At 62.4% G+C, this 49,923-nt stretch carries 41 protein-coding genes (1 of these 41 cut by a window edge); 7 read left to right on the top strand and 34 right to left on the bottom strand.

The window, feature by feature from the left end; translation table 11 throughout:
- From H618_RS21755 to H618_RS0115330, 3 genes are all read right to left on the bottom strand, one after another.
- Positions 1-8,067: hemagglutinin repeat-containing protein (locus H618_RS21755; RefSeq protein ID WP_081673789.1), on the bottom strand; the 8,067-nt coding region annotated here is incomplete at its 3' end.
- Positions 8,068-8,091: 24 nt separating this feature from the next.
- Positions 8,092-9,795 carry a ShlB/FhaC/HecB family hemolysin secretion/activation protein gene (locus H618_RS0115335; RefSeq protein ID WP_081673788.1) on the bottom strand — a complete coding sequence of 568 codons (1,704 nt, stop codon included), beginning with the start codon at positions 9,793-9,795 and terminating at the stop codon, positions 8,092-8,094.
- A gap of 271 nt (positions 9,796-10,066) precedes the next feature.
- Positions 10,067-10,978 carry a LysR family transcriptional regulator gene (locus H618_RS0115330; RefSeq protein WP_028695910.1) on the bottom strand — a complete coding sequence of 304 codons (912 nt, stop codon included), beginning with the start codon at positions 10,976-10,978 and terminating at the stop codon, positions 10,067-10,069.
- Between the two features lie 99 nt (positions 10,979-11,077).
- Between H618_RS0115330 and H618_RS0115325 the strand changes: the two genes are divergently transcribed.
- The gene (locus H618_RS0115325) at positions 11,078-11,605 is read left to right on the top strand and encodes a DMT family transporter (protein WP_028695909.1); all 528 of its coding nucleotides are present in this window, start codon (positions 11,078-11,080) and stop codon (positions 11,603-11,605) included.
- Between the two features lie 50 nt (positions 11,606-11,655).
- Here the strand turns inward: H618_RS0115325 and H618_RS0115320 are convergent, their stop codons facing one another.
- From H618_RS0115320 to pobA, 3 genes are all read right to left on the bottom strand, one after another.
- Positions 11,656-12,438 (bottom strand): coniferyl-alcohol dehydrogenase, encoded by a 783-nt coding sequence (locus tag H618_RS0115320; RefSeq protein ID WP_028695908.1) that lies wholly within the window; start codon positions 12,436-12,438, stop codon positions 11,656-11,658.
- A 21-nt stretch (positions 12,439-12,459) separates the two neighbouring features.
- Positions 12,460-13,935 carry an aldehyde dehydrogenase family protein gene (locus H618_RS0115315; RefSeq protein WP_028695907.1) on the bottom strand — a complete coding sequence of 492 codons (1,476 nt, stop codon included), beginning with the start codon at positions 13,933-13,935 and terminating at the stop codon, positions 12,460-12,462.
- A gap of 65 nt (positions 13,936-14,000) precedes the next feature.
- Positions 14,001-15,185: a 4-hydroxybenzoate 3-monooxygenase gene (gene pobA / locus H618_RS0115310; RefSeq protein ID WP_028695906.1), complete on the bottom strand. Its 1,185-nt coding sequence runs from the start codon at positions 15,183-15,185 to the stop codon at positions 14,001-14,003.
- 133 nt (positions 15,186-15,318) lie between these two features.
- Between pobA and H618_RS0115305 the strand changes: the two genes are divergently transcribed.
- Positions 15,319-16,188 carry a helix-turn-helix domain-containing protein gene (locus H618_RS0115305; protein ID WP_028695905.1) on the top strand — a complete coding sequence of 290 codons (870 nt, stop codon included), beginning with the start codon at positions 15,319-15,321 and terminating at the stop codon, positions 16,186-16,188.
- Here H618_RS0115305 and H618_RS0115300 read toward each other — a convergent pair.
- From H618_RS0115300 to mdlC, 4 genes are all read right to left on the bottom strand, one after another.
- Complete coding sequence (locus H618_RS0115300; RefSeq protein ID WP_028695904.1) at positions 16,185-17,093, bottom strand: ketopantoate reductase family protein; 909 nt, start codon at positions 17,091-17,093, stop codon at positions 16,185-16,187. The two genes, H618_RS0115305 and H618_RS0115300, sit on opposite strands and share 4 nt — an antisense overlap.
- 100 nt (positions 17,094-17,193) lie before the next feature.
- Complete coding sequence (locus H618_RS0115295; protein ID WP_028695903.1) at positions 17,194-18,471, bottom strand: OprD family porin; 1,278 nt, start codon at positions 18,469-18,471, stop codon at positions 17,194-17,196.
- Between the two features lie 119 nt (positions 18,472-18,590).
- Complete coding sequence (locus H618_RS0115290) at positions 18,591-19,925, bottom strand: MFS transporter (protein WP_028695902.1); 1,335 nt, start codon at positions 19,923-19,925, stop codon at positions 18,591-18,593.
- Between the two features lie 62 nt (positions 19,926-19,987).
- Positions 19,988-21,577, bottom strand: coding sequence for a benzoylformate decarboxylase (gene mdlC / locus H618_RS0115285; protein ID WP_028695901.1), 1,590 nt, complete (start codon positions 21,575-21,577; stop codon positions 19,988-19,990).
- Between the two features lie 179 nt (positions 21,578-21,756).
- Between mdlC and H618_RS0115280 the strand changes: the two genes are divergently transcribed.
- The gene (locus H618_RS0115280; RefSeq protein WP_028695900.1) at positions 21,757-22,671 is read left to right on the top strand and encodes a LysR family transcriptional regulator; all 915 of its coding nucleotides are present in this window, start codon (positions 21,757-21,759) and stop codon (positions 22,669-22,671) included.
- 21 nt (positions 22,672-22,692) lie between these two features.
- On the opposite strand, the gene H618_RS0115275 is transcribed toward H618_RS0115280, so the two are convergent.
- From H618_RS0115275 to rpmH, 24 genes are all read right to left on the bottom strand, one after another.
- Complete coding sequence (locus H618_RS0115275; RefSeq protein ID WP_028695899.1) at positions 22,693-23,313, bottom strand: LysE family translocator; 621 nt, start codon at positions 23,311-23,313, stop codon at positions 22,693-22,695.
- An 88-nt stretch (positions 23,314-23,401) separates the two neighbouring features.
- Positions 23,402-23,986 carry a hypothetical protein gene (locus H618_RS0115270; protein WP_028695898.1) on the bottom strand — a complete coding sequence of 195 codons (585 nt, stop codon included), beginning with the start codon at positions 23,984-23,986 and terminating at the stop codon, positions 23,402-23,404.
- Between the two features lie 187 nt (positions 23,987-24,173).
- Complete coding sequence (locus H618_RS0115265; protein WP_028695897.1) at positions 24,174-24,386, bottom strand: hypothetical protein; 213 nt, start codon at positions 24,384-24,386, stop codon at positions 24,174-24,176.
- Between the two features lie 623 nt (positions 24,387-25,009).
- Entirely contained in the window at positions 25,010-26,845 is a 1,836-nt protein-coding gene (glmS, locus tag H618_RS0115260) for a glutamine--fructose-6-phosphate transaminase (isomerizing) (RefSeq protein ID WP_028695896.1), read from the bottom strand.
- A gap of 2 nt (positions 26,846-26,847) precedes the next feature.
- Positions 26,848-27,624 carry a DeoR/GlpR family DNA-binding transcription regulator gene (locus tag H618_RS0115255; RefSeq protein ID WP_028695895.1) on the bottom strand — a complete coding sequence of 259 codons (777 nt, stop codon included), beginning with the start codon at positions 27,622-27,624 and terminating at the stop codon, positions 26,848-26,850.
- Positions 27,625-27,788: 164 nt separating this feature from the next.
- Positions 27,789-29,156, bottom strand: coding sequence for a bifunctional UDP-N-acetylglucosamine diphosphorylase/glucosamine-1-phosphate N-acetyltransferase GlmU (gene glmU, locus H618_RS0115250; protein ID WP_028695894.1), 1,368 nt, complete (start codon positions 29,154-29,156; stop codon positions 27,789-27,791).
- A gap of 111 nt (positions 29,157-29,267) precedes the next feature.
- Positions 29,268-29,693, bottom strand: a complete 426-nt coding sequence (locus H618_RS0115245; protein WP_028695893.1) for a F0F1 ATP synthase subunit epsilon — start codon at positions 29,691-29,693, stop codon at positions 29,268-29,270.
- Positions 29,694-29,737: 44 nt separating this feature from the next.
- Positions 29,738-31,114 (bottom strand): F0F1 ATP synthase subunit beta, encoded by a 1,377-nt coding sequence (gene atpD / locus H618_RS0115240; RefSeq protein WP_028695892.1) that lies wholly within the window; start codon positions 31,112-31,114, stop codon positions 29,738-29,740.
- Between the two features lie 27 nt (positions 31,115-31,141).
- Positions 31,142-32,002 carry a F0F1 ATP synthase subunit gamma gene (gene atpG, locus H618_RS0115235; protein ID WP_028695891.1) on the bottom strand — a complete coding sequence of 287 codons (861 nt, stop codon included), beginning with the start codon at positions 32,000-32,002 and terminating at the stop codon, positions 31,142-31,144.
- Positions 32,003-32,051: 49 nt separating this feature from the next.
- Positions 32,052-33,596: a F0F1 ATP synthase subunit alpha gene (atpA, locus tag H618_RS0115230; RefSeq protein ID WP_028695890.1), complete on the bottom strand. Its 1,545-nt coding sequence runs from the start codon at positions 33,594-33,596 to the stop codon at positions 32,052-32,054.
- Between the two features lie 21 nt (positions 33,597-33,617).
- Positions 33,618-34,154: a F0F1 ATP synthase subunit delta gene (locus H618_RS0115225; protein WP_028695889.1), complete on the bottom strand. Its 537-nt coding sequence runs from the start codon at positions 34,152-34,154 to the stop codon at positions 33,618-33,620.
- Between the two features lie 12 nt (positions 34,155-34,166).
- Entirely contained in the window at positions 34,167-34,637 is a 471-nt protein-coding gene (locus H618_RS0115220) for a F0F1 ATP synthase subunit B (protein WP_028695888.1), read from the bottom strand.
- Between the two features lie 58 nt (positions 34,638-34,695).
- On the bottom strand, positions 34,696-34,953 hold the full coding sequence (atpE, locus tag H618_RS0115215) for a F0F1 ATP synthase subunit C (protein ID WP_028695887.1): 258 nt from the start codon (positions 34,951-34,953) through the stop codon (positions 34,696-34,698).
- A 143-nt stretch (positions 34,954-35,096) separates the two neighbouring features.
- Entirely contained in the window at positions 35,097-35,966 is an 870-nt protein-coding gene (gene atpB / locus H618_RS0115210) for a F0F1 ATP synthase subunit A (RefSeq protein WP_028695886.1), read from the bottom strand.
- Between the two features lie 16 nt (positions 35,967-35,982).
- Entirely contained in the window at positions 35,983-36,390 is a 408-nt protein-coding gene (locus H618_RS0115205; protein WP_028695885.1) for a F0F1 ATP synthase subunit I, read from the bottom strand.
- 148 nt (positions 36,391-36,538) lie between these two features.
- The gene (locus H618_RS0115200) at positions 36,539-37,411 is read right to left on the bottom strand and encodes a ParB/RepB/Spo0J family partition protein (RefSeq protein ID WP_028695884.1); all 873 of its coding nucleotides are present in this window, start codon (positions 37,409-37,411) and stop codon (positions 36,539-36,541) included.
- A gap of 9 nt (positions 37,412-37,420) precedes the next feature.
- Entirely contained in the window at positions 37,421-38,212 is a 792-nt protein-coding gene (locus H618_RS0115195) for a ParA family protein (RefSeq protein WP_028695883.1), read from the bottom strand.
- Positions 38,213-38,230: 18 nt separating this feature from the next.
- Positions 38,231-38,881: a 16S rRNA (guanine(527)-N(7))-methyltransferase RsmG gene (rsmG, locus tag H618_RS0115190; protein ID WP_028695882.1), complete on the bottom strand. Its 651-nt coding sequence runs from the start codon at positions 38,879-38,881 to the stop codon at positions 38,231-38,233.
- Positions 38,878-40,770 (bottom strand): tRNA uridine-5-carboxymethylaminomethyl(34) synthesis enzyme MnmG, encoded by a 1,893-nt coding sequence (mnmG, locus tag H618_RS0115185; RefSeq protein ID WP_028695881.1) that lies wholly within the window; start codon positions 40,768-40,770, stop codon positions 38,878-38,880. Before mnmG ends, rsmG begins: the two co-directional genes overlap by 4 nt.
- Positions 40,771-41,313: 543 nt before the next feature.
- Complete coding sequence (mnmE, locus tag H618_RS0115180) at positions 41,314-42,684, bottom strand: tRNA uridine-5-carboxymethylaminomethyl(34) synthesis GTPase MnmE (protein WP_028695880.1); 1,371 nt, start codon at positions 42,682-42,684, stop codon at positions 41,314-41,316.
- Positions 42,685-42,770: 86 nt separating this feature from the next.
- On the bottom strand, positions 42,771-44,453 hold the full coding sequence (gene yidC / locus H618_RS0115175) for a membrane protein insertase YidC (RefSeq protein ID WP_028695879.1): 1,683 nt from the start codon (positions 44,451-44,453) through the stop codon (positions 42,771-42,773).
- 2 nt (positions 44,454-44,455) lie between these two features.
- Complete coding sequence (gene yidD, locus H618_RS22550; RefSeq protein ID WP_081673786.1) at positions 44,456-44,701, bottom strand: membrane protein insertion efficiency factor YidD; 246 nt, start codon at positions 44,699-44,701, stop codon at positions 44,456-44,458.
- On the bottom strand, positions 44,694-45,098 hold the full coding sequence (gene rnpA, locus H618_RS0115170; protein ID WP_028695878.1) for a ribonuclease P protein component: 405 nt from the start codon (positions 45,096-45,098) through the stop codon (positions 44,694-44,696). Before rnpA ends, yidD begins: the two co-directional genes overlap by 8 nt.
- A gap of 13 nt (positions 45,099-45,111) precedes the next feature.
- On the bottom strand, positions 45,112-45,246 hold the full coding sequence (gene rpmH / locus H618_RS22545) for a 50S ribosomal protein L34 (RefSeq protein ID WP_003253163.1): 135 nt from the start codon (positions 45,244-45,246) through the stop codon (positions 45,112-45,114).
- Between the two features lie 592 nt (positions 45,247-45,838).
- On the opposite strand from rpmH, the gene dnaA reads away from it, so the two are divergent.
- The 4 genes in view from dnaA to gyrB are tightly spaced (at most 40 nt apart) and all read left to right on the top strand, a layout consistent with a single transcriptional unit that may run on beyond the window.
- Positions 45,839-47,374, top strand: a complete 1,536-nt coding sequence (gene dnaA / locus H618_RS0115165) for a chromosomal replication initiator protein DnaA (RefSeq protein WP_028695877.1) — start codon at positions 45,839-45,841, stop codon at positions 47,372-47,374.
- A 40-nt stretch (positions 47,375-47,414) separates the two neighbouring features.
- The gene (gene dnaN / locus H618_RS0115160) at positions 47,415-48,518 is read left to right on the top strand and encodes a DNA polymerase III subunit beta (protein WP_028695876.1); all 1,104 of its coding nucleotides are present in this window, start codon (positions 47,415-47,417) and stop codon (positions 48,516-48,518) included.
- A 16-nt stretch (positions 48,519-48,534) separates the two neighbouring features.
- The gene (gene recF / locus H618_RS0115155; RefSeq protein WP_028695875.1) at positions 48,535-49,638 is read left to right on the top strand and encodes a DNA replication/repair protein RecF; all 1,104 of its coding nucleotides are present in this window, start codon (positions 48,535-48,537) and stop codon (positions 49,636-49,638) included.
- A 4-nt stretch (positions 49,639-49,642) separates the two neighbouring features.
- Positions 49,643-49,923, top strand: the beginning of a protein-coding gene (gene gyrB, locus H618_RS0115150; protein ID WP_028695874.1) for a DNA topoisomerase (ATP-hydrolyzing) subunit B. The gene runs 2,140 nt beyond the window's last position; 281 of the gene's 2,421 nt are visible here — the first part of the coding sequence; its start codon is at positions 49,643-49,645; its stop codon lies off the right edge, out of view.

Here is a 49,923-nt window from a genome sequence, read left to right as displayed (position 1 = left end):
CTTGGTCACATACAGATCAGTCCGCCGCTCATCATCCTTGGTGACTTCATACGCCCGATCCACATCGCGGTTCAGGCCTGTGGTCGAGTCCTGGCCGTCGCGGTCTGCGCGTACCACCACTTCGCCTGCGCCGACCGTGCCGCGCACGATCTGCTGGCGGTCCTTGTTGTAGTTCCAGCCCTCGACACTCCAGCCGTCTTTCTGGTTGTCGCCCTTGCCGACCTGGCTTGGGTCTTGGGTGGTGTCCTTGCCGATGCCGTACGAGCCGCCGACGTTGAGGTAGTAGCCGTGCTCCTTGTCCTTGCCGGCGATGTCGCTGAAGCCCAGGGTGTTGGTGTCGAGCTTGAGGTTGCCGGTGTCGGAGGCGATCAGCGCGCCGTCGAGCTGGGTGTGGTTGCCGGTGCGCAGGTCGAGCTTGTCCTGGGCGGTGATGCTGGTCTGTTTCTCGACCCAGTTCTTGTCACCGGTGGTCTTGCCGTAGCCCACCGAGCCGCTGGCGCCCGATCCAGGGCCGACCACCACCGTGGCGCTGAGGTCGAATTCCTTGCCTTGCACCTTGCCTGTGTCGGGCAGTGAGCTGACGTTGAGGTCGCGGCCTACGCGGCCGACCACATCCTTGCCGCGCAGAGTGGCGCCGCCAATGTTGGTGTCCTGGCCGCTGGTGAAGGCCAGCTGGTTGCCGGCGTAGAGGTAGGCTTCCTGTTGCTGCTCGCCCTCGCGCTCGAGATTGCCCTTGCCCATGTTGACGCTGGCGTAGAACCCCACGCCTTCTGAGCCAATGGCTAGGCCGACTTCGCCGCCACCGCTGCGACGGCTGTTGTTGGTTTCGCTGTCGTTTTGCGCAGCGGTGATGTTGAGGGTGTTGCCGGCGCCCAGGTTGATGTCGCGCTGGGTCTGGATCTGCGTGCCGATCAGGTTGAGGTCGTTGCTGGCCTTGAGGTTGGCATCGCGCCCGGCCTGCAAGGCCGTGACGGTCGAGTTGCCCTGGCTCTGGTCGTTGTCGGCCACGCCGCGGCTGCCGCCGACGCCGATCTTGAAGCCGCCGCTGGTGCCGCCGTGGATGCCGCTCCAGCTCTTCTGCTCGCTGCTTTCCTGGGCGTAGCTGCCTTTGGCTGCATCGAGGGTGACGTCGCGGCCCTGGATGTTGATATCGCGGCCCGACTGCAACTGTCCGCCGCTGATGCGCACAGCGTTGTTGGCGGCGATGTTCAGGTCGTTGCCGGCATCCAGGGTGGACGGGCGGTTGCTGGTTTCGGTAACGATCTGGCGGCTGCTCTCGCGGCTGTTGCCGAACTTGGCGTCTGCCGTCGGGCCGGAGAGGAACTGCGAGATGCTGTCGACGGCCCGCAGCGTGCTGGAGGCTTTACTGGTGGCGTCTTCGCCCTTGCCGGCACCGCTGACGGCATCCTTGGTGTTGCCGAAGTTGTGGTTGATGGTGGCGCTGAGGCCGTTGCGCGAACGCTCGCGCATCTGTTCGGTGACCTGCGACTCGCGGGCGGCATCGATGTTGACGTCACGACCCGCGGCCAGGCGAATGTCGTTGAAGGCTTGCAGGTCGGAGCCGACCTGGTTGATGTCGCGTCGTGCGGCAACGTCCAGGTTGCCACCTGCGCTGATCTGGCTGGCTGCGCTGGTTTCCTGGGCGAGGCGATCCTTGGCCTTGTTGCGCTCGTTGCCGGCGAACAGGGTGACGCCGTTGTCATCGGAGGAAATACCGATGCCGGTCTGCTTCTTGCTCTTCCAGTCCTGGCTGGAATGGCTGTTCTGCGCGGCCAGCACGTTGACATCCCGGCCGGCTTGCAGGCCGATATCGTCACCAGCATCGATGCGGCTACCGACCACGTTGATGTCGCGCTCGCTGCGCAGGTAGGCATTGCGCATGGCGTCGATCTGGCTGCCGACGCTGGTGACGTCCTGCGCCTGGTTGCCCGCCTCCTTGGCCGAGGCGATGGACAGGAAGCCGCCCGACAATGAAAGCCCGGTTTTCTTCTTGTATTTCTCCTGGTGGCTAAAGGCTTCTTGGTTGGCCGAAAGCAGGTTGATGTCGCCGGATTTGTCCAGCAGACCGGCTCTGAGGTCGGCATCTCTGCCCGCCTCAATACTGCTGCCGCGCAGGTTCACATCGCGGCCAGTGGCGATCACCGCGTCATTGCCTGCGCTCAGTTCGCTGCCGACCTGGGCGACATTGCTGGTCATCTGGCTCTTGCCGCTTTTCGACAGGCCGAACGAGCCAGACTTGGTGGTCTTGCTGTAGGTGCCGTGCTGTTCGGCTGCGGCGTTGATGGAGACGTCGCTGGTGGCGCCGAGGATCAGGTCGTTGCCCGCCGAAAGCTGGCTGCCGACGATGTTCACGTCGCGCCCGCCGCTGAGGCTGACTCCGCCATCGGCGGCCTTGCGGGTGTTGATGGTCAGGTCCTGACCAGCCTCGATCTTCGAGGCGACGTTGGTGGCGTCGTAGGTTTCTTCCTGATGGGTTTTCTTGCGCCCGAATGAGCCGCTGCTTTTCTTGAATGCGCTGTAGGCGTCTTCGTTCTGAGCCGAGGCGATGTTGACGTCACGGCCGGCGTCGAGGGCCAGATCCTTGCCGGCGCTGGCGCGGCTGGCGACGACGTTGATGTCGCGGTTGGCGGCGGTGTTCAGGTCGCTGCCTGCGGCAACGCTGGAAGACAACTGCCGAGCCTGGGTCTTGGTGATGGTGCGGTGGCCACCTTCAAGCAGTTGGCGCTTCTGGCTTTCGTCGGTTTTCGCCAGCAGGTTGACGTCACCGCCCGCCTGCAGCGTCGCAGTGTTACCTGCGCGCACACTGCCGTAGTTGGTGATGTCGCGCCCCGCCGAGACCGTCAGGTCCTTGCCGGCACTGATACCACTCCCCACATCCGTAAACGTCTTGTACCCCACCCCATCACGCACTTTGATCGCCGTGCGTTCGTTGAGGATGTCGCCTTTCACGGCGGTGAGGCTCACGCGTTCGCCGCGGATTTCGCCGGCCATGGCGTTGCGGATGCTGTCCTGGGCGAGCATCTGCAGGTTGTTGCCGGCCTCCACCAGACCGCCCTGGTAGATGCTGCCGCCGCTGGCGACGTTGAGGTCGTTGCTGGCGCGCAGGGTGCCGACGTTGATCAGGTCGCCGCCGCTGATCAGGTTGAGGTCGCGGCCCTGAATCAGGCTGTTGCCGCGCACGTTGCGGGCGTCGGCCTTGGCCAGGTACAGCACCGGCACCAGCACCTTCTGCCCTTCCACCACGCGGTTTTCCATCCACACGATGTCGTGGGTCAGGGCGCCGACCTGTTCGGCGTTGAGGCTCACGCCGAGGCTGAGGTTGAGCGCGTCCTTGCTGGCGACGGCGTTGTCCATCAGGTAGCGGTACTGGTCGTAGTCGCTGGCAAGGCCGTTGGCGAGGAAGCGTTGGCCGGTTTGCGCAAGCACCGCGTCGCGGATCAGGCGTTGTTCGTAGAGGCCGTCACCCAGGCGCCGCCAGTTGTTGTCGGGGTCGATTTTCAGGCGGTCGAGCAGGTAGTCGGAGCCGAGGAACTGCGACAGGTCGGTGAGCTTGGGGTTGGTCTCGATCAGGTAATTGCTGGTTGGGTCAGGGTTGCGGATGAACAGCCCGTACTCGCCCTTGGGCAGTTGGAAGGTGGCGCCCTGGGTCGGGTCGACGCTGACGAACGGAATGCCGCTGTAGTCGACGGGGGTGAAGCCGGTCTGCACGCTGCCATCGGCGTCGACGCGCTTGACCGGGGTGACGCTGCCGATGCCGACGCTGTTGGCGCCCTCGGCCTGCTTGTTCAGGGTCAGTTCGAGCACGCCCAGCGGGGCGCTGGTCTGGTCGTCGCCGAGGGCGCCGGTGAGGATCTCCAGCACGTTGTGCTCGCTCACCGCGCCGTTCTGTACGCTGCGCGCCACGTTGAGGTTGACCGTGCCGCCGGCTTGCAGGGTGGCGGCGTACAGCGGCGGTGATTTATCGGTCCAGGGCAGGTCGTGGCTGAGCTCGGCGAAGCGGCTGTCGGCTGAGCGCGACTTGAGCAGCTCGAAGCGTGCCAGGTCGAAGTTGCCGGCGGCGACGGCGGCGTTGAACGCCGGCACGTCGATGTATTCCATCTGGTCCCAGTAGCCGGTGTCGATGCGTCCGGGGGTGCCGATGACGGTGATCTCGTGCCCGGTGCGCTCGGAAGCGCCGAGGTTGAGCAGGTCGTTGGCGGTGATACCGAGGTTGCCGTTGGCCGCCAGCAGGCTGTAGCGGTTCTGCACCTGATCGGCGTTGATGGTCAGGTCCTTGCCGGCGACCAGGCGCGCCGACGGCGAATCCTTGACCGCAGTTTCCAGCAGGGTCTGCTCGATGGTGATTTCGCCACGCTTGAACGAGTCATGGCCTTTGCAGTGCTGGCCGCAAACCCAGCTCAGGCTGCCCGAGACGACGGTCTGGCCGAGTTCGAATTCAGCCTTGGCGTTTTCCACGAAGGCAGCGTTCAGGCTAATGGCGCCCTGGCTTTCGACGGTGCCGGAAAGGTTGCTGAAGCGCTGCGCGGGAGCGCCGTCGAGGCCGGCCACCGAGAGATCGCCAACGCTGTAGAGGTCGCCGTAGAGGTTGTTCACCGCGGCGCTGCGCAGGGCCATGCCGCCGCCGCTGAACAGCAACGCGTCGGCACCGTTGTTGATCGACTGGCTGGCGCTGAGGATAGCCGCGCCCTGGGCACCGAGGGTGCCGCGGTTGTCGATGCGTGCGGCGTCGATGCTGAGGGTATTGCGCGCCGTCAGGAAGCCGAGGTTGTCGAGGTTGCCGGCAAGCTCGAGGCGCAAATCGCTGCCGGCGCCGATACGGCCGCCGTTCTGGGTCAGCTGATTGGCCTTGATGGCGATCAGGCGCTGGGCCGAGAGGCGACCGCTGTTGCTCAGGTCGCCGCTGAGGTTGAGCTGCAGGTTGCCGTCGCTGAGCAGGTCGCCGGCGTTGTCGAGCTGGCGCAGGTTGAGGGTCAGGTCGCTGCCACTGGCCAGACGATCACCGGCCTGCAAGGCCAGCGCATCGCTGGTGTAGGTCAGGGCCTTGTTCAGTTGCACCTTGCCCAGGCCATCGACGCTGCCGAACTGCCAGTCACCGCTGCCCAGGGCGTTGATGCTGCCGCCCGCACCGTTCAAGCGCTTGAAGTCGAGGGTCAGCAGGCCGGCGCCTGCGTGTTCCAGGCTGCCGTCGCGGTTGTCGAGGGCATCGGCCTTGAGGCGCAGCGCGCTGCTGCCGACGGCAATACGGCCGTTGCTGTTGTCGATGCGTTCGCTGAAGTCGAGGCTGCTGAGGTCGCTGGCGCTGGCGCTTTTCGCGGCGCCGCTGGGGTTGCCGAGGGCGCGCAGTTGGCCGCCGCGGTTGTCCAGCGTGGCGCCGCTCAGGGTCAGGCTGCTGTTGGCTTCGATCAGGCCGCCCTGGTTGTCGAGCTGGCCGGCGGCGATGCGCACGCCTTCGCCGCTGAGCTGGGCGCCGCCGGTGTTGCTCAGGCGGTCGCCCTGGAAGGCCAGGGCGTAGCGGGCGAACAGTTGCCCGCCGCTGTTGCTCAGGTTGCCGACGTTGAGGGTGAGGTCGCCGGCCAGGCTGGCGATGGAGCCGGTGTCGTCGGCCAGACGGCCGTTGCTCAGGCGCGCGGCGTCGATCAGCACGCTGTCGCCCTGAATGGCCCCGCCCAGGTTGCTGACGCTGCCGCCCGCCATGTCCAGGCGCACCTGGCCGCCACGGGCCAGCACGCTGCCTTGGTCGTTGTCGAGCAGGTTGCCGCTGTAGTTCAGGCCGCCGCTGCCGGCCACCAGTTGGCCTTGCTGGCTGTTATCGAGGCTGCTGACAGCCAGGTCGAGCTGCTTGCCGCGCAGGCTGCCGGCCTGGTTATCCACAGCCGCCCCGCCACGCAGAACAAGCGCGCCGTTACCGGCATCGAGCACCCCGCCGAGGTTGCTCAGGGTAGTGCCGACGTTCAGGCGGATATCGCCGCCATCGCTGACCAGCGCGCCTTTGTCGTCGTTGTGCAGGCGCGCTGCGTCTACCAGCAGCTGCTTGCCCACCACGGTGCCGCCGCTGTTGTCCAGCCAGGCGCCGCTCAGCGCCAGCGCGCCTTCGCTTTGTAGCTGGCCGCCACGGTTGAGCAGGTGCGGCTGGCTGGCGTCGTTGCTCTGGCTGGCAAGCATCAGTGCCAGGCCCTGGGCACCGGCAGCTAGCAGGCCTTGCTCACGGTTGTCCAACGCTGCGGCGCGCAGGTCGATGCGCTCGGCGACGATCTTGCCGCCGCGGTTATCGATGCGGGCGCCCGGTGCGGCGATATCCACTGCGGCGCCGAGCAGGCGGCCGGCACGGTTGTCGAGGCTGCTGGCGCTCAGGCGCAGGTCGCCGGCGATGGCCAGCAGGCGGCCATTCTGGTTGATCAGCTCACCAGCATCGATGCTCAGGCGCTGCTGTGCCTGTACGGTGCCGGCGCTGTTGTCCAGGCTGCTACGGGCGTTGATCTGGGCATTACCGCTGCGGGCCGAAAGCAGGCCGGCGCGGTTGTCGAGGGTGTCGGTGTCGAGGCTCAGGCGGCTGGCATCGATCTGCCCGGCCTGGTTATCCACAGCCTTGGCCTTGATCGCCAGGCTGGCGTTGCCGGTCTGGATCAGGCCGTTGCGGTTTTCCAGGCGATCGAGCTGCAACGACACATCCTGGCCATTGCCGAAACGGATCACCCCTTCCAGGTTGACGATGGCCGGCGTGGCCAGAACCAGCGCCTGTTCGCCGACGATGCGCGCATTCTTGCCCTGGTTGGTTAGTTGGGCGGTGCTCAGTTCGACCGTTTTGGCCTGCATCACCGCACGGTTATCCACAGCCTCGCTGGCCTTGACGCTGAGGCGGCGGCTGGCTTCGAGGCTGCCGCTGTTGCTCACCTGAGCGGCGTCGATGCGCAGGTCGCCCTTGGCGTTGCGGGTGTTGTCGGTGTTGACCCCGGCGGCCAGGGTGCCGGCATTGCGCACGCTGCCTGCGCTGATATCGATGCTGTCGCGGGTGGCCAGGCTCTGCGCGTTGCTCAGCTCGCCCGGGGTGCGTACGCGGGCGTTGCCGGCGTAGGCCTTGCCAGTGAGTTCAACGCTGGCGGCCTTGATGTCCAAGGTGCCCTTGGCCGAGGCCTGGGCCATGTTCAGGTGACCATTGGCGTCGAGCTGGATGTCGCCAGCGCTGGCCGCCAGGTTGCCGGCGGTTTTCACGCCGACGCCGCGCTCGGTGCCCACCAGCTTGATGGTGTCGGCGTACATGCCGCCCAGGGCCGAGGAGTCGATGGCCAGTTGCGGTTTGTCTGCCGGATTACCGGTGCGGGCGCGCGTGGCCAGGGTGTCTGCGTCGACATCGTTGGCACCGGCGATGACGTTGAGCTGCTTGGCGTGGATATCGGCGTTGATCTTCGCCGAACGGGTGATGATATCGAACTGATCGACGCGGCTGGCATCCAGGCCTTGCCCGTCGATGCTGACGCTGCCGCCATCCACGGCGAAGCGCTCGAGCTTGCCGCTGGCATTGAGTTCGGGCTTGCCGGTGCTGAGCGTCACCCGTGGCGTGTTGATGAAGCCGCAACCGTTGCAACTGATGCCGTCGGGATTGGCCACGATGACCCGCGCACTTTGCCCGGCCACCTCGGTGTAGCCCCTGAGCTGGGTGGCGTTGGCGCCGGTGACTTCATTGAGGATGGTGTTCGCCGCACGGCCCTTGAGCTGGTCGTTGCCGAGAATGTTGCCGCCCAGTTGCGTGGCCTGGATGGCCTGGGTCGAGTTGTTGAGGATCACCCCGTTGCGGTCGACGTTGTACTGCTTGAACTGGTTGTGCGACAGCCCGGCGCCATTGGGCGCGGCGATGTTGATCACCGGCACGCCATTGCCGGCCTTGCCGACCTGGGTGTTGGTGGTGCCGCTCACGGCGATGCCATCGGCCTGGGCCCACAGCGGCTGCCAGAACATCACGTTGACCAGCAGCACGGCCAGCAGGCGCTTGGGCATGCCGAGGAAGGTGGCGCGCTCGGTCACGCGAGCGGAAGGCTGACGCGCCAGCAGGGCCATTTGATGAACGTCCATGTAAGCAACCTCGGAACTGCGGTGTTAAAGGAAAACATCCAGACGGAAATAGATCGGCGCTTCACGGTCGATCACATCGGGACGTTCCAGGGAATGGGCGAAGGTCACCGACGCGGCGACATGCTGGCCGCGGGTGTACAGCTCCAGCGAGCTGCTGGTCAGCCGGCCATGTTCGTCGCCGTTGTAGCGGTCGTTGCGAATCACGCCCTGGTCGTAGCCGATGGCGGCGCCGTACTCGGCCAGCACGGGGCGCAACCAGTCGAGGGTCACCGGGCGGGTCAGGCGCAGTTCGTTGCGCCAGTAGCCGCCGCTGTCGCCCGAGAGGAACTGGTCCTTGTAGCCGCGCACCGACGATGAACCGCCCAGGCTCAGGCGCTGCGGGCTGAACAACAGGTCTTCACTGCGCTGGCCGGTGGCAAGGCTGGTGAAGGCCAGGCTCTCGCCCCACAGCTCGAAGGGGTGCAGGTAGCTCAGGGTGCCGGTGTACTTGCGGTAGCGCGGGTCGCGGTCGCCAGGCTCGAGGTGGTGCCGGCCCTGTGCATCGAACAGGCCGACGCCCTGCTGCATCCCTAAGTCGAGGTTGAGGAACGCCGAGCCGATGCGCCGACCGTGGTTGATGCCCACCTGCGCCTCGCTGATGCGGTTGCTGCTCAGCTCGAGCTTGTTGCCGTCGAAGAAGTTGTTGGTGCGCAGGTGCGCCAGGCCGAAGTTGACCGAGGTCTTGCTCAGGGCATCGCGATGAATCACCCGCTCGGCGCTCAGTTGATGGTTCTGGCTGTCGCCATCCTGCTTGGCATCGCCGCCGCCGACGTCCAGTTGCGTGCGGTAGTGGGTCTCGCTGTACAGGTAATTGAAGGTCCACCAGCCCCACGGCACGCTGTACGAGAACAGGGCATTGCGCGAGCCCTTGTCGTGGTCGCGAATGGCATCGTGGCCGCCGCGCAGGCTCACCTGGTCGGCCAGGCCCAGCGGGTTGTCCCAGTCCAGGCCGATGTTCCACTGCTGCTCGCCGGTGCTGCGCTGGCCATCGTTGTTGCGCGAGAGGTTGGCGCGCCAGGGTTTGTCGGGCGTGTTCTTCACCGCAACGTCGCTGCCGCCGATGGCCTGGCCGGGGGTCAGCTCGATCTGCGCGCGGTTGGACGGCAGGCGGTTGAGCTGGTCGGTCATCTGCTCCAGCTCACGCAGATTGACCAGTTCGCCCTCCTTGCCGGGGAAGGTCATCGCCAACTCACGGGCAGTGAAGCCCTCGGCAGCGTCGCTGCGCAGGTTTTCCAGCTTACCTTCAACCACCAGCACCTGCAGCACGCCTGTGGATAAGTCCTGCTGCGGCAGGTAGGCGCGGCTGGTGACCAGGCCTTTGTCGATGTAGTGGTCGGTGACTGCCTTGAGCACTTCGTTGAGCTGCTCGAGGCCCAGGCATTTGCCCTGGAACGGCTCGACCAGCGCTGTGCGTTCGGCGGGCGTCAGGGCATCGGCGCCCTTGAGCTCGATGCGCTTGATGTCGAAGCAACGGTCGTCGGTGGGGGTGGCCGGTGTGCTGGGGGCGGTCTGCCGGCCGGGCAGGTCCTTGAGCTCTTGCAGGCGCCGGCGCTGCTCTTCGAGCAGGCGGTCCTGACGGTCGCGGATGAGGTCTTGTTCACCGGGCGTGGCAGCCAGTACCGGCGTGGCGCTGAAAAACGCCAGGCACAGTGCGTAGCCGCTCACCAACGTCCTTGTCGAGGCAAGCATAGAGAGTCCATAGAAAGCACGGCAGGGCGAGATGCACCTGCGCAAAATCGAGCACAACGCCCCCGACCAGCTGCGTAGCGGCCAAATGACATGGGGGTGTAACAGTTGTGAGACAGACCGTGCTTAAGAGGAAAGATTCCCAACTGCCCAGTTTTGGTGCGCCGGGCCTCGCGCCAAGGCCCTCTAGCACGGGCCTTTCAATGGAAATATTTTTTTACGTGTTCAGCTGAAGCGGTTCTTCCTATTGACGCTGGCACGTCAGGCGAACGGTTCAATTCGCCTGCGGCTGACTGGCCGCGTGCACCGCATCACGCAGCCAGCGGTGCGCCGGGTCATTCTCCTTGCGCGCATGCCAGGCCTGTTGATAGTCGATCTGTGGCAGTTCGATGGGCGGCGCGAACTGCCTGAGTTCGCCGAACGCATGCAGTGAATCGGCGGCGCGGCTGGCGACCGTCAGCAGCAAATCGGTGCCGGGCAGCACGTCGATGGCGGCCCCCCAGTGCGGCAAAGCCAGCACCACCTGGCGCTTGAGCCCCTGCGCGGCCAGGGCCCGTTCGACTTCATCGAAGGCATCCGGGCGCATCGCCAGCATCACCTGCGGTCGCGCCAGCCAGGCTTCCAACGACAGCGTTTCGTCTTCAGGCAATGAAGCGCGGTCGGCGACGCTGACGAAATGCTCGATGAACAGCGTCTGCCGCATGATGGCTTGCGGCACGTCGTCGAACACCCCCAGGGCCAGATCCAGTTCGCCATCCTGCACCTGCGCCAGCATGCCTTCGCGGCTGGCTTGGCTGATCGCCAGTTCGATACCAGGCGCGGCGTGGCGCAGGTGGCGCAGCAACGGTGGCAGGACGATTCTGGCGGCGTAATCGGACATCGCCAGGCGGAACCGCCGCTGCGCCACCGCCGGGTCGAACTGCGGTGAGGAGAGCAGCCCATTCAGGCTACCGAGGGCATCTTGCAGCGGCTTGAGCAGCCCTTGCGCACGGGCGCTTAGCACCATGCCACCGGCTTGCCTGACCAGCAGCGGGTCATTGAAGTGCGTGCGCAGTTGCGCCAGGGCATGGCTGACCGCTGGCTGGCTACGGTGCAGGCGCAGCGCGGCGCGGGTGACGTGGCGTTCGCTTAGCAGCGCGTGCAGTGCCAGCAGCAGGTTAAGGTCGATCTTGCGCAGTTCATCCATCAGGCGAATAACCCTCATCCATACAAGCGATTTCCATTGGTGCTGCGGATGATTAAAGCTGGTTTCAGCTGTTTCGTGAATCGGACTCTGGAGATCATCATGCTGAACAAGACGCTATTGCTGACCCTGCTGCCGCTGGCCATGTCGCTGATGGCCGGGGCGTTGATTCCCGTACAGGCGGCGAGCGGCGGTGCCCTTGGGCGCATTCTCGGCAGCCCGCTGTGGGGCGCGGCGGTGGCCATGGGCATTGGCTGCCTGGCCCTGCTGATTACCGCGCTGGCGCTGCGCCTGCCCTTGCCCAACTTCATTGCCGCCGGGCACGGCCCGTGGTGGCTATGGCTCGGGGGCTTTACCGGGGCGGTTTACGTGGCGACTTCGCTGGCGCTGTTGCCCAAGGTCGGTGCGGCCAACTTCATGCTGTGCGTGATCGTCGGGCAGATGATCGCCGCCCTGCTGCTCGACCACTTCGGCCTGCTCGGCCTGCCGGTGAAGCCGGTGACCCTGGGCCGGGTGCTGGGCATCGCCATCATGCTGGCCGGGCTGGTGGTCGCGCTGCAAAGCGGCGGGCAGGCCAAGCCTGCCGTGGCGGTGGAGCAGGAGCAGGCTTCGCGGGTGGTTCGCGGGTGAACGGGAGTGTATCGACAGGATTGGGCCGCATTGCGGCCCTACGGGGCGTCCTAGCTGTTTTGCAAGCCGTTGCCGGTCGCCAGCAGGTGCGAGTGCATGCCGCCGTCGACCGCCAGGTTGGTGCCGCGCATCCAGCGCGAGGCGTCGCTGAGCAGGAAGGCCACCACCGGGGCGATGTCGCTGGCATGGCCGGGGCGGTCCATGGTCTTCATGTCTTCCTCGGCGCGGGCGCCGAGGGTTTCCACGAAGTCCTTGAGGATTGGCGTGTCCACCGGGCCGGGGCTCACCGCGTTCATGCGAATCCCGCGCTCGCGCCAGGTCCAGCGGTGTTGCAGGGTCCAGGCGATCAGCGCTTCCTTGGAGAAGAAATAGCTGCGCGCACCGACGATGTCGTGCCGGGCGCAGAACTCGCCCACGCCGGTGAAGCTCAGGTGCTCGCTGTCGCGAATGGCCGGCACCGACTGCGGCCAGCCGACCCCCGCCAGTGAAGCCAGGTTGACGATCGAGGCGTTGTCCGCCAGGTGCGGCACCACACCGAGCGTGAGGTACTTGAGGCCAACCAGGTTGACCTTGAGCACGCGCTCGGCCGGTTGCGTGGGCGGCAAACCGGCAATGTTGGCCAGACCGTCGATGCCGTCGGGCAACTGCCCGAACAGGCTGTCGATGGAGGCCTGGGACGACAGGTCGACCTGAATGAACTGCTCGACCTCGACCGTGGGCCGGTTGATGTCCACGCCAATCACGTGAGCACCCTGCGCCCGTGCCAGACGCGCAGTTTCTTCGCCGATGCCGGAGGAGACACCGGTAATGACCAGCTTTTTACCATTGAGCATGGGAATTCTCCGAGAACGGCATCAGAAGGGGTAGCGGCGCGGCGAGCCTTGCACGCTGATCCAATGGTCGGTGGTGAATTCCTCGATCGCCCAGTCGCCGTTGAAGCGGCCCAGGCCTGAGTTCTTCTCACCACCGAACGGGGCGTGGGCCTCGTCGTTCACCGGGATGTCATTCACATGGGTCATGCCGGCCTTGACCTGCCGGGCGAAGCGCACCGCACGCTCCAGATTGCCGCTGAACACCGCGCTGGACAGACCGAACTCGCTGTCGTTGGCCAGCTCAAGGGCATGTGCCTCGTCACGCGCACGCTGAATGCCAACCAACGGGCCGAAGATTTCTTCGCGGGCGATTTCCATTTCCTTGGTGACGTCGGCGAATACGTGCGGCGGCAGCAATTGGCCCTGCACTTCACCCTCGACCACCGCCCGGGCGCCCTCCTCCTTGGCTCGCGACACCTTCTCCAGCAGGCCTTGCAACTGCTTGGCGTTGATGATCGGGCCGACCACCGTGTCGGCATCGTGCGGATTGCCGACCTTCAGCGCCTTGACCCGCTCGGCGTAGCGCTCGACGAAGGCATCGTGCAGCGCGTCTTCGACGATGATGCGGTTGATCGCCATGCAGATCTGCCCCTGGTGCAGGAACTTGCCCATCACCGCAGCGTTGACCGCCTGCTCCAGGTCGGCATCGGCCAGCACCACGAACGGGCTGTTGCCACCCAGCTCCAGCGCCACATGCTTGAGGTGCTGACCGCCCGAGGCCAGGCGGCCGATGTTCAGGCCTACCGGGGTCGAGCCGGTGAAGGAGATGAACTTGGGCACTTCGTGCTCGACGAAGGCGTTGCCGATCTTCGAGCCGGCACCGACCACCACGCTGAGCAACCCGGCAGGCAGCCCGGCCGCTTCATAAATGCTCGCCAGCAGCAGGCCGCCGGTCACTGGGGTGTCGCTGGCCGGCTTGATCACCACCGCGTTCCCCAGCGCCAGCGCCGGCGCCACCGAGCGCTGCGACAGGTGCAGGGGGAAGTTCCACGGGCTGATCACCCCGACCACGCCCAGCGCTTCGCGGTACACACGGTTTTCCTTGCCCGGCACGTTGGAGGGCAGCAGGCGGCCGTGCACACGGGCCGGGAACGAGGCCGATTCCAGGGTGATGCCACGCGCTGCGCCCCACTCAATCTGCGCCTTGATGCGGGTACTGCCCGACTCGCGGATGATCCAGTCGATGATCGCTTCGCGGTGTTCGTCGAACAGTTGCACGGCGCGGTGCATCACTGCGGCGCGTTCAGCCGGGCCGGTCGCGGCCCACTTCACCTGGGCCTGGGCGGCGGCGCGGTAGGCCTCGTCGAGGTCATCGCGGTCGGCCTGGACGATCTGCGCCAGCTGGCTGCCGTCGAACGGGTTGGTCACCTGCAGCACACTGCCGTCGCGGCCGTCGCGCCATTGACCGGCAATGAACTGCTGATTGAAGACAGGGAATTGCGTGGCAAGGTGAGTCATGAGTTACCTCTTTATAGGAATAGCGCTCATCGTTTGATGAGTCGTCGATCGCAACGCCGGGGCGGTCATTCCACCGGTTCGTAAGGCAAGCCAACATAGTTTTCGGCGATGGACTTGCGCCCCGCCTCAGAGCCCACGTAGTAGTCCAGTTCAGTCTGCTGCATGCGCTGGCTGAACGGGTCGGTGGCCGGGAACTGGTGCAGGATCGAGGTCATCCACCAGGAGAACCGCTCGGCCTTCCACACCCGCCGCAGGCAGATCTGCGAGTAGCGTTCGAGCAGATCCTGGCGCCCTTCGCGGTAGTACTTGAGCAGAATCCGGTACAGCGTGCTGACATCACTGGCCGCCAGGTTGAGGCCTTTGGCGCCAGTGGGCGGAACGATGTGCGCGGCATCGCCGACCAGGAACAGATGGCCGTACTGCATGGGTTCGACCACGAAACTGCGCAGTGGCGCGATGCTTTTCTCGATGGAAGGGCCGGTCACCAGTTTGTCGGCCACAGGCTTGGGCAGACGGCTTTTCAGCTCGTCCCAGAAGCGCTGGTCGGACCAGTCTTCGACTTTCTCGTCACTGGCCACCTGCACGTAGTAACGGGTGCGGGTTGGCGAGCGCATGCTGCACAGGGCAAAGCCGCGGGCGTGGCTGGCGTAGATCAGCTCGTCGTTGACCGGCGGAGTGTCGGCCAGCACGCCGAGCCAGCCGAACGGGTAAACCCGTTCGAACTCCTTGAGCACGCCGTCTGGAATCGATTTGCGCGACACACCGTGGTAGCCGTCGCAGCCAGCGATCAGGTCGCAGTCGATGCGCACCGGCGCGCCGTTGTGGGTGAAGGTGACGTAGGGCTTTTCGCCCTTGAGTTCGTGCAACTCGACGTCGGCGGCTTCGTAGAAGATCGGCGCCGCGCTTTCGCGACGGGCCTGCATCAGGTCGCGGGTGACTTCGGTCTGGCCGTAGATCATCACGGTCTTGCCGCCGGTCAGCTCACGCAGGTTGATGTGCTCGACGCGGCCGTCGAAGGCCAGTTCGAAGCCATCGTGCACCAGCCCTTCACGGTCCATGCGCTCGCCGACCCCGGCTTCGCGGAGCAGATCGACCATGCCTTGCTCGAGCACACCGGCGCGGATGCGGCCCAGCACATAGTCCGGGCTCTGGCGTTCGATGATGATGTTGTCGATGCCAGCCTTGTGCAGCAGCTGGCCCAGCAGCAGTCCGGACGGACCGGCACCAATAATGGCAATTTGAGTCTTCATTGTTTTTATCCTCATGAGCCGACAGGCTCTGGGTTACGATTCATCGTTCTGTATTTTTCGCAGATAAATGTCCGAGAAGAAGGCAATTTCTGCTTCATTTGTAGGACTTTTCGAGGATTGATGAGGATTACCCATGCTGGCGGCAAACGGTGTTCCCGTGTTCAAGCTCTACGGCGAGACCTCCTGGCCCACGCCAGACCTGATCCACTGCGAATCCATTCCCGAGCGCAGCCGGCTGCACGACTGGACGATCAAGACCCACCGCCACGGCGACCTGGCGCAGTTGCTGTATGTGCAGGCCGGCCAGGCCCATGTGGTGGTCGAAGATGTCGAGTGTCAGGTGGGTGGTGGCGCGTTGCAGGTGGTGCCGGTGATGAGCATTCACGGCTTCAGCTTTTCCGAGGATGTTCAGGGCTATGTCATCAGCCTGGCCAAGCCGATTCTCGAACGCTTCGCGCCATTGCTCGAAGGCAAGCCGATGGCGCAAGCCGAGTGCTACTGGGCCGGTGACGACCGGCGCTACCTCGACGGCCTGTTCGCCCAGTTGACCGAGGAATACACCCAGCGCCGCCCGGAACGCGACCTGATGCTGCAATCGGTGATCTGCGCGCTGCTGGTTTGGCTGTCGCGCCGCTCACGCGAGCGCGCCCAGCACATCGCCCGGCCTCGCGAGCGTGGCCAGCAACACCTCGACACCCTCACCCAGCTGATCGAGCGGCACTTTCGCGAGCACCAGCAGATCGAGCATTACGCCCAGCAGATCGGCGTCAGCGTCGCCCACCTCAATGCCCTGTGCCGGCAACTGACCGGGCAATCGGCCCTGCAGCAGGTCAATCAGCGGGTCGTCCTCGAAGCCAAGCGCAACCTGATCTACACCTCCATGACCATCGGCCAGGTGGCCGACAGCCTGGGCTTTGCCGAGCAGGCGTACTTCTCGCGCTTCTTCAAGCGCGCCACCGGGCTGACGCCCAAGGAGTTTCGCCTGCAACGGCCAGAGGTCTAGGCACCACTGACCTTCACCAGGTTGTACAGCGCCTGCAACACCGGCGTGGCCACACCCAGGCGCTTGCCGTGGGCCACCACCGCGCCGTTGATGAAATCGATTTCGGTTTTGCGCCCGGCTTCGAGGTCTTGCAGCATCGACGGCTTGTGCTGCTGGTGGTTGCGCAAGGCGTAGTCCACCGACGCCCCCACCCGCTGGCGGTCGACCGCGATGCCGGCGGCCTGGGCCACTGCGACGGTTTCGTCGAGAATGCTGTTCAGCAGTTGCCTACCCTGCTCGGAGGCGCCGACCGCGCCGACGGTCTGCCGGGTGACTGCGCACACCGAGTTGAGCGCGGCGTTGAAGGCAACCTTTTCCCAGATCGCCACCTGCACCTGCGGGTCGGCTTCGCAGGGCAATCCAGCCTGGCTGAACACTGCCGCCACTTCATGCACGCGCGGCTGGTCTTCGCCGTTGCCGGCCCACAGATTGATATGCCCTTCGCCATGGCTGTGCACCACGCCCGGCGCGACCAGATCCGCCGGCAGGTTGGTCATGCCGACGATGACCCGTTCGGCCGGCACCACCCCAGCGATGATCTCGGCATTGCCCAGGCCGTTCTGCACCGACAGCGCCCAGGTATCGGGGCCGACCAGATGACGCACCGACTCGATGGCCGCCGCAGTGTGAAAGCCCTTGGTGAAGATCACTAGCACGTCGAAATGCCCGGACAGCTCGGTTGCCCGGCCAATCGGCACCTGCACCGTGGCCTGCACGTCAGGGGTTTCCAGGCGCAGGCCCTGGCGGGCGATGACCTCAATGGCCTGCTCGGAAGCCTCGACGAACGATACCGCCTGCCCGGCCAGTCCCAAGCGCGCGCCAAACAGCCCGCCCATCGCGCCGGCGCCCACAATTGCAATTTTCATCACTGCTCCTTCGAATGCATCCCATAGTTGCTGTACGAACCCGGCTTCGTGACGCAAGGCCGGGCCGCAGATGCTCATGCCAGAGCACCCGTCTCACCCTTCAGAACTTCCAGGTGTAGGTGGTGATCAGCCGGTTCTCGGCGTAATCGGCGCCCGACACCCGGCCATTGCCGTAACGGGTCTTGACGTCGATGTTGCGCCATTCGAAGCCCAGGCCCTTGAGCGCGCCGCTTTGCAGCACGTAGCTGAAGACAAAGTTGCGCTCGCTTTCAACGTTGCGGTCAAGCTCGTTGTTGCCCCGGTCGATGCCGGTGCCCCGCAGGTAGCGGGTCATGAACTTCAGGCCCGGTACGCCCATGGCGGCAAAATCGTAGTCATAGCGCAGTTGCCAGGACGCTTCGTTGGCCTTGAAGAAGCCCAGCGTCGACCAGTTGACCAGGTACGGTTGCGGCGCCCAGCCGTTGAACAGCGGGAAGGCGCTGTCGCCGAGCATGCGCTGGTAGCCGATGCCGAAACCGTGGCCGCCGGTCTTGAGCGTGGTCATGGCGCCGTAGCTCTTGTTGTCGATGGCGCCGTACAGCGCCTGGCCGTCTTCGCGGTTCTGGTAGTAACGCAGCTCGGTCTGCAAGGCGTAGGTATCGGACAGCGCCCAACGGTTGGACAGGCCCAGGTAGTGCTGCTGGTAGATGTCTTCGAGCTGGCCGTAGAAGTAAGTGGCCGACAGGTCCGGGGTGAACTGATAAGTGGCGCCGGCGAAATTCAGGCCGTCGCTGGGCTTGCGGATGTTGGCGCCGTTCATCAGGTAGATCTTTTCCCGATTGGACGACTCACGGGTGGCGATGCGGTCGATGCGTCCCGCCGTCAGCGTGAGGTTGGACCACTCCTTGGATTCGATCATTGCGCCCTGGTAGGTGGTGACCAACTGCCGCGAGTCGTCGATGTAGGCCACCGGCAGACGCGGGCGCAGCTCACCCACGCGCAGTTCGGTCTGCGAGTACTTGACCTTGCCGGTGACGCCGGTGCGGCCATAGTCGCGCACCTGATCGCCCTTGCTGGCGTCATAGGGAATCACGCTGTCCGGGCCGCGTCCGCCGCCGCCGTCGAGGCGATAGGCCCATTGGGTGCTGGTCTCCACGCCAAATTGCAGCGGGCCTTCGGTATAGCCTGAGGTGAAGCGCAGGTCGAAGCCTTGGGTCCAGCTGCCGATGCGCGACTTGGCGGCATCGGACTGTTTGAAATCGCGGTCGATGTAGGCGTTGCGCAGCCCGAGCACGACGCTGCTGTCATCGATGAAGTCGGCGTGGGCGCCGAACGATTGGGCCAGGCAGGCACAGCCGAGCAGCCACACGCTGCGGCTGGACAATTGAAAACGACGCATCCCGGTACCTTCTTATTGTTGTCGAAACGCCACGCTCCACCGCACCGCTCGGTATCGAGCGGCCGGTGTCTGCAAAGGGGGTTGGTTGGGCGCCCGAGCGCCCGTTCAGCGGCGGGCGCTCAGGGACGGGCGTGCAGCGCCTGCCCTTGTGCGCCTGGCGATGCCACAGGGCGCCTGCGAATCATCGCGATGGCGAACACCGCCACCACCCCAGGCACGGCACAGAGGATGAAGTTGAGCTGCAGCGGCAGGTTCATGCTCATCATCAGGCCACCCAGGGTCGGCCCGGCGACGCCACCGAAGCGACCGATCGCCGAACACCAGCTCACGCCGGTCGAGCGGATCTCGCTCGGGTACTGCTGGGCGGCGAAGGCATGAATCACCGCCAGGGTGCCGATGGTGGTGGCGCCGGCAACCAGCAGCATGATGTTGAGCAGCAGAGGGCCGGGCTTGATACCGAGGATGCACAGCGACACCACGGCCATCATGAAGAACAGCATCAGCGTCGGCTTGCAGCCCCAGCGGTCTGCCAGCCAGCCGCCGCCCAGCGCGCCGAAGGTGGCGCCGATGTTCAGGGTGACCAGGAACATCAGGCTCGACCCCAGCTCGAAGCCACCGGCGACCATGATCTTCGGCAGCCAGGTGTTGAGGCCGTAGACCATCAGCATGCACATGCCAAAGCCCAGCCAGAGGAACACCGTGCCGACCCCACGGCCTTCAGCGAACAGGCGCGAAAGCGGCGCGGCAGACGAGGTTCGGACCGGTGCTTCGAAGCTGACCTGGCTGATGTTCACCTGTGGATCGATGCGCGTGAGCAGGCGGCTGGCCGCGGCGCTGTCCTTTTCCAGCAGGTAGTGCAGTGACTCCGGCAGTTGCCGCGCCAGCCAGGGCAGGAACAGCAGCGGCAGGCCGCCGATGATGAAGGTCGCTTCCCAGCCGAAGCGCGGGATGATCATCATCGCCACCAGGGCGGAAATCATCGCGCCGATGGAATAGAAGCTGAGCATGACAGTGGTCAGCGAGCTGCGCCGTGAGGTCGGCGCCAGGTCGTTCATCAGCGCGACGATGTTGGGAATCGCCCCGCCCAGGCCAACGCCGGTGACGAAGCGCGCCAGGGCGAAGCTCGGCGCGTCCCAGGTGAAAGCGGTGGCCAGCGCGCAGAGGCTGGCCAGGGTCATCGAGCAGATGATCACCTTGCGCCGGCCGAGGCGGTCGGCCAGCGGGCCGACGGCGACCGCGCCGAACATCATGCCGAACAGCGCGGCGCTGCCCATCCAGCCGGCGATCACCGGCGTCAGTGCCCATTCTTCCATCAGGCGCGGCACCACCGAGCCGTAGATGACCAGGTCGTAGCCATCGAACAGCATGATGAAAGAGCACCAGAACAGCAGTGTGTAATGAAGCTTGCCGAGGGGCGCGGCCCCTGCGACGTCGAGCGCACGTTTCTGAGTCATGGTCAGGTCTTCTTGTTGTTATGTCAGTGAGTCGAAGGGGCTGCGTCGGCCCCCGCAGCCGGTCAGTGAGGTTCGATGGTGACGGTCGGGACCTCGATGACAGTCGGTTCGTTGGCATCCAGCGCGGCGCGCAGGGCGGCCTCGAAGCTGGCGCGGGTGTCGGTGTGCACGGCCTTGACCCCGTAGCCCTTGGCGATCGCGCAGAAGTCCAGGCCCGGCACGTCCAGGCCCGGTGCGTCCTCGGCCTTGAGCACGCCGGCGAACCAGCGCAGGGCGCCATAGGTGCCGTTCTTGAGGATGATGAACACCACCGGCACGCGGTACTGGGCAGCGGTCCACAGGGCGGTGATGCCGTAGTTGGCAGAGCCATCACCGATCAGGGCGACCACCCGCCGTTGCGGCTGGGCGAGCTGCACGCCGACCGCAGCCGGCAAGCCGAAGCCCAAGCCGCCGGCGGCCGGGAAGTAGTAACTGCCGGGGTGGCGCAGGTTCATACGCTGCCAGAAGGCGCTGGTGGTCGAGGTCGATTCCTTGACGTAGATGGCATCTTCCGGTGCCACCGCATTGAGCACATCGAACAAGGTTTCCGGACGCAGCTGACGAGGCTCGTCAGCCATCGGCTGGGGTACCGGAAGCGCCTGTGGATAACTGCGCGACTGTTGCATCACACCGCCAGCCAGCGCGCTCAAGGCCACTGCGATGTCGCCGATCAGCGCATCGCCCATCGGTGCCCGCGCCGCTTCCTGCGGGTCGGAGGTGATGTGCAACAGGCGCGCGCCGGCGGGCAGGTAATCACCGGGGGCGAACTGGTGATAACGAAACACCGGGGCGCCGACCACCACGATCAGGTCGTGGCCATCGAGGATTTTGCTGATGCCGGCGATGGCCGCCGGCAGTACGCCGCGGAAACTCGGGTGGCGGGTGGGGAACGGGCAGCGCGAGGCCGACGGCGCGATCCACACCGGCAGGCGCAGTTTGTCGGCCAGGGCCACGGCGGCGGCGTTGCTCAGGGTGGCGTCGACTTCAGGGCCGAGCACCAGCACGGGGTTACGTGCCTGGTCCAATTGCGTGATCAGCCTCTGCAGCTGCGCGGCATCGGGGGTGCCGGCAACCTGCACCTGGCGTTCGAACAGATGCTCGACACCCGGAGCGCAGGGCTCATCCCAGTCGTCGTAGGGAATCGACAGGTACACCGGCGCCTTGGGCGTGGTGTTGGCGTAGTGGATGGCCTGGCTCAGCGCCCGAGGTACGTCTTGGGCATTGGCCGGCTCGTAGCTCCACTTCACCAGCGGCTTGGGCAGTTGCACGGCATCGACGTTGGCCAGCATTGCCTCGACGCCGATCATCGGCCGCACCTGCTGGCCGGCGGTGATCACCAGCGGGCTGTGCGAGTACCACGAGTTGGTCAGCGCGCCCATGCCATTGCCGGTGCCTGCCGCCGCGTGCAGGTTGACGAAGGCCGGCTTGCCGCTGGCCAGTGCGTAGCCATCGGCCATGCCCACCACCGCACCTTCGTGCAGCCCCAGCACGTACTGGAAATCTTCCGGAAACGACTTGAGAAACGGCAGCTCGTTGGAGCCCGGATTGCCGAAGATAGTGGTCATGCCATGGCGCCGGAGCAGCGTGTAGGCAGCGGAGTGGATGGTTTGCATGGGGCATGGGTTCCGCGTGTGTCATGAGGCTTCCACTCTAGGAACAGTCAATAAATCGATCAAATAAATGTTTTTCCACTGCTGTATAAATGCAATCTATAGGATAGGAGATGCTGCGGCGTAACCGACGCACCGACCACCCACCCTTCCCGACCTGCTGCAAACGGATCGCCACGACCATGGCCAACTTCGATCTCAACCTCATCACCACCTTCATCACTCTCTACGAAACCCAGAGCGTGACCACCACCGCGCAACGGCTGTTCGTCACCCAGCCGTCGGTCAGCTACGCGCTGGGCAAGCTGCGTGAGCAGTTCGATGACGCGCTGTTCGTGCGCAACCGTCAGGGCATGCAGCCGACCAGGCTCGCGACCCAGCTCTACGGCGGCTTCAAGGAGGCTTCGCGCTGCATCGACTCGGCGGTGGCCGAAGCGCGCAAGTTCGAGCCCGGGCATTCCCAGCGCCAGTTCCGCCTGGCGCTGTCCGACCTCGGCGAAATGGCGCTGCTGCCGCGGCTGATGGAACGCCTGAGCAGCCAGGCGCCGAATATCGAACTAGAAGTCATCCCGCTGGAAATCGACCAGGTCGGCACCTGGCTCAGCGACGGCCACGTCGACGCCGCCATCTGCAGCCGCAAGCTCAGCGAAACCGGGGTGGTGTCACGGGTGTTGATGAAGGAACGCTACGTGTGCCTGCTCGATGCCGCCCACCCGCGTATCGGCGAGACCCTCAACATGCAGCAGTTTCTCGCCGAACCCCACGTGTTGGTGACCCGCACCTCCGGCCACGGCATGGCCGAAGAAGCCCTGCAACGGCTCGGCGTGGAACGCCGCATCAAGCTGCGCCTGCCGCATTTCTCGGTGCTGCCACGGCTGATTCCCGGCACCGACCTGCTGGGCATCCTGCCCAGCCAGATCGCCGAAAGCTTTTGCGAAATGCCCCTGCACAGCCAACTCAAGACCCTCGAACTGCCGTTCGACGTACCGGCCTTCGAAGTGTCGCTGCACTGGCATTCACGCAGTACGCAGTCCACGGCGCTGACCTGGTTCTTGCGTCAGGTGCAGGTTGCGTTGGGTGGGGCGGGTCTGGCCTGAGTCGGCGTCGAAGACCTTACTTCAACGCCTGCCCAAGGCCAGCCGGGCGGCGAACAAAACGAAGATAAGGCCCGTGGCACGGTCCATCCACTGGATCACCCGTTCACGCCGCAGTACGCCGGCCAGCGGTCGAGTGACGCCAATCAGCACACCCGACCAGATCAGCCCGAGCAGCACATGGATGCTGACCAGGCCGAAGGTCCAGGCGATCAGGTTCTGCGCGGGCGGAATGAACTGCGGCAGGAACGACACGTAGAAAATCCCCACCTTGGGATTGAGCACATTGCCCATCATGCCCTTGAGAAACCAGTTGCCACGCGCCCTGGCGCCTGCCTCAGGCGACGCCAGGGTGCTGCGCGGGCGCAGCAGCATGCCTAAGCCCAACCACGCCAGGTACGCCGCGCCGCAGTATTTGAGCAGGTTGTAGGCCAGCTCCGACACGGCAATCAACGCCCCCAGGCCAAACGCCACCGCAGCGCCCCACACCAGGCAACCGGCATTGATCCCCAACGCCGCCCGAAACGCCTGCTGCTTGCCTTCCACCGTGGCCGTTCGCAATACCAGCGCGGTATCCAGGCCAGGGGTCAGCGTCAGCACGGTCGCGGCCAGGGTGAAGGCCAGCAGGTTGTCGGCGATGGACATGGGTCGAATGTCTCTGAGGAATGATCAATTGACTTGGTTTGCGCTGCGCGCAGGGCCACCGGGTACGACGAGGCGCACCAGCCAGTCACTACTCGATGCCGCACTTAGCCAATGCTTTCTCGAGCGAGTCATCCAGTACGTACTCGCCGCTGGGCGTGGACGCCGAGCCGTCCCTCAAGGATTGGTAACGCAAGACAGCACCGCTTCTAAGTTGTGCGAGGATCTTTTCGGCCTTTTCGCCGGTGGCCAGGGCGAAAGGCGAGCGTTGCTGCACCCCTGTCTGCCAGACGAGTTCATCCAGTTGCTTATCGCCTGTGCTTGATAACAACCAGCTCGGGGGCTTCTTGACTTTGGCTTTTCGCGGTGTCTCATAAGGGCTGATCGTCCACGCCGGCAACTGGTCGATCTGGATCTGTACCATCCCGACTGGAGCACTGAGCAGCGCCCGGGTTCTCATGCCAACCAGCAGCACGCCACGGATCTTTTCGATGTAGGGAAAGTAGTGGAGCGTGAACAGGCGACTGTCGGAATAGAACGCCGCCGTCGTCACGCCGCAGGTGGACTCGTCCATGAAGCGATCGGACGTCTCGACCGTGATCCACTGCGGCCCCGGTTGAGTCCCCGCGCACCCCACTAGCGTCAATGCCAACGCCAGCGTCCAAAGTCTTTTCATGTGCATCCTTGTCAGTGGGCAAGATTGCCCTGTCCGTGTCCGTAACTTGAAGGTTAACGCCCTGGGTCAGGGCGTTATACGTGGGTGGATCGAAACTGCCAATGATTGGGCGGGGAATCGGCTTTGTCGGTGACTGGCGAAATTGTCCGACCTCACGAGCAGTCAGCAGATATCCACAGCCCTTGTCCTAGGATCCGGAGTCTCGAATAAGACCGCACTGCTCACTCGCTAGCCGACTGATGATCCTGATGGCCTGGTGCAGCCCCGCAGTGGTCCGGAAACTCAACTGTGGATTGTGTTCGCACTCAAACAGTTCGTCGTGCTGCACCAACGCCTCTGCGAGCAGTTCGAGGGTGCGGGTGTAGTCCTGAAGCGTGGATAGGCGTTCGCGTTCAGTCATGGGTCACCTGCATGGGGTGCGAAGACCGACGGATAGCGTCGAGCCGGTGAGCTGGGTATGCGTAGGGGGTGTGAGGGCGGAGCGCGAATGCGAGGAGCCCGAGCGGATTTTCGGTGGTCATGCATGAGTTCCTTTCGTTGTGGAACTGCCACCGCTCGCGGCCAAGCAAGTTAAGGTGGCAGCAGTACGCGGGTTGGCCGACCGGGACGAAAGGAGCCCGGCACACCCGAAGGTGTCCCGCGCACCACCGCCATGACGCAACATCGCGGGCACAAAAAAAGCGCCTGCGATGAACACTTGGCGCTGCTGCGCCTTTCGATTCCGACCGGCCAAGGTCGCATCGCCGAAGGTTCGACGACGTTGGGAATGTATGCCTGTGGGTGGGGTTGTGCAAGGGAAACGGGCATTAACGACCCGATCCACGTCTTATGGTCTTGCTTCGATGGGATCGAGGACCATTGCGGTGGTTGAAATCGAAGAAGCATGGATCAGCACCGACGCGGTATCGGGGTAAGCGCAACAGCGGAGGGGGAGCGCTACGAAGAAAGGAGCCGTTTAAGGCTCCCCCATCTGCGGCAGTTGTAATTCTCAGAGCCCACGCGCTGGCTCCTAACCCCCCACCCTCACTCCACCGTCACCGACTTCGCCAGATTCCGCGGCTGATCCACATCCGTGCCCTTGAGCACTGCGACGTAGTACGACAGCAGTTGCAGGGGGATGGTGTAGAGGATCGGTGCGAGGGCGTCGTTGATGTGTGGGAGATTGATGACGTGGGTGCCTTCGCCGTTGCTCATGCCGGCTTGTTCGTCAGCGAACACCACCAGTTCACCGCCGCGGGCACGGACTTCCTGGAGGTTGGACTTGAGCTTTTCCAGCAGCTCGTTGTTCGGCGCCACGGTGACCACCGGCATGTCGGCGTCGACCAGAGCCAGGGGGCCGTGCTTGAGCTCGCCGGCCGGGTAGGCTTCGGCGTGGATGTAGGAGATTTCCTTGAGCTTGAGTGCGCCTTCCATCGCTACCGGGTATTGCGCGCCGCGGCCGAGGAACAGGGTGTGGTGCTTGTCGGCGAACAGCTCGGCGGTTTTCTCGACCGTGGTGTCCATCGCCAGCGCTTCGCCCAGGCGGCTGGGCAGGCGGCGCAGTTCGTCCACCAGCTCGGCTTCAACGCCTGCGCCGAGGGTGCCACGCACCTGGCCCAGGGCCAGCGTCAGCAGCATCAGCGACACCAACTGGGTGGTGAAGGCCTTGGTCGAGGCGACGCCAATTTCCGGGCCGGCCAGGGTCAGCAGGGTGAGGTCGGATTCGCGCACCAGCGAGCTGATGCCGACGTTGCAGATCGCCAGGCTGCCGAGGAAGCCCAGGGCCTTGCCGTTGCGCAGCGCGGCGAGGGTGTCGGCGGTTTCACCGGACTGCGAGATGGACACGAACAGGGTGTCGGGCTGCACGACTACCTTGCGGTAGCGGAATTCGCTGGCCACTTCCACCTGGCAGGGGATGCCGGCCAGGCTTTCCAGCCAGTAACGGGCGACCATGCCGGCGTGGTAGCTGGTGCCGCAGGCGACGATCTGCACGTTGCGCACCTTGGCGAACAACTCGGCAGCCTGTGGACCGAACGCCTGCACCAGCACGTGATCCTTGCCTAGGCGGCCTTCGAGCGTGCGCTGGACGACACTGGGTTGCTCGTGGATTTCCTTGAGCATGAAGTGCCGGTAGTGGCCCTTGTCGGCCGCCTCGGCGCCTTCGTGGTACTGCACCACTTCGCGCTGCACGGCGTGGCCGGCCTGGTCCCAGATGCTCACCTGTTCACGGCGAATCTCAGCGATGTCGCCTTCTTCGAGGTACATGAAGCGGTCGGTGACCTGGCGCAGGGCGAGCTGATCGGAGGCGAGGAAGTTCTCACCGATGCCCAGGCCGATCACCAGCGGGCTACCGCTGCGCGCAGCCACCAGCCGGTCGGGCTGGGCGGCGCTGACCACGGCCAGGCCATAGGCGCCGTGCAAGCGCTGCACCGCCGCCTTGACCGCGTCGGCCAGGTCAGGGGTGCTTTTGAGCAGGTGGTGGATCAGGTGGACGATGACCTCGGTGTCGGTCTCGGAGGCAAATACATAGCCGAGCGCCTTGAGCTCATCGCGCAGGGCTTCGAAGTTCTCGATGATGCCGTTGTGCACCACCGCCACCTCATGACCAGAAAAGTGCGGGTGAGCGTTGCGCTCGGTGGGCGCGCCGTGGGTCGCCCAGCGCACGTGGGCGATGCCCAGCTGGCCGAGCAGCGGCTCGTCTGCTACCGCGCTTTCCAGTTCACGCACCTTGCCGATGCGGCGACGCCGCTGCAAGCCGTCCTGGGCACTGAAGACTGCCAGGCCGGCGCTGTCGTAGCCGCGGTATTCCAGGCGCTTGAGGCCTTCGATGAGGATGGTCGTGATGTTGCGCTCGGCGACGGCTCCAACGATTCCACACATGGTTATTGCTCCTGGCTGATCGTGGCGCAGATCAGGGTGACGCCACGGGCTTGAATAGGTTCGCGTGCCTCGGCGGGCAGGCGGTCATCGGTAATCAAGGTGCTGATGCGTTCCCAAGGCAGCTCGAGGTTGGGGATTTTTCGCCCGACCTTGTCAGACTCGACCATCACGATCACTTCGCGGGCCACCTCGGCCATGACCCGGCTAAGGCCCAGCAGTTCGTTGAAGGTGGTGGTGCCGCGGTTCAGGTCGATGCCATCGGCACCGATGAACAACTGGTCGAAATCGTAGGAGCGCAGCACCTGTTCGGCCACCTGGCCCTGGAAGGATTCGGAATGCGGGTCCCAGGTGCCGCCGGTCATCAACAGCACCGGCTCGTGCTCCAGCTCGCTGATGGCGCGGGCCACATTGAGCGAGTTGGTCATCACCACCAGGCCGGGCTGACGCCCCAGCTGCGGAATCATCGCTGCCGTGGTGCTGCCGCTGTCGATGATGATCCGTGCGTGCTCGCGAATGCGTTGCACGGCGGCGCGGGCGATGGCCTGTTTGTACGGCGAGATTGGCTGTGCGGGCTCACCGAGCAATTCCTGTGGTACCGGCACCGCTCCGCCATAGCGGCGCAGCAGCAGGCCGTTGCTTTCAAGGGCTGCGAGGTCCTTGCGGATGGTCACCTCGGAGGTCTCGAAACGCTTGGCCAGGGCGTCGACACTTACCTCGCCCTGCTCACTGAGCAAGGCGAGGATATTGTGCCGGCGTTGGGGAGTGTTTCGTTTCGACATGAGCGCTTAAGTTTCGATTCGAAAGATAATGCGGGCAATCAAAACTCAATCGTAAGCGTTCGTCAAGGGGTGGATTTCTCTCTGACGGGCTGTGGATAACCTCGCTGCTTGACGCGGGGCGATCGGGTGAATGACCGCGTGCAAGTTATCCACAACCGTGCGGATCAGTCTTTCTTGATCTTCTGCGGACGCTTCCAGCCATCGATATTGCGCTGCCGCGCGCGACCGACCGCCAACTGAGCAGCTTCGACATTCTGGGTAATGATCGAACCTGCTGCGGTGGTGGCGCCATCACCGAGCTGCACAGGGGCAACCAGCGCGCTGTTGGAGCCGATGAACACGTCTTCGCCCATGACCGTGCGGAACTTGTTGGCACCGTCGTAGTTGCAGGTGATGGTGCCGGCGCCGATGTTGCTGCGCGCGCCGATCTCGGCGTCGCCCAGGTAACTCAGGTGGCCAGCCTTGGCGCCCTCGCCCAGACGAGCATTCTTCAGCTCGACGAAGTTACCCACATGGGCCTTGGCCTCGAGCACGCTGCCAGGCCGCAGACGGGCGAACGGGCCGACATCGCTGCCCTCCCCCAGCACTGCGCCATCCAGGTGGCTGTTGGCTTTTACCACCGCGCCGCGGCGCAGGGTGGAATCCTTGATCACGCAGTTCGGGCCGATCTGCACGTCGTCCTCGATCACCACTTTGCCTTCGAGAATCACGTTGATGTCGATCGTGATGTCGCGACCGACGGTGACTTCACCGCGCACGTCGACCCGGAATGGATCGCGCAGGGTCACGCCCTGGGCCATCAGCCGATTGGCCTGGCACTGCTGATAGTGGCCTTCGAGCTCGGCCAGCTGGCGGCGGTCGTTGGCGCCTTGCACCTGCATGGGGTCGTCGGGCTGCTCCGTGGCGATGCTCAGGCCATCGGCCACGGCCATGGCAATGACGTCGGTGAGGTAGTACTCGCCTTGCGCGTTGTTGTTCGACAGGCGCGCCATCCAGTCCGCCAGACGCTTGGCCGGCAGGGCGAGGATGCCGGTGTTGCCTTCCTTGATGGCCTTCTGCGCCTCGTCGGCATCTTTCTGCTCGACGATGGCGGTGACCTGGCCCTGAGCATCGCGAACGATCCGGCCATAGCCGGTTGGGTCGTTGAGGGTGACGGTGAGCAGGCCCAGTTGCTGTTCATTGGCTTTGCTCAACAGGCGTTTCAAGGTCTCGACTTCGATCAACGGAACATCGCCATACAGCACCAGCACGGTATCGGCGGTGATGGCCGGCAAGGCCTGGGCAACGGCGTGGCCGGTGCCGAGCTGTTTGTCCTGCATGACGAAATTCAGGTCATCGGCAGCCAGGCGTTCGCGCACCTGGTCGGCGCCGTGGCCGATGACCACGTGGATGCCATTGGGCTGCAACTGTCGGGCGCTGTGGATAACGTGACCCAGCATGGGTTTGTCGGCCACTGGGTGCAGTACCTTGGGCAGCGCCGAGCGCATGCGAGTACCTTGGCCAGCGGCGAGAATGACGATATCGAGAGACATGGGGGCTACCACTCCAGGAGGGCCGGGAAGCGACCGGGGGATGGGTGACGAAAACAAAAAAGGGTAGCCGATGGCTACCCTTTTTCTCAATCTGCGTGAAGCGTAGCGGGATTAACCGCCGAACTTCTTGCGGATCTGCTGGACGGTGCGCAGCTGAGCTGCAGCCTCGGCCAGACGCGCAGACGCGGCGCTATAGTCGAAGTCCGCACCTTTTTCATTCAGCGCCTGCTCGGCAGCCGCGAGGGCTTGCTGAGCCGAAGCTTCGTCCAGGTCTGCAGCACGTTGCACGGTATCGGCAAGCACCTTGACCATGTTCGGCTGCACTTCGAGGAAACCACCGGAGATGTAGAACACCTCACGGTCGCCGCCCTGCTTGGTCAGCGTGATCGGACCCGGCTTCAGATTGGTGATCAGCGGCGCGTGGCCCGGGGCGATACCAAGATCACCCAGGTTCCCGTGCGCAACCACCATCTCGACCAGACCGGAGAAAATCTCTCCTTCCGCGCTGACGATATCGCAATGGACTGTCATAGCCATCTGCTTGCCTCAACCTGATTAGCGCCCCTTGCGGGGCGCCGGGATTACAGTTTCTTGGCTTTCTCAACTGCTTCTTCGATGCCGCCGACCATGTAGAACGCTTGTTCTGGCAGGTGGTCGTAGTCACCTTTGAGGATGCCGCTGAAGCCAGCGATGGTGTCTTTCAGGGAAACGTATTTGCCTGGTGCACCGGTGAAGACTTCGGCCACGAAGAACGGCTGCGACAGGAAGCGCTGGATCTTACGAGCGCGCGATACCAGTTGCTTGTCGGCTTCGGACAGTTCGTCCATACCCAGAATGGCAATGATGTCCTTCAGCTCTTTGTAGCGCTGCAGCACATACTGAACGCCACGAGCGGTCTCGTAGTGTTCGTTGCCGATCACGTTCGGGTCCAGCTGGCGCGAAGTCGAGTCCAGTGGATCGACCGCTGGGTAGATACCCAGGGAGGCGATGTCACGGGACAGAACGACGGTGGCGTCCAAGTGGGCGAAGGTGGTCGCAGGCGACGGGTCGGTCAAGTCGTCCGCCGGTACGTAGACCGCCTGGATCGAGGTGATCGAACCTTGCTTGGTGGAGGTGATGCGCTCTTGCAGAACGCCCATCTCTTCGGCCAGGGTCGGCTGGTAACCTACTGCAGAAGGCATACGGCCCAGCAGTGCGGATACTTCGGTACCGGCCAAGGTGTAGCGGTAGATGTTGTCGACGAACAGCAGAACGTCGTTACCTTCGTCACGGAACTTCTCGGCCATGGTCAGGCCGGTCAGTGCAACGCGCAGACGGTTTCCTGGCGGCTCGTTCATCTGGCCGTAGACCAGAGCAACCTTGTCCAGAACGTTCGAGTCCTTCATCTCGTGGTAGAAGTCGTTACCCTCACGAGTACGCTCACCCACACCGGCGAACACGGAATAACCGCTGTGCTCGATGGCGATGTTACGGATCAGTTCCATCATGTTGACGGTCTTGCCGACACCGGCACCACCGAACAGACCGACTTTACCGCCTTTGGCGAACGGGCAGACCAGGTCGATAACCTTGATGCCGGTTTCCAGCAGATCGTTGCCGCCTGCCTGTTCAGCGAAGGAAGGCGCGGCACGGTGAATGCCCCAGCGCTCTTCTTCACCGATCGGGCCGGCTTCGTCGATTGGGTTGCCCAGGACGTCCATGATGCGGCCCAGGGTGGCCTTGCCGACTGGCACGGAGATGGCTGCACCGGTATCGGTGACGTCCAGACCGCGTTTCAGACCTTCGGTGGAGCCCATCGCAATGGTACGAACCACACCGTCGCCCAGCTGTTGCTGAACTTCGAGAGTGGTTTCCGCGCCTTGTACTTTCAGCGCGTTGTAAACACTCGGCACGACGTCACGTGGGAATTCCACGTCGATGACGGCGCCGATGATTTGAACGATACGTCCGCTACTCATAGCTGGATCCTCTGAATATGTGAACCGTTAAACCGCGGCAGCGCCGCCGACGATTTCCGAGATCTCCTGGGTGATCGCAGCCTGACGCGCCTTGTTGTAGATCAGCTGGAGTTCGCTGATCAGGTCACCGGCGTTGTCTGTGGCGTTCTTCATGGCGATCATCCGGGCTGCTTGTTCAGCAGCGTTGTTCTCGACCACCGCCTGGTAGACCTGCGATTCCACGTAGCGCACCATCAGGCCGTCCAGCAGCTCTTTGGCATCGGGTTCGTAGAGGTAGTCCCAGTGGTGCTTGAGTTCCTGATCCGGGGTTGCAACCAACGGTACCAACTGCTCGACCGTGGGTTTTTGCGTCATGGTATTGATGAACTTGTTCGACACCACGCTGAGACGGTCGATACGGCCATCGAGGTAGGCATCGAGCATCACCTTGACGGAGCCGATCAGATCATTGATCGATGGCGCCTCGCCCAGGTGGCTGATTGCAGCTACCACGTTGCCGCCAAAGCTGCGGAAGAATGCCGCACCTTTGCTGCCGATCACGCACAGGTCGATTTCAACGCCCTGTTCGCGGTTGTCGTTCATGTCCTTGACCAAGGCCTTGAACAGGTTGGTATTCAGGCCACCGCACAGACCACGGTCACTGCTCACCACGATATAACCGGCGCGCTTCACAGGGCGCTCGATCATGAACGGGTGGCGGTATTCCGGGTTGGCGTTGGCCAGATGACCGATCACCTGGCGGATACGCTCCGCATAAGGACGGCTAGCAGCCATGCGCATTTGAGCCTTGCGCATCTTGCTGACCGCCACTTTTTCCATGGCGCTGGTAATTTTTTGCGTGCTTTTGATGCTCGCAATCTTACTGCGAATCTCTTTTGCGCCTGCCATGTATCACCTATCAGGTTAGCAAGCGGGGGCACGAAGCCCCCGCTGCGGCTTACCAGGTCTGGGTGGCCTTGAACTTCTCGATACCGGCTTTGAGGCCAGCGTCGATTTCGTCGTTGAAGTCGCCCTTGACGTTGATCTTGGCCATCAAATCGGCGTGATCGCGGTTGAAGAAGCCGATCAGCGCTTGCTCGAAGCTGCCGATCTTGGCGATTTCGACGTCGGTCAGGAAGCCACGCTCAGCGGCGTACAGCGACAGCGCCATGTCCGCGATGGACATCGGAGCGTACTGCTTCTGCTTCATCAGCTCGGTAACGCGCTGACCATGCTCGAGCTGCTTGCGGGTCGCTTCGTCCAGGTCAGAGGCGAACTGGGCGAATGCCGCCAGCTCACGGTACTGAGCCAGAGCGGTACGGATACCACCGGACAGCTTCTTGATGATCTTGGTCTGAGCGGCACCACCAACACGCGATACCGATACACCGGCGTTCACTGCAGGACGGATGCCCGAGTTGAACATGGCCGATTCCAGGAAGATCTGACCGTCGGTGATCGAGATCACGTTGGTCGGAACGAACGCGGAAACGTCGCCAGCCTGGGTTTCGATGATCGGCAGAGCGGTCAGCGAGCCAGTCTTGCCGGTTACGGCGCCATTGGTGAACTTCTCGACGTACTCTTCGGAAACGCGCGATGCACGCTCCAGCAGACGGGAGTGGAGATAGAACACGTCGCCTGGGTACGCTTCACGTCCTGGCGGACGGCGCAGCAGCAGGGAGATCTGACGGTAGGCAACGGCCTGCTTGGACAGGTCATCGTAAACGATCAGAGCGTCTTCACCGCGGTCACGGAAGTACTCGCCCATGGTGCAGCCGGAGTACGGCGCGAGGAATTGCAGTGCGGCGGATTCCGAGGCGCTGGCAGCAACGATGATGGTGTTGGCCAGGGCACCGTTCTCTTCCAGCTTGCGCACGACGTTGGCGATGGTCGACTGCTTCTGGCCAACGGCCACGTAGACGCAGAAGATGCCGCTGTCTTTCTGGTTGATGATCGCGTCGATCGCCAGAGCGGTCTTACCGATCTGACGGTCACCGATGATCAGCTCGCGCTGGCCACGGCCGACCGGGATCATGGCATCGACAGCCTTGTAGCCAGTCTGTACAGGCTGGTCTACCGACTTACGCCAGATCACGCCTGGAGCGACTTTCTCGACAGCGTCGGTTTCGGTGGTGGCCAGTGGGCCCTTACCGTCAACCGGGTTGCCCAAGGCGTCGACGACGCGGCCCAGCAGGCCTTTGCCGACCGGCACTTCGAGAATGCGACCGGTGCACTTGGCGCTCATGCCTTCGGCCAGGGTGGTGTATGCACCCAGGATCACCGCACCTACGGAGTCTTGCTCCAGGTTCAGTGCCATACCGTAGACACCGCCCGGGAACTCGATCATTTCGCCGTACATGACGTCGGCGAGACCGTGGATGCGAACGATACCGTCGGAAACGCTGACGACGGTGCCTTCGTTGCGGGCTTGGGAGCTGACATCGAGTTTCTCGATGCGGCCCTTGATGATTTCACTAATTTCGGAAGGATTGAGTTGCTGCATTGCTCTGCTGCCCCTTCAAACTCAAGATTTCAAAGCTTCGGCCAGTTTCGCGATCTTGCCGCGAACGGAGCCATCGATTACCAGGTCGCCTGCGCGGATGACGACGCCGCCGATCAGGCTGGCATCCTCCGACGCGTGCAGGCGAACTTCCTGGCCTAGCCGTGCACTGAGAACCTTGGCGAGTTTGTCTTGCTGTTCTTGGTCCAACGCAAAAGCACTGGTGACTTCCACGTCCACGGATTTTTCTTGTTCGGCCTTGTACAGGTCGAACAGCGACGAAATCTCCGGCAACAGCAGGAGACGGTCGTTTTCCGCGGCAACACGGATGAAATTCTGTGCTGATGCATCGAACTTGTCACCGCACACGTCAATGAACGTGGCGGCCTTTTCTGCGCTCGTCAGTCGCGGGGCCTTGAGCAGGCGCTGCATGGTGTCGTCTTCCGACACCGCAGCAGCCAGGCCGAGCATGGCTGACCAATTGGCCAGTTGCTGATGGGCCTGGGCGTGCTCAAAGGCAGCCTTAGCGTAAGGTCGGGCCAACGTGGTCAGTTCTGCCATGATCGCCCTCGCTTAAATTTCAGCGGCCAGTTTATTAACCAGCTCCGCATGCGCGTTTTGATCGATTGTGGCGCCAAGGATCTTTTCAGCACCGCCAACGGCCAGGGCACCCACTTGGGCACGCAGGGCGTCTTTGACGCTGTTCAGTTCCTGTTCGATCTCGGCCTGAGCCTGAGCCTTCACGCGGTCAGCTTCGACACGAGCCTGTTCACGGGCCTCGTCTACAAGCTGAGCAGCACGTTTCTTGCTTTGCTCAATGATTTCAGCCGCCTGTGCTTTTGCTTCGCGCAGTTGCTGACCCGCTTTTTCTTGGGCCAGCTCCAGGTCACGTGCAGCGCGGTTGGCAGCGTCCAGGCCATCAGCGATCTTCTTTTGACGCTCTTGCAGAGCAGTGATGACCGGAGGCCATACGTACTTCATGCAGAAGACGACAAAAATGAAGAAGGCAACGGATTGGCCAATCAGGGTTGCATTAATATTCACGCCAACACCTCGCTCGGTCTTCGTTCATCACAGCCGTACACTCGTTGAAAACGAGTGATTAGCCGACGATCTGACCAACGAAGGGGTTTGCGAAGGTGAAGAACAGAGCGATACCAACGCCGATCATGGTTACGGCGTCGAGCAGGCCCGCAACGATGAACATCTTGACCTGCAGCATCGGAACCATTTCTGGTTGACGAGCAGCGCCTTCCAGGAATTTGCCGCCCAGCAGGCCGAAACCAATGGCGGTGCCCAGAGCGCCCAGACCGATCAGCAGAGCAACAGCGATAGCGGTAAGACCAACTACAGTTTCCATCTTTCCTCCCGACTTTTACGTCGTATTGGTTAGGTTTTTAGTTTGAAGCGGTAAAACAGGATCGTTTGGTACAACTGCCCTTGCGGACGTTTTAAGCCCTCCCCCAACCGCGCGGGGAAGGCTATCAGACACGCCAGGCGGTCTTAATGGTTATCTTCGTGAGCCATCGACAGGTAGACGATGGTCAGCATCATGAAGATGAAAGCTTGCAGGGTGATGATCAGGATGTGGAACACAGCCCACGCCCACTGCAGCACCACACCCAGGCCGCTCAGCCAGAGCAGGCCGGAACCGAACATGACCGCGATCAGGATAAACACCAGTTCGCCGGCGTACATGTTGCCGAACAGTCGCAGCGCCAGCGAGATCGGCTTGGCGATCAGGGTGACGAACTCGAGCAGGAAGTTGACCGGAATCAGCAGGATCTGCACGAAGATGTTCTTGCTACCGAACGGGTGCAGGGTCAGCTCGCCGATGAAGCCGCCGAAGCCCTTGACCTTGATGCTGTAGAAGATGATCAGCGCGAAGACACAGAAGGCCATGGCCAGCGTGGCGTTCGGGTCGGTGGTCGACACGGCGCGGAACGGAATGTGCGGATCGCCGGAAATCCAGATGGCGGCCTGCGGAATCCAGTCCACCGGAATCAGGTCGATGGCGTTCATCAGGAACACCCAGACGAAGATGGTCAGCGCCAGCGGTGCGATGACCGGGCTGCGGCCGTGGAAGGAGTCCTTCACGCTACCGTGGACGAAGTCCACCATCACTTCGACGAAGTTCTGCAGACCGCCTGGCTGGCCGGAAGTCGCCTTCTTGGCTGCCATGCGGAAGATGAACAGGAAGATCAGACCCAGAGCGACCGACCAGCCGAGGGTATCGACGTGGAAGGCCCAGAAGCCCATTTCCTTGGCTTGCGCAGCCGAATGGGCAAAGCCCCAGCTGCCGTCTGGTAGTTGACCGTAGGTCAGGTTCTGCAAGTGGTGCTGGATATAGCCCGAAGCGGTTTCTGCTGCCATGGTTGCCTCAAACGCCCTAAGGTCTCGAAAGTCTTTTATTCATGAGCAGGGGTGCGAACCAACTGACCAACAGGGTCAGTACGAAGACGCCGAATACAGCCAGCGGCGCCAGGGGTTTCACTCCTGCAAAGGTCAGTGCGAACAGCACTGCCGTCAAAATCATCTTGCCTGCTTCGCCCGCATAGAACGACTTGACGATGGCCTGCGCTGCCCGGGCTCCGCTGAAGCGAAACGCTTTCCAGGCGAAATACACATTCGGCAGCCAGGCGATCAGCCCCCCACAGAGACCTGAATAACCGCTGACCGCGCCCTGCCACACAAACAACACCAGAGTCGCCAGCAAGAAAACGATGCATTGAGCCAGCAGTACCGGAAAAACCGCCCAGCGATGGAAAGGCAGGCGGTTTGGCGTGCGGATTTCCATCACAACTGCTCCTCGAAAGTCGACCGTCAAGTCAGCAACGACTTGGCATAATTTGTGCCGACAAAATGCGCGCAGAGTATAGGGGTGGATTAACCCCTATTCAACTATTGGTAGTGATTTCCGATTGCACGCTACAACGGCAATTGTTTCAGCGAATGTGGGCAAGTACACCCTGCAACTCGTCCAGCGAGTTGTAGCGAATGACCAGTTGGCCTTTGCCCTTGTTGCCATGACGAATCTGGACCGCAGAGCCCAAACGCTCTGCCAGTCGCTGTTCAAGGCGGGTAATGTCCGGATCAGCCGGACTGGGTTCGACCGGTTCAGTTGGCCCGTTCAGCCACTGGCGAACCAGTGCCTCGGTCTGGCGCACGGTCAGCCCACGTGCGACAACATGACGCGCCCCTTCCACCTGCCGAGCTTCTTCCAGGCCGAGCAGTGCACGGGCATGACCCATTTCCAGATCGCCATGGGCGAGCATGGTCTTGATCGCCTCGGGCAACGAGATCAGCCGCAGCAGGTTCGCCACGGTCACCCGTGACTTGCCAACCGCATCGGCCACTTGCTGCTGGGTCAGCTCGAATTCCTGCTGCAAACGTTGCAGCGCCAGCGCTTCTTCCAGCGGATTGAGGTCTTCGCGCTGAATGTTCTCGATCAACGCCATGGCGATGGCGACTTCGTCGGCCACCTCACGAACCATGGCCGGCACCGTATCCAGGCCAGCCAGCTGGGTCGCGCGCCAGCGCCTTTCACCGGCGATGATCTCGTAACGCTGCTCGCCGATCGGTCGCACCACGATGGGCTGCATCACGCCATGGCTGCGGATCGATTGCGCCAGCTCTTCCAGCGCCTGCTGATCCATGTCGCGCCGCGGCTGGTACTTACCGCGCTGAACATGTTCGACAGGCAGGTGTTGCAGTTCCTTGCGGTCGATCTTGACCGCCTGCTCTTCGAGCGCGCTGACGGTCGGACCACTGAGCAGTGCATCCAACCCACGTCCGAGACCTCGTTTCTTAACGGCCATGCGGATTCCTCAAGTTGCCTGTGCAGTGCGTGATGGACGGCGTTGACGACGCACCAGCTCGCCGGCCAACGCCAGGTAGGCCTGGGCGCCGCGCGACTGTTTGTCGTATGCCAGGGCCGGCATGCCGTAACTGGGCGCTTCGGCGAGGCGGATGTTGCGAGGGATCACCGTGTCGTACAACTGATCGCCAAAGTGTTCCTTGAGCTGCGCCGAGACTTCGTTGTTCAGGCTCAGGCGCGGATCGAACATGGTGCGCAGCAAGCCTTCGATGCGCAGCTCCGGGTTGAGCCGGGCGGCGATGCGCTTGATGTTGTCGACCAGATCGCTCAAGCCCTCGAGCGCGTAGTACTCGCACTGCATGGGAATGATCACGCCATCGGAGGCGACCAGGGCGTTGAGGGTCAGCATCGACAGCGAGGGTGGGCAGTCGATGAGGATGAAGTCGTAGCTGTCGCGGATCGGCGCCAGGGCGTTGCGCAGGCGGCTCTCCTTCATCTGCATTTCCAGCAGCACCACTTCGGCGGCGGTGAGGTCACGGTTGGCCGGCAGCAGCTGGAACTCGCCATGCTCGGAGTAATGGATTGCCTGGGCCAGGTCGCACTCCCCGATCAGCAGGTCATAGACCGAGTGCTCGAGCTCGTGCTTGTCGACGCCACTGCCCATGGTCGCGTTGCCCTGCGGATCGAGGTCGATCAGCAGCACACGACGCTTGGTCGCAGCCAGCGACGCGGCGAGATTGATACAGGTGGTGGTCTTGCCGACACCACCTTTCTGGTTCGCGATTGCGAATACCTTAGCCATTGTTGCGCGTGTTCCCCGTCAAGCCTTGCGGCGCAGTATCAGTAGATGGCGCTGGCCCTGGCAACCGGGGACGGTCAAGGCCTGTTCGCTTTCCACTGTGAAGTCTGGCGGCAATGCTACCAGTTCATCGGCAGGATGCAGCCCCTTCATTGCAAGCCATTGCGTGGACGCGTCACCGAGGTGGCGGGTCCAGTTGGTGAAATTCTCCATGCTGCTGAAAGCCCGCGAGACGATTCCAGCGAATGGCTGCGCAGGCTGGAAGGCTTCCACCCGGCTGTGGATAACCTCGAGGTTGTCGAGCTTGAGCTCCATTTTCACCTGGGTCAGGAAGCGGGTCTTCTTGCCGTTGCTGTCGAGCACGGTGACCTGCTTGTGCGGATGCAGGATCGCCAACGGAATTCCCGGCATGCCACCGCCACTGCCGACATCCAGCCAGCGTTGACGATCGCTGTGGATAAACGGCATCACGCTGAGGCTGTCGAGCAGATGCCGCGAGACCATTTCGTCCGGATCACGCACGGCGGTCAGGTTGTAGGCCTTGTTCCACTTGATCAGCAAACCCAGATAACCCAGCAGCGACTGCTGCTGCTGTTCGCTCAGGCTCACGCCCAGCGCGCGTGCGCCTGTGGACAACTCTTCGGCATGTTGCGCAGTGACCATGACGCTCAAACGCTTCGCTCCAGTTCACGGCCAGCGCCGCGTTTTTTCAGATGAATCAGCAACAGGGAAATCGCCGCCGGGGTAACGCCCGGAATACGCGACGCCTGCCCCAAGGTTTCAGGACGGGTCTGACCGAGCTTGCCTTGAATCTCCTTGGACAGGCCGGAGATGCCCTGGTAGTCGATATCCACAGGCAAGCGAGTGTCTTCACTGGCGCGCAGACGGGCGATCTCATCCTGCTGGCGGTCGATGTAACCGGCGTACTTGGTCTTGATTTCCACTTGCTCGGCAACCTGCGCCGGCACCGGCTCACCGCCGGTGACCTCGATTAGCCCGGCGTAATCCACCTCAGGCCTGGTCAGCAAGTTGAGCAGGCTGTACTCGTGGCTCAACGGTGTGCCGAAGTGCGCCGAGATCGCCTCACCCTCAGGGGTATTGGGCCGGACCCAGGTGCTTTTCAGACGCTGCTCTTCACGCTCGATACCCTCGCGCTTGGCGCAGAAGGCCGCCCAGCGGGTGTCGTCGATCAAGCCCAGTTCGCGGCCTTTTTCGGTCAGACGCAGGTCGGCGTTGTCTTCGCGCAGGATCAACCGGTACTCGGCCCGCGAGGTGAACATGCGGTACGGCTCCTGGGTGCCGAGGGTGATGAGGTCATCGACCAGCACGCCGATGTAGGCCTCGTCACGCCGCGGGCACCAGCTGTCGCGACCTTGCGCACGCAGTGCGGCGTTGGTCCCGGCCAGCAGGCCCTGCGCGCCGGCTTCTTCGTAGCCGGTGGTGCCGTTGATCTGGCCGGCGAAGAACAGGCCATCGATGACCTTGGTTTCCAGGCTGTATTTCAGATCACGCGGGTCGAAGTAGTCGTACTCAATGGCATAGCCAGGACGCACGATGTGGGCGTTTTCCATGCCACGAATCGAGCGCACCACCTGCAATTGCACATCGAACGGCAGCGATGTGGAGATGCCGTTGGGATAAAGCTCGTGGGTGGTCAGGCCTTCCGGCTCGATGAACACCTGGTGGCTTTCCTTGTCGGCGAAGCGGTGGATCTTGTCTTCGATCGAGGGGCAATAGCGCGGACCGATGCCTTCGATCATGCCCGAGTACATCGGTGAACGATCGAGGTTGGCAGCGATGATTTCGTGGGTACGCGCGTTAGTGTGGGTGATCCAGCAGCTGACCTGGCGTGGATGCATCTGCGCATTGCCCATGAACGACATCACCGGAATCGGCGTATCGCCCGGCTGCTCGCTCATCACCGAGAAATCCACCGAACGTCCATCGATGCGCGGCGGGGTGCCGGTCTTCAGCCGGCCGACCCGCAGCGGCAACTCGCGCAGGCGTTTGGCCAAGGCCATGGCGGGCGGATCACCTGCACGGCCACCGGAATAGTTCTGCATGCCGATGTGGATAAGTCCGCCCAGGAAGGTGCCGGTGGTCAGGACAACAGCATCGGCGAAGAAGCGCAGACCCATTTGCGTGACTACGCCTTTGGCCTGGCCCTGCTCGACGATCAGGTCGTCACAGGACTGCTGGAATATCCACAGGTTGGGCTGGTTTTCCAGGATTTCACGCACCACCGATTTGTAGATGGCGCGGTCGGCCTGGGCGCGGGTTGCCCGTACGGCCGGCCCTTTGCGGTTGTTCAGAACGCGAAACTGTATGCCGCTCATATCGGTAGCCAGCGCCATGGCGCCGCCGAGTGCATCGATCTCTTTGACCAGATGACTTTTGCCGATGCCACCGATGGCTGGGTTGCAGCTCATGTGACCGAGGGTTTCCACGTTGTGGGTCAACAGCAGGGTTTTCACACCCATGCGTGCCGACGCAAGCGCAGCCTCGGTACCGGCATGGCCGCCGCCGATGACGATCACTTCAAAACGGGAAGGGAAATCCACCACGCACCTCGTGCCTGTTTTTGCGAATAAAGAAGGTAAGCCGACAAGTATAGGGAATTCCCGACCTGCAAAGAAACCTTTTGAGCAAAATTTGACCAGCCTGTGGATGAGTGGCGGTAATAGAAATTAACGAGAAGAGATTTAAAAAAGCTTTATTTTTATTACTACTCTTATGCACAGACCTTTCTGTGGATAAAGCTCTACATCCCTTGATTGGTAAGGTGTACAGCGTTTCAAAACCCTGTTATTGAGTGGCCCTGAGCCCTTGGGACAAGCGTGTTTAGCCTGTGCACAAGTCGCTTGTTTACCCACAGGGCGATTCGTCCCCAATAAAAAAGCCCAGTTATCAACTGAGCTGAAGGGCGGTTTTCCACAGGGCTTAGGTGTCGCGAATGCGCACAGAGGATCGTCCGCGGGCGGTGTCTTGAGCTGCAAGAAGCGGTGCGTCAGTGTTAAGGAACGGCTAAGTGTGGAAAACATTGCGTTCTCCGGCCGTTTAGCGCCGCCTGATCATCGGCAGATGATCAGGACGGAGGATGGGGGCTATTTGCCGATGCAGAAGCTCGAAAAGATACGTCCCAGCAGATCGTCGGAGCTGAACGCACCGGTGATCTCGCCCAACGCGTGCTGAGCCTGACGCAGGTCTTCGGCGAGCAGTTCGCCGGCACCGGCCAGGGTTAACTGCGCATGTCCGTGGTCGAGGTGTTCGCGGGCTTTGCGCAGGGCGTCGAGGTGGCGTCGACGGGCGCTGAAGCTGCCTTCGGCGGTCTGTTCATAACCCATGCAGGCTTTCAGGTGTTCGCGCAGCAGGTCGAGGCCCTGCTCGCTGTCCTTGGCGCTCAGGGTGATGGTGACATGACCATCACTGCCCTGCTCCAGGCCAATCGCTTCACCACTGAGGTCGGCTTTGTTGCGAATCAGCGTGACATTGCCTGGCGCTGGACGCTGCTCGAGGAACTCCGGCCACAGGGCGAAAGGATCGCTAGCTTCCGGCGCGGTCGAGTCGACCACCAGCAGCACACGATCAGCCTCGCTGATGGCCTTGAGCGCGCGTTCGACGCCGATACGCTCGACCTGGTCGCTGGTGTCGCGCAGGCCGGCGGTATCGACGACATGCAGCGGCATGCCGTCGATGTGGATATGTTCACGCAGGATGTCGCGCGTGGTGCCGGCAATGTCCGTGACGATCGCCGCTTCACGTCCTGCCAGCTGGTTCAACAGGCTGGACTTGCCGGCATTGGGCCGACCGGCGATCACCACGTTCATGCCGTCGCGCAACAACGCGCCCTGCCCGGCTTCGCGCTGCACTGTGGATAACTGGGCGCGCACCGCCTCGAGCAAACCCAGAACGTGACCGTCGGCGAGGAAATCGATTTCTTCCTCAGGAAAATCGATCGCAGCCTCGACGTAGATGCGCAGCGCGATCAGCGCCTCGGTCAACGACTCGACACGGCGCGAGAACTCACCTTGCAAGGAGCGCAGGGCATTGCGTGCCGCCTGCGTGGAGCTGGCTTCGATCAGGTCGGCGATGGCTTCGGCCTGGGCCAGGTCGAGCTTGTCATTGAGAAACGCACGCTCGCTGAATTCTCCGGGCCTGGCCAGGCGGCAGCCCAGTTCGACACAGCGCTGCAGCAGCATGTCCATGACCACCGGGCCGCCATGCCCTTGCAGCTCCAGCACGTCTTCACCGGTGAACGAGTTGGGGCCTGGGAAAAACAGCGCAATGCCTTCGTCCAATACCAGCCCGTCAGCGCCGCGGAACGGGCCGTAATGGGCATGCCGTGGGGTCAGCGCACGACCGGCGATGGTTTTGCCGGCCTGGCTCGCCAACGGCCCGGAGAGCCTGACGATGCCCACCCCGCCGCGGCCTTGCGCGGTAGCGATGGCGGCGATGGTTTCACGCGCGATACTCATGCTCGAAAGCCTCCAGGACACAATCGATAGATAGCAAAACGCCCCACGAAGGGGGCGTTTTTATTCACAGGCTAGACCTCAGCCTGTCATGCAGCCGCTTTTTTGCTCGCAGCTTCGATACGACGGGTGATGTACCACTGCTGGGTGATGGACAGGCAGTTGTTCACAACCCAGTACAGCACCAGACCTGCCGGGAACCACAGGAAGAAGAAGGTAAAGATGATCGGCATCATTTTCATCACCTTGGCCTGCATCGGGTCCGGCGGCGTCGGGTTCAGGCGCTGCTGGATGAACATGGTGGCGCCCATGATGATCGGCAGGATGAAGAACGGATCCTTGATCGACAGGTCGGTAATCCACAGGATCCACGGAGCCTGACGCATCTCGACGCTTTCCAGCAGTACCCAGTACAGGGCCAGGAACACCGGCATCTGCACCAGGATCGGCAGACAGCCGCCCAGCGGGTTGATCTTCTCTTTCTTGTACAGCTCCATCATCGCCTGGGACATTTTCTGGCGATCGTCACCGAAGCGCTCTTTGAGCGCAGCCAGTTTCGGCGATACGGCACGCATGCGCGCCATGGAACGGTAGCTGGCGGCCGAGAGCGGGAAGAACAGGCCTTTGATCAGCATGGTCAACACGATGATCGACCAGCCCCAGTTACCCAGGATGCTGTGGATATGTTGCAGCAGCCAGAAGATCGGCTGGGCGATGAACCACAGGAAACCGTAGTCGACGGTCAGTTCCAGACCTGGGGACAACGCCTTGAGTTTTTCCTGGCTCTTCGGGCCTGCATACAGAACGGTGCTGGCTTCGCCGGTTGCGCCGGGCGCAATGCTGATGGCAGGACCGGTGTAGCCGATCAGGTAGTTGCCGGCGCTGTCCTTGCGGGTCTGCACCACGTTGTTGTCCGACTTGGTCGGAATCCACGCCGTGACGAAGTAGTGCTGCAGCCAGGCTACCCAACCACCGTTGACGGTTTCCTGGAGATTGGCCTTGTCCATGTCCTTCATCGAGACCTTCTTGTAAGGCTCGGAACTTGTCCACAGGGCCGCACCCAGGTAGGTGGCGGTACCGGTTGCAGTGCTCGACGATGGGTCGGAGCTGGCGTCACGCTTGAGCTGGGCAAACAGGTTGCCGTTCCACGCCTGGCCGCTCTGGTTGTCGATCAGGTAGCTGACCTTCAGATCGTATTCGCCGCGGGTGAAGGTGAAGCGCTTGATGTAGTTGACACCGTTGTCGCTGAACTTCAGATCGACCACCAGTTGCTCCTGGCCATCGGCCAGTTGGTAGCTCTTCTGTTCGGCAGCGTACAGCGGACGACCGCTGGCGCGACGATCCGGGCCGTTGGCGCCGGTCAGGCCGCTCTGCGCGACGTAGGTGCGCTCACCGCCGTTGTCGAACAACTGGAACGGGATATCAGGATGGTCCTGACGGCGCGGGTACTTCGGCAGGGTCAGCTGGACGATGTCGCCGCCGACCGGATTGATAGCCAAGTCCAGGACATCGGTCTTGATCCGGATCAGGTCCTTGCTGACCGCAACCGGGGCCAGTTCGGCAGGGCTGGATTCAGCATTGGCGCTCGGCACATCGGCGTTGACGCCGCTATCGCCGGTGGCAGCGGTGTCCGGCAGGGCCGGGGCATCGTTGCGGGCAGCAGCATGCTGAGTCGGCAAGGCAGCCTGACCATAGTCCTCGTTCCATTTCAGAACCAGTACGTAGGCCACGATTGCCAGGGCGACGATCAGGATCGTGCGTTTAATATCCATGATTACTCGGCTATCGAAGAAGTTCGGGAGGAAGGAGCTGGCGGAACGGGATCGTAACCACCGTCGTTCCACGGATTGCATCGCCCCAGGCGGCGAACGGTTAGCCACCCACCACGCAACAAGCCATGGGTTTCAATGGCTTCGTAGGCGTAACAGGAGCAGCTGGGATAGAAACGACAGTGACTGGCCATCAGTGGACTAATGGCGTAACGGTAAAACTGGATCGGGACGAGTGCCAGTTTACGCATTGTGACTGTCTACCCCTGCGGTGTCGGCAGTGACCGCTGGAGAGGGACGGCTGCGGACCAGCCGTTTCCAGAGCTTGCCAAAATGTTGGTGCAATTCTGGGTTTTCAACGTCGCCCAAGCCCTTGCGCGCGACGATCACGATGTCGAGACCAGCAAGACTCTGCTGGTTCCGGCGAAATGAATCGCGCATCAGGCGTTTGAGGCGATTGCGCTGAACGGAAAGCTTGACGCTCTTCTTGCCGATCACCAGACCGAGGCGTGGTAGATCGAGTCCGTTCTCGCGCGCAAGGATCAGCAGGTTTTTCCCTGGAACCTTGCCGGTTGGGGAGTCGAAGACCGCTTTGAAATGCCGGGGTGTAAGCAGTCGCTTATCCCGACTGAAGTCCTGACTCACCACCTGTGCCGGAGAATCAAATTGCCAGACGCTTACGGCCTTTGGCACGGCGACGCGACAGAACAGCACGGCCGTTCTTGGTAGCCATACGGGCACGGAAGCCGTGGGTGCGAGCGCGCTTGATGGTGCTTGGTTGGAAAGTACGTTTCATGGCGTGTTACCTGGTTTGTCGACAACGGGCCGGAATGGCCCCCTTTTTAAGAGATCGGCGATTCTAGAGAAAGCAAGGCGATAGGTCAATTTCCAACCAGCCTTTCCTTATCAATGGTTGCTCATGTGTTCGATGCCACCCAGACGGGAGCGCACAGGTCTGTCCAGCGAGGGAGCGAATAACATTGAAAATAAAGAGAGACATATAAAAAGCTTTTTTAAAGAATCTACTACGTTTAAGCAGCGGTCTTTCTGTGGATAACTCTATCGAGCCCTTTGAATGCGGGCGCTACAGGCGATGATAAGTCTGTTTCAAAGGCGTGCTGCGACTGTGCGAGGGCTGGAAACAGCCTGTGCATAACTAGCCTTCTTATGCACAGGAGAATTATGCACAGGCAAAAGGGGGTGGTTGTGCATAGAGCTCAATGACGGTTACCCACAGAGCTTATGCACAGAGTTCAGCGGCATAAGAGTCACGATTTGGCGTTTATGCCGTAGTGTCCTGTCCATGCATATGTGGATAACTGCCGCTGGCGCCGGTACAATAGCCGGCTTGTTTTGGCCTTACCGGCCCTCACATTCAGGGGAAATCCGTGTCAGTGGAACTTTGGCAGCAGTGTGTCGAGCTTTTGCGCGATGAGCTGCCTGCCCAGCAATTCAATACCTGGATCCGTCCTCTACAAGTCGAAGCCGAAGGCACCGAGTTGCGCGTCTACGCGCCCAACCGCTTCGTACTCGACTGGGTCAACGAAAAATACCTTGGCCGTTTGCTCGAGCTGATCGATGAACAAGGTGACGGCATTGCGCCTGCCCTTTCCTTATTAATAGGCAGTCGGCGCAGTTCCGCACCGCGCGCAGCCCCCAACGCGCCAGTCAGTGCTGCAATGGCAGCTGCGAGCCAGCAACAGAACGCGCCGGCACCTAGCATGGCGGCTGCGCCGGTCAGCGCGCCTGTGGGTAAGTCGTCAGCAGAGCCTGCGCAAGCCAGTTCTGTGGATATCGACTCGACCCGTGACAGCTTCGATGCCCTGGGCGATAACGCAACGGCCCCGGTGCCCAGCGGACGCACAGAGCAGCGCACCGTGCAGGTCGAAGGTGCGCTCAAGCACACCAGTTACCTGAACCGCACGTTCACCTTCGAGACGTTCGTCGAGGGTAAGTCGAACCAGTTGGCGCGTGCCGCAGCCTGGCAGGTGGCCGACAATCCCAAGCACGGCTACAACCCGCTGTTCCTGTATGGCGGCGTAGGCCTGGGCAAGACCCACCTGATGCATGCCGTGGGCAACCATCTGCTGAAAAAGAACCCCAATGCCAAGGTGGTCTACCTGCATTCGGAGCGGTTCGTCGCGGATATGGTCAAGGCACTGCAGCTCAATGCCATCAACGAGTTCAAGCGCTTCTACCGTTCGGTGGATGCGCTGTTGATCGACGACATTCAGTTCTTCGCCCGTAAAGAGCGCTCGCAGGAAGAGTTTTTCCACACCTTCAACGCGTTGCTCGAGGGTGGTCAGCAGGTGATTCTTACCAGTGACCGCTATCCGAAAGAGATCGAAGGCCTTGAAGAGCGGCTGAAATCGCGATTCGGCTGGGGCCTTACGGTTGCGGTAGAGCCTCCAGAGCTGGAAACTCGCGTGGCCATTCTGATGAAGAAGGCTGATCAGGCGAAGGTTGAGTTGCCCCACGATGCAGCGTTCTTCATCGCTCAGCGCATCCGCTCCAACGTCCGGGAACTGGAAGGCGCGCTCAAGCGTGTGATCGCCCATTCGCACTTCATGGGTCGCGACATCACCATCGAACTGATTCGTGAATCGCTGAAAGATCTGCTCGCGCTGCAGGACAAACTGGTGAGTGTGGATAACATTCAGCGCACCGTGGCCGAGTACTACAAGATCAAGATCTCTGATCTGTTGTCCAAGCGTCGCTCACGTTCGGTGGCCAGGCCCCGTCAGGTCGCCATGGCGTTGTCCAAGGAACTGACCAACCACAGCCTGCCGGAAATCGGCGACATGTTTGGCGGACGCGACCACACCACCGTGCTGCACGCGTGCCGCAAGATCAATGAACTCAAGGAATCCGACGCGGACATTCGCGAGGACTACAAGAACCTGCTGCGGACGCTGACCACCTGATGCGTTCGGGCGTAGCTTATTGAAGGCAAGGGACTAGACCATGCATTTCACCATTCAACGCGAAGCTCTGTTGAAACCCCTGCAACTGGTCGCAGGCGTCGTCGAGCGTCGTCAGACTCTGCCGGTTCTGTCCAACGTGCTGCTGGTCGTGCAAGGTCAACAACTGTCGTTGACCGGTACCGACCTGGAAGTCGAACTGGTCGGCCGTGTGCAGTTGGAAGAGCCTGCCGAGCCGGGCGAGATCACCGTACCGGCGCGCAAGCTGATGGACATCTGCAAGAGCCTGCCAAGCGATGTGCTGATCGACATCAAGCTCGATGAGCAGAAGCTGCTGGTCAAGGCCGGGCGTAGTCGTTTCACCTTGTCGACCCTGCCGGCCAACGATTTCCCTACGGTAGAAGAAGGCCCGGGTTCGCTGACCTGCAACCTCGAGCAGAGCAAGCTGCGCCGTCTGATCGAGCGCACCAGCTTCGCCATGGCTCAGCAGGACGTGCGCTACTACCTCAACGGCATGTTGCTTGAAGTGTCTGCAGATACCCTGCGCGCTGTGGCTACCGACGGTCACCGTCTGGCGCTGTGTGCGATGCAAGCACCCATTGGCCAGGCTGATCGTCACCAGGTGATCGTTCCCCGCAAAGGTATTCTCGAACTGGCGCGCCTGCTGACCGATCCTGAAGGGATGGTCAGTATCGTTCTGGGCCAACACCATATCCGCGCGACCACAGGCGAATTCACCTTCACCTCCAAGCTGGTAGATGGCAAGTTCCCAGACTACGAGCGCGTGCTGCCCAAGGGCGGTGACAAGTTGGTGTTGGGTGATCGCCAGGCCCTGCGTGAGGCCTTCAGCCGTACCGCCATTCTGTCCAATGAGAAGTACCGGGGCATTCGCCTGCAACTTGCCGCTGGCCAACTGAAGATTCTTGCCAACAACCCCGAGCAGGAAGAAGCGGAAGAAGAAATCAGCGTCGACTACAACGGTAGCTCGCTGGAAATCGGCTTCAACGTGAGCTATCTGCTTGACGTATTGGGCGTGATGACTACCGAACAGGTTCGCTTGATCCTGTCCGACTCCAACAGCAGTGCGCTGCTGCAAGAAGCAGGCAACGATGATTCCTCCTATGTCGTCATGCCGATGCGTCTGTAACTGATAGACGCCTTCCATGTCGCTTTCACGCGTTACAGTCACTGCGGTGCGCAACCTGCACCCAGTGACCTTCTCCCCCTCTCCTCGTATCAACATCCTCTACGGCGCCAACGGCAGCGGCAAAACCAGCGTGCTCGAAGCGGTCCATCTGCTGGGGCTGGCACGCTCGTTTCGTAGCACCCGACTCACCCCAGTCATTCAATACGAACAACCGACCTGCACGGTGTTTGGACAGGTGGAGTTGGCCGGTGGAGGCAGTAGTAACCTGGGTATTTCCCGGGAGCGCCAAGGTGATTTCACCATCCGTATCGACGGGCAGAACGCGCGCAGCGCTGCGCAGCTTGCGGAAATCTTGCCGCTGCAGTTGATCAATCCAGATAGTTTCCGGCTGTTGGAAGGTGCACCGAAGATAAGGCGCCAATTCCTGGATTGGGGTGTGTTCCACGTGGAACCTCGTTTCCTGGCAACCTGGCAGCGCTTACAGAAGGCGCTCCGGCAAAGGAACTCATGGCTGCGGCATGGTACACTTGACGCCGCTTCACAGGCCGCATGGGACAGGGAGTTGACCCTGGCAAGTGCGGATATCGACCAGTTTCGTCGTGATTACATCAAAGCCTTGAAGCCGGTTTTCGAACGGACTTTGAGTGAGCTGGTTGAACTCGAAGGCCTGACCTTGAGCTATTACCGCGGTTGGGATAAAGACCGAGAGCTTTCAGAAGTCCTCGCAGCCTCTCTCCATCGCGATCAGTACATGGGCCATACGCAAGCCGGTCCTCAGCGTGCGGATCTGCGCCTCAGACTTGGTGCACATAACGCAGCCGATATTCTCTCGCGGGGCCAGCAGAAGCTGGTTGTTTGTGCATTGCGTATCGCTCAAGGTCATTTGCTTAACCAAGCGCGCCGCGGCCAGTGCATCTATCTCGTTGACGATTTGCCGTCCGAGTTGGACGAGCAGCACCGCCGTGCACTATGTCGATTGCTTGAAGAATTGAACTGCCAGGTTTTTATCACCTGTGTAGACCACGAATTTCTGAGGGAAGGCTGGCAAACGGAAACGCCGGTCGCTTTGTTCCACGTGGAACAAGGCCATATCACCCAGACCCACGACCATCGGGAGTGAAGGCATGAGCGAAAATCAAACGTACGACTCTTCCAGCATTAAGGTGTTGAAAGGGCTGGATGCCGTGCGCAAGCGTCCCGGCATGTACATTGGCGATACCGATGATGGCAGCGGCCTTCACCACATGGTGTTCGAAGTAGTCGATAACTCGATCGACGAAGCGCTGGCGGGTCATTGCGATGACATCACCGTCATCATTCATCCAGACGAATCCATCAGTGTTCGAGACAACGGCCGTGGTATCCCGGTCGATGTGCACAAGGAAGAAGGCGTGTCCGCAGCCGA

The organism is Pseudomonas cremoricolorata DSM 17059 = NBRC 16634, assembly GCF_000425745.1.
In the GTDB taxonomy this organism is placed as follows: Bacteria; Pseudomonadota; Gammaproteobacteria; order Pseudomonadales; family Pseudomonadaceae; genus Aquipseudomonas; species Aquipseudomonas cremoricolorata.
This window is presented reverse-complemented; position numbering and strand designations above follow the sequence as displayed.

Bases quoted from the DNA above. Each gene is read 5' to 3' on its own strand.
- H618_RS0115225 (WP_028695889.1), bottom strand. From the start codon at position 34,154: ATGGCAGAACTGACCACGTTGGCCCGACCTTACGCTAAGGCTGCCTTT.
- H618_RS0115280 (WP_028695900.1), top strand. From the start codon at position 21,757: ATGGCCAACTTCGATCTCAACCTCATCACCACCTTCATCACTCTCTAC.
- H618_RS0115300 (WP_028695904.1), bottom strand. From the start codon at position 17,093: ATGAAAATTGCAATTGTGGGCGCCGGCGCGATGGGCGGGCTGTTTGGC.
- H618_RS0115270 (WP_028695898.1), bottom strand. From the start codon at position 23,986: ATGAAAAGACTTTGGACGCTGGCGTTGGCATTGACGCTAGTGGGGTGC.
- atpB (WP_028695886.1), bottom strand. From the start codon at position 35,966: ATGGCAGCAGAAACCGCTTCGGGCTATATCCAGCACCACTTGCAGAAC.
- H618_RS0115265 (WP_028695897.1), bottom strand. From the start codon at position 24,386: ATGACTGAACGCGAACGCCTATCCACGCTTCAGGACTACACCCGCACC.
- rpmH (WP_003253163.1), bottom strand. From the start codon at position 45,246: ATGAAACGTACTTTCCAACCAAGCACCATCAAGCGCGCTCGCACCCAC.
- H618_RS0115255 (WP_028695895.1), bottom strand. From the start codon at position 27,624: ATGTCGAAACGAAACACTCCCCAACGCCGGCACAATATCCTCGCCTTG.
- yidD (WP_081673786.1), bottom strand. From the start codon at position 44,701: ATGCGTAAACTGGCACTCGTCCCGATCCAGTTTTACCGTTACGCCATT.
- mnmE (WP_028695880.1), bottom strand. From the start codon at position 42,684: ATGAGTATCGCGCGTGAAACCATCGCCGCCATCGCTACCGCGCAAGGC.
- H618_RS0115325 (WP_028695909.1), top strand. From the start codon at position 11,078: ATGCTGAACAAGACGCTATTGCTGACCCTGCTGCCGCTGGCCATGTCG.
- H618_RS0115275 (WP_028695899.1), bottom strand. From the start codon at position 23,313: ATGTCCATCGCCGACAACCTGCTGGCCTTCACCCTGGCCGCGACCGTG.
- H618_RS0115315 (WP_028695907.1), bottom strand. From the start codon at position 13,935: ATGACTCACCTTGCCACGCAATTCCCTGTCTTCAATCAGCAGTTCATT.
- yidC (WP_028695879.1), bottom strand. From the start codon at position 44,453: ATGGATATTAAACGCACGATCCTGATCGTCGCCCTGGCAATCGTGGCC.
- atpA (WP_028695890.1), bottom strand. From the start codon at position 33,596: ATGCAGCAACTCAATCCTTCCGAAATTAGTGAAATCATCAAGGGCCGC.
- H618_RS0115295 (WP_028695903.1), bottom strand. From the start codon at position 18,471: ATGCGTCGTTTTCAATTGTCCAGCCGCAGCGTGTGGCTGCTCGGCTGT.
- pobA (WP_028695906.1), bottom strand. From the start codon at position 15,185: ATGAAGACTCAAATTGCCATTATTGGTGCCGGTCCGTCCGGACTGCTG.
- dnaN (WP_028695876.1), top strand. From the start codon at position 47,415: ATGCATTTCACCATTCAACGCGAAGCTCTGTTGAAACCCCTGCAACTG.
- recF (WP_028695875.1), top strand. From the start codon at position 48,535: ATGTCGCTTTCACGCGTTACAGTCACTGCGGTGCGCAACCTGCACCCA.
- H618_RS0115200 (WP_028695884.1), bottom strand. From the start codon at position 37,411: ATGGCCGTTAAGAAACGAGGTCTCGGACGTGGGTTGGATGCACTGCTC.
- atpG (WP_028695891.1), bottom strand. From the start codon at position 32,002: ATGGCAGGCGCAAAAGAGATTCGCAGTAAGATTGCGAGCATCAAAAGC.
- H618_RS0115290 (WP_028695902.1), bottom strand. From the start codon at position 19,925: ATGACTCAGAAACGTGCGCTCGACGTCGCAGGGGCCGCGCCCCTCGGC.
- H618_RS0115305 (WP_028695905.1), top strand. From the start codon at position 15,319: ATGCTGGCGGCAAACGGTGTTCCCGTGTTCAAGCTCTACGGCGAGACC.
- glmS (WP_028695896.1), bottom strand. From the start codon at position 26,845: ATGTGTGGAATCGTTGGAGCCGTCGCCGAGCGCAACATCACGACCATC.
- mdlC (WP_028695901.1), bottom strand. From the start codon at position 21,577: ATGCAAACCATCCACTCCGCTGCCTACACGCTGCTCCGGCGCCATGGC.
- H618_RS0115330 (WP_028695910.1), bottom strand. From the start codon at position 10,978: ATGGATGAACTGCGCAAGATCGACCTTAACCTGCTGCTGGCACTGCAC.
- H618_RS0115245 (WP_028695893.1), bottom strand. From the start codon at position 29,693: ATGGCTATGACAGTCCATTGCGATATCGTCAGCGCGGAAGGAGAGATT.
- H618_RS0115335 (WP_081673788.1), bottom strand. From the start codon at position 9,795: ATGCTTGCCTCGACAAGGACGTTGGTGAGCGGCTACGCACTGTGCCTG.
- H618_RS0115320 (WP_028695908.1), bottom strand. From the start codon at position 12,438: ATGCTCAATGGTAAAAAGCTGGTCATTACCGGTGTCTCCTCCGGCATC.
- atpD (WP_028695892.1), bottom strand. From the start codon at position 31,114: ATGAGTAGCGGACGTATCGTTCAAATCATCGGCGCCGTCATCGACGTG.
- atpE (WP_028695887.1), bottom strand. From the start codon at position 34,953: ATGGAAACTGTAGTTGGTCTTACCGCTATCGCTGTTGCTCTGCTGATC.
- H618_RS0115205 (WP_028695885.1), bottom strand. From the start codon at position 36,390: ATGGAAATCCGCACGCCAAACCGCCTGCCTTTCCATCGCTGGGCGGTT.
- glmU (WP_028695894.1), bottom strand. From the start codon at position 29,156: ATGTCTCTCGATATCGTCATTCTCGCCGCTGGCCAAGGTACTCGCATG.
- H618_RS0115195 (WP_028695883.1), bottom strand. From the start codon at position 38,212: ATGGCTAAGGTATTCGCAATCGCGAACCAGAAAGGTGGTGTCGGCAAG.